The 55,438-nt window shown below is 71.6% G+C and carries 56 protein-coding genes, 3 tRNA genes and 1 pseudogene (2 of these 60 cut by a window edge); 24 read left to right on the forward strand and 36 right to left on the reverse strand.

Annotation, left to right across the window (positions count from 1 at the left end):
* Positions 1-1,144, reverse strand: partial view of a putative bifunctional diguanylate cyclase/phosphodiesterase gene (locus ACIB24_RS01335; RefSeq protein WP_398274042.1) — the 5' end (the start) only. 1,886 nt of this gene lie to the left of the window's left edge; the window shows 1,144 of its 3,030 coding nt (coding positions 1-1,144); the start codon lies at positions 1,142-1,144; its stop codon lies off the left edge, out of view.
* A 163-nt stretch (positions 1,145-1,307) separates the two neighbouring features.
* Here ACIB24_RS01335 and ACIB24_RS01340 point away from each other — a divergent pair, with 163 nt between their 5' ends.
* Positions 1,308-2,306, forward strand: a complete 999-nt coding sequence (locus ACIB24_RS01340; RefSeq protein WP_398274045.1) for a DUF2157 domain-containing protein — start codon at positions 1,308-1,310, stop codon at positions 2,304-2,306.
* 16 nt (positions 2,307-2,322) lie between these two features.
* Here ACIB24_RS01340 and ACIB24_RS01345 read toward each other — a convergent pair whose 3' ends face one another.
* Positions 2,323-3,177 (reverse strand): aldo/keto reductase, encoded by an 855-nt coding sequence (locus tag ACIB24_RS01345; protein ID WP_398274048.1) that lies wholly within the window; start codon positions 3,175-3,177, stop codon positions 2,323-2,325.
* A 124-nt stretch (positions 3,178-3,301) separates the two neighbouring features.
* On the opposite strand from ACIB24_RS01345, the gene ACIB24_RS01350 reads away from it, so the two are divergent.
* The 3 genes from ACIB24_RS01350 to ACIB24_RS01360 all read left to right on the forward strand — a co-directional run bounded on the left by ACIB24_RS01350 (position 3,302) and on the right by ACIB24_RS01360 (position 3,562).
* Positions 3,302-3,374 (forward strand) — tRNA-Glu (locus tag ACIB24_RS01350).
* A 12-nt stretch (positions 3,375-3,386) separates the two neighbouring features.
* A tRNA-Asp gene (locus ACIB24_RS01355) sits at positions 3,387-3,460 on the forward strand.
* A 29-nt stretch (positions 3,461-3,489) separates the two neighbouring features.
* A tRNA-Phe gene (locus ACIB24_RS01360) sits at positions 3,490-3,562 on the forward strand.
* Here ACIB24_RS01360 and ACIB24_RS01365 read toward each other — a convergent pair.
* Positions 3,531-4,076 carry a TetR/AcrR family transcriptional regulator gene (locus ACIB24_RS01365; protein WP_398274051.1) on the reverse strand — a complete coding sequence of 182 codons (546 nt, stop codon included), beginning with the start codon at positions 4,074-4,076 and terminating at the stop codon, positions 3,531-3,533. The two genes, ACIB24_RS01360 and ACIB24_RS01365, sit on opposite strands and share 32 nt — an antisense overlap.
* 157 nt (positions 4,077-4,233) lie before the next feature.
* On the opposite strand from ACIB24_RS01365, the gene ACIB24_RS01370 reads away from it, so the two are divergent.
* The 3 genes from ACIB24_RS01370 to ACIB24_RS01380 all read left to right on the forward strand — a co-directional run bounded on the left by ACIB24_RS01370 (position 4,234) and on the right by ACIB24_RS01380 (position 5,872).
* Positions 4,234-4,617 (forward strand): VOC family protein, encoded by a 384-nt coding sequence (locus tag ACIB24_RS01370; protein ID WP_398274054.1) that lies wholly within the window; start codon positions 4,234-4,236, stop codon positions 4,615-4,617.
* A gap of 282 nt (positions 4,618-4,899) precedes the next feature.
* Positions 4,900-5,247: a VOC family protein gene (locus tag ACIB24_RS01375; RefSeq protein ID WP_398274057.1), complete on the forward strand. Its 348-nt coding sequence runs from the start codon at positions 4,900-4,902 to the stop codon at positions 5,245-5,247.
* 4 nt (positions 5,248-5,251) lie between these two features.
* Positions 5,252-5,872: a hypothetical protein gene (locus ACIB24_RS01380; protein ID WP_398274060.1), complete on the forward strand. Its 621-nt coding sequence runs from the start codon at positions 5,252-5,254 to the stop codon at positions 5,870-5,872.
* Between the two features lies 1 nt (position 5,873).
* Here the strand turns inward: ACIB24_RS01380 and ACIB24_RS01385 are convergent, their stop codons facing one another.
* On the reverse strand, positions 5,874-6,992 hold the full coding sequence (locus tag ACIB24_RS01385) for an HNH endonuclease (RefSeq protein WP_398274063.1): 1,119 nt from the start codon (positions 6,990-6,992) through the stop codon (positions 5,874-5,876).
* Between the two features lie 140 nt (positions 6,993-7,132).
* Here ACIB24_RS01385 and ACIB24_RS01390 point away from each other — a divergent pair, with 140 nt between their 5' ends.
* The gene (locus ACIB24_RS01390) at positions 7,133-7,537 is read left to right on the forward strand and encodes a hypothetical protein (protein WP_398274066.1); all 405 of its coding nucleotides are present in this window, start codon (positions 7,133-7,135) and stop codon (positions 7,535-7,537) included.
* Here the strand turns inward: ACIB24_RS01390 and ACIB24_RS01395 are convergent.
* Positions 7,488-8,243, reverse strand: a complete 756-nt coding sequence (locus ACIB24_RS01395; RefSeq protein ID WP_398274069.1) for a hypothetical protein — start codon at positions 8,241-8,243, stop codon at positions 7,488-7,490. The genes ACIB24_RS01390 and ACIB24_RS01395 overlap by 50 nt on opposite strands.
* Before the next feature lie 246 nt (positions 8,244-8,489).
* Here ACIB24_RS01395 and ACIB24_RS01400 point away from each other — a divergent pair, with 246 nt between their 5' ends.
* Complete coding sequence (locus ACIB24_RS01400) at positions 8,490-9,617, forward strand: helix-turn-helix domain-containing protein (protein ID WP_398274072.1); 1,128 nt, start codon at positions 8,490-8,492, stop codon at positions 9,615-9,617.
* Positions 9,618-9,661: 44 nt separating this feature from the next.
* Positions 9,662-10,108: a hypothetical protein gene (locus ACIB24_RS01405; protein WP_398274075.1), complete on the forward strand. Its 447-nt coding sequence runs from the start codon at positions 9,662-9,664 to the stop codon at positions 10,106-10,108.
* Position 10,109: 1 nt separating this feature from the next.
* Here the strand turns inward: ACIB24_RS01405 and ACIB24_RS01410 are convergent, their stop codons facing one another.
* The 6 genes from ACIB24_RS01410 to ACIB24_RS01435 form a co-directional block, all read right to left on the reverse strand.
* The gene (locus tag ACIB24_RS01410; RefSeq protein WP_398276685.1) at positions 10,110-11,048 is read right to left on the reverse strand and encodes an ABC transporter substrate-binding protein; all 939 of its coding nucleotides are present in this window, start codon (positions 11,046-11,048) and stop codon (positions 10,110-10,112) included.
* A gap of 26 nt (positions 11,049-11,074) precedes the next feature.
* Positions 11,075-11,686 (reverse strand): GTP-binding protein, encoded by a 612-nt coding sequence (locus tag ACIB24_RS01415; protein WP_398274078.1) that lies wholly within the window; start codon positions 11,684-11,686, stop codon positions 11,075-11,077.
* Complete coding sequence (locus ACIB24_RS01420; protein ID WP_398274081.1) at positions 11,670-12,164, reverse strand: DUF742 domain-containing protein; 495 nt, start codon at positions 12,162-12,164, stop codon at positions 11,670-11,672. Before ACIB24_RS01420 ends, ACIB24_RS01415 begins: the two co-directional genes overlap by 17 nt.
* Positions 12,161-12,580 (reverse strand): roadblock/LC7 domain-containing protein, encoded by a 420-nt coding sequence (locus tag ACIB24_RS01425; protein WP_398274084.1) that lies wholly within the window; start codon positions 12,578-12,580, stop codon positions 12,161-12,163. Before ACIB24_RS01425 ends, ACIB24_RS01420 begins: the two co-directional genes overlap by 4 nt.
* A complete protein-coding gene (locus ACIB24_RS01430; protein ID WP_398274087.1) occupies positions 12,577-15,150 on the reverse strand; it encodes a sensor histidine kinase in 2,574 nt (857 codons plus the stop codon). Before ACIB24_RS01430 ends, ACIB24_RS01425 begins: the two co-directional genes overlap by 4 nt.
* 93 nt (positions 15,151-15,243) lie before the next feature.
* Positions 15,244-16,158, reverse strand: coding sequence for a S1C family serine protease (locus tag ACIB24_RS01435; RefSeq protein WP_398274090.1), 915 nt, complete (start codon positions 16,156-16,158; stop codon positions 15,244-15,246).
* An 84-nt stretch (positions 16,159-16,242) separates the two neighbouring features.
* Between ACIB24_RS01435 and ACIB24_RS01440 the strand changes: the two genes are divergently transcribed.
* The 4 genes from ACIB24_RS01440 to ACIB24_RS01455 all read left to right on the forward strand — a co-directional run bounded on the left by ACIB24_RS01440 (position 16,243) and on the right by ACIB24_RS01455 (position 19,493).
* Positions 16,243-17,322: a glutamate--cysteine ligase gene (locus tag ACIB24_RS01440; RefSeq protein WP_398274093.1), complete on the forward strand. Its 1,080-nt coding sequence runs from the start codon at positions 16,243-16,245 to the stop codon at positions 17,320-17,322.
* Positions 17,322-17,687, forward strand: coding sequence for an MmcQ/YjbR family DNA-binding protein (locus tag ACIB24_RS01445; RefSeq protein ID WP_398274096.1), 366 nt, complete (start codon positions 17,322-17,324; stop codon positions 17,685-17,687). The genes ACIB24_RS01440 and ACIB24_RS01445 overlap by 1 nt, the downstream gene beginning before the upstream one ends.
* 73 nt (positions 17,688-17,760) lie before the next feature.
* Positions 17,761-18,879, forward strand: a complete 1,119-nt coding sequence (locus ACIB24_RS01450) for an LLM class flavin-dependent oxidoreductase (RefSeq protein WP_398274098.1) — start codon at positions 17,761-17,763, stop codon at positions 18,877-18,879.
* Positions 18,876-19,493 carry an FMN reductase gene (locus ACIB24_RS01455; protein WP_398274101.1) on the forward strand — a complete coding sequence of 206 codons (618 nt, stop codon included), beginning with the start codon at positions 18,876-18,878 and terminating at the stop codon, positions 19,491-19,493. Before ACIB24_RS01450 ends, ACIB24_RS01455 begins: the two co-directional genes overlap by 4 nt.
* A gap of 22 nt (positions 19,494-19,515) precedes the next feature.
* On the opposite strand, the gene ACIB24_RS01460 is transcribed toward ACIB24_RS01455, so the two are convergent.
* From ACIB24_RS01460 to ACIB24_RS01475, 4 genes are all read right to left on the reverse strand, one after another.
* Complete coding sequence (locus ACIB24_RS01460; protein WP_398274104.1) at positions 19,516-21,732, reverse strand: peptidase M6 immune inhibitor A; 2,217 nt, start codon at positions 21,730-21,732, stop codon at positions 19,516-19,518.
* 112 nt (positions 21,733-21,844) lie between these two features.
* Positions 21,845-22,522, reverse strand: coding sequence for an HAD family hydrolase (locus ACIB24_RS01465; protein WP_398274107.1), 678 nt, complete (start codon positions 22,520-22,522; stop codon positions 21,845-21,847).
* A 10-nt stretch (positions 22,523-22,532) separates the two neighbouring features.
* Positions 22,533-23,363: a DUF72 domain-containing protein gene (locus ACIB24_RS01470; protein WP_398276688.1), complete on the reverse strand. Its 831-nt coding sequence runs from the start codon at positions 23,361-23,363 to the stop codon at positions 22,533-22,535.
* Entirely contained in the window at positions 23,252-23,797 is a 546-nt protein-coding gene (locus tag ACIB24_RS01475; RefSeq protein WP_398274110.1) for a type 1 glutamine amidotransferase domain-containing protein, read from the reverse strand. The genes ACIB24_RS01470 and ACIB24_RS01475 overlap by 112 nt, the downstream gene beginning before the upstream one ends.
* Positions 23,798-24,074: 277 nt before the next feature.
* Between ACIB24_RS01475 and ACIB24_RS01480 the strand changes: the two are divergent.
* Positions 24,075-25,034: pseudogene (locus ACIB24_RS01480) on the forward strand (TerC/Alx family metal homeostasis membrane protein); the annotation flags it as partial.
* Between the two features lie 75 nt (positions 25,035-25,109).
* Here ACIB24_RS01480 and ACIB24_RS01485 read toward each other — a convergent pair.
* Positions 25,110-26,756, reverse strand: coding sequence for an FAD-binding dehydrogenase (locus ACIB24_RS01485; protein ID WP_398274112.1), 1,647 nt, complete (start codon positions 26,754-26,756; stop codon positions 25,110-25,112).
* A 72-nt stretch (positions 26,757-26,828) separates the two neighbouring features.
* Here ACIB24_RS01485 and ACIB24_RS01490 point away from each other — a divergent pair, with 72 nt between their 5' ends.
* Both ACIB24_RS01490 and ACIB24_RS01495 read left to right on the forward strand, forming a co-directional pair.
* The gene (locus tag ACIB24_RS01490) at positions 26,829-27,275 is read left to right on the forward strand and encodes a hypothetical protein (RefSeq protein WP_398274115.1); all 447 of its coding nucleotides are present in this window, start codon (positions 26,829-26,831) and stop codon (positions 27,273-27,275) included.
* Between the two features lie 15 nt (positions 27,276-27,290).
* Positions 27,291-28,949: a RecQ family ATP-dependent DNA helicase gene (locus ACIB24_RS01495; RefSeq protein WP_398274118.1), complete on the forward strand. Its 1,659-nt coding sequence runs from the start codon at positions 27,291-27,293 to the stop codon at positions 28,947-28,949.
* Here ACIB24_RS01495 and ACIB24_RS01500 read toward each other — a convergent pair.
* Entirely contained in the window at positions 28,936-29,676 is a 741-nt protein-coding gene (locus tag ACIB24_RS01500) for a hypothetical protein (protein ID WP_398274120.1), read from the reverse strand. The two genes, ACIB24_RS01495 and ACIB24_RS01500, sit on opposite strands and share 14 nt — an antisense overlap.
* 284 nt (positions 29,677-29,960) lie before the next feature.
* On the opposite strand from ACIB24_RS01500, the gene ACIB24_RS01505 reads away from it, so the two are divergent.
* Together ACIB24_RS01505 and ACIB24_RS01510 are read left to right on the forward strand one after the other, a co-directional pair.
* The gene (locus ACIB24_RS01505; RefSeq protein ID WP_398274123.1) at positions 29,961-30,104 is read left to right on the forward strand and encodes a hypothetical protein; all 144 of its coding nucleotides are present in this window, start codon (positions 29,961-29,963) and stop codon (positions 30,102-30,104) included.
* Positions 30,105-30,290: 186 nt separating this feature from the next.
* Positions 30,291-30,989, forward strand: coding sequence for a hypothetical protein (locus ACIB24_RS01510; protein WP_398274126.1), 699 nt, complete (start codon positions 30,291-30,293; stop codon positions 30,987-30,989).
* Between the two features lie 445 nt (positions 30,990-31,434).
* Here the strand turns inward: ACIB24_RS01510 and bldC are convergent, their stop codons facing one another.
* Entirely contained in the window at positions 31,435-31,644 is a 210-nt protein-coding gene (gene bldC / locus ACIB24_RS01515) for a developmental transcriptional regulator BldC (RefSeq protein WP_052533586.1), read from the reverse strand.
* 275 nt (positions 31,645-31,919) lie between these two features.
* On the opposite strand from bldC, the gene ACIB24_RS01520 reads away from it, so the two are divergent.
* Both ACIB24_RS01520 and ACIB24_RS01525 read left to right on the forward strand, forming a co-directional pair.
* On the forward strand, positions 31,920-33,005 hold the full coding sequence (locus ACIB24_RS01520) for a Glu/Leu/Phe/Val dehydrogenase dimerization domain-containing protein (RefSeq protein WP_398274129.1): 1,086 nt from the start codon (positions 31,920-31,922) through the stop codon (positions 33,003-33,005).
* Between the two features lie 175 nt (positions 33,006-33,180).
* Positions 33,181-33,387 carry a DUF3073 domain-containing protein gene (locus tag ACIB24_RS01525; protein WP_398274132.1) on the forward strand — a complete coding sequence of 69 codons (207 nt, stop codon included), beginning with the start codon at positions 33,181-33,183 and terminating at the stop codon, positions 33,385-33,387.
* 46 nt (positions 33,388-33,433) lie between these two features.
* Here ACIB24_RS01525 and purM read toward each other — a convergent pair whose 3' ends face one another.
* The 4 genes from purM to ACIB24_RS01545 are packed head-to-tail and all read right to left on the reverse strand — an operon-like array spanning position 33,434 to position 36,775.
* The gene (gene purM, locus ACIB24_RS01530; RefSeq protein ID WP_398274136.1) at positions 33,434-34,555 is read right to left on the reverse strand and encodes a phosphoribosylformylglycinamidine cyclo-ligase; all 1,122 of its coding nucleotides are present in this window, start codon (positions 34,553-34,555) and stop codon (positions 33,434-33,436) included.
* A 13-nt stretch (positions 34,556-34,568) separates the two neighbouring features.
* The gene (gene purF, locus ACIB24_RS01535) at positions 34,569-36,077 is read right to left on the reverse strand and encodes an amidophosphoribosyltransferase (RefSeq protein WP_398274139.1); all 1,509 of its coding nucleotides are present in this window, start codon (positions 36,075-36,077) and stop codon (positions 34,569-34,571) included.
* 24 nt (positions 36,078-36,101) lie between these two features.
* Entirely contained in the window at positions 36,102-36,377 is a 276-nt protein-coding gene (locus ACIB24_RS01540; RefSeq protein WP_398274142.1) for a hypothetical protein, read from the reverse strand.
* Positions 36,374-36,775, reverse strand: coding sequence for a sterol carrier family protein (locus ACIB24_RS01545; RefSeq protein ID WP_398274145.1), 402 nt, complete (start codon positions 36,773-36,775; stop codon positions 36,374-36,376). Before ACIB24_RS01545 ends, ACIB24_RS01540 begins: the two co-directional genes overlap by 4 nt.
* A gap of 47 nt (positions 36,776-36,822) precedes the next feature.
* Here ACIB24_RS01545 and ACIB24_RS01550 point away from each other — a divergent pair, with 47 nt between their 5' ends.
* Positions 36,823-37,419: a hypothetical protein gene (locus ACIB24_RS01550; RefSeq protein ID WP_398274146.1), complete on the forward strand. Its 597-nt coding sequence runs from the start codon at positions 36,823-36,825 to the stop codon at positions 37,417-37,419.
* Here ACIB24_RS01550 and ACIB24_RS01555 read toward each other — a convergent pair.
* The 6 genes from ACIB24_RS01555 to ACIB24_RS01580 all read right to left on the reverse strand — a co-directional run bounded on the left by ACIB24_RS01555 (position 37,416) and on the right by ACIB24_RS01580 (position 43,951).
* Entirely contained in the window at positions 37,416-38,741 is a 1,326-nt protein-coding gene (locus ACIB24_RS01555; RefSeq protein ID WP_398274149.1) for a DUF1501 domain-containing protein, read from the reverse strand. The genes ACIB24_RS01550 and ACIB24_RS01555 overlap by 4 nt on opposite strands.
* Complete coding sequence (locus ACIB24_RS01560) at positions 38,738-40,165, reverse strand: DUF1800 domain-containing protein (protein WP_398274152.1); 1,428 nt, start codon at positions 40,163-40,165, stop codon at positions 38,738-38,740. The genes ACIB24_RS01555 and ACIB24_RS01560 overlap by 4 nt, the downstream gene beginning before the upstream one ends.
* 88 nt (positions 40,166-40,253) lie before the next feature.
* Positions 40,254-41,033, reverse strand: coding sequence for a class I SAM-dependent methyltransferase (locus tag ACIB24_RS01565; protein WP_398274155.1), 780 nt, complete (start codon positions 41,031-41,033; stop codon positions 40,254-40,256).
* Between the two features lie 24 nt (positions 41,034-41,057).
* Positions 41,058-41,846 (reverse strand): ATP-binding cassette domain-containing protein, encoded by a 789-nt coding sequence (locus ACIB24_RS01570; protein WP_398274157.1) that lies wholly within the window; start codon positions 41,844-41,846, stop codon positions 41,058-41,060.
* Positions 41,843-42,910 (reverse strand): ABC transporter permease, encoded by a 1,068-nt coding sequence (locus ACIB24_RS01575; RefSeq protein WP_398274160.1) that lies wholly within the window; start codon positions 42,908-42,910, stop codon positions 41,843-41,845. The genes ACIB24_RS01570 and ACIB24_RS01575 overlap by 4 nt, the downstream gene beginning before the upstream one ends.
* A gap of 3 nt (positions 42,911-42,913) precedes the next feature.
* Positions 42,914-43,951 (reverse strand): sugar ABC transporter substrate-binding protein, encoded by a 1,038-nt coding sequence (locus ACIB24_RS01580; protein ID WP_398274163.1) that lies wholly within the window; start codon positions 43,949-43,951, stop codon positions 42,914-42,916.
* Positions 43,952-44,234: 283 nt separating this feature from the next.
* Between ACIB24_RS01580 and ACIB24_RS01585 the strand changes: the two genes are divergently transcribed.
* Positions 44,235-45,278 carry a LacI family DNA-binding transcriptional regulator gene (locus ACIB24_RS01585; RefSeq protein ID WP_398274166.1) on the forward strand — a complete coding sequence of 348 codons (1,044 nt, stop codon included), beginning with the start codon at positions 44,235-44,237 and terminating at the stop codon, positions 45,276-45,278.
* Between the two features lie 74 nt (positions 45,279-45,352).
* On the opposite strand, the gene ACIB24_RS01590 is transcribed toward ACIB24_RS01585, so the two are convergent.
* The 8 genes from ACIB24_RS01590 to purL all read right to left on the reverse strand — a co-directional run bounded on the left by ACIB24_RS01590 (position 45,353) and on the right by purL (position 54,230).
* Positions 45,353-46,111: an ABC transporter permease gene (locus ACIB24_RS01590; protein ID WP_398276691.1), complete on the reverse strand. Its 759-nt coding sequence runs from the start codon at positions 46,109-46,111 to the stop codon at positions 45,353-45,355.
* A 38-nt stretch (positions 46,112-46,149) separates the two neighbouring features.
* On the reverse strand, positions 46,150-46,986 hold the full coding sequence (locus tag ACIB24_RS01595; RefSeq protein WP_398274169.1) for an ABC transporter permease: 837 nt from the start codon (positions 46,984-46,986) through the stop codon (positions 46,150-46,152).
* Positions 46,987-46,993: 7 nt separating this feature from the next.
* Positions 46,994-48,193: an ABC transporter substrate-binding protein gene (locus ACIB24_RS01600; protein ID WP_398274172.1), complete on the reverse strand. Its 1,200-nt coding sequence runs from the start codon at positions 48,191-48,193 to the stop codon at positions 46,994-46,996.
* A gap of 11 nt (positions 48,194-48,204) precedes the next feature.
* A complete protein-coding gene (locus ACIB24_RS01605; protein WP_398274175.1) occupies positions 48,205-49,317 on the reverse strand; it encodes an ABC transporter ATP-binding protein in 1,113 nt (370 codons plus the stop codon).
* A gap of 92 nt (positions 49,318-49,409) precedes the next feature.
* Positions 49,410-50,222: a polyphosphate kinase 2 gene (ppk2, locus tag ACIB24_RS01610; RefSeq protein WP_398274178.1), complete on the reverse strand. Its 813-nt coding sequence runs from the start codon at positions 50,220-50,222 to the stop codon at positions 49,410-49,412.
* Between the two features lie 46 nt (positions 50,223-50,268).
* Positions 50,269-51,117: a DUF1206 domain-containing protein gene (locus ACIB24_RS01615; protein WP_398274181.1), complete on the reverse strand. Its 849-nt coding sequence runs from the start codon at positions 51,115-51,117 to the stop codon at positions 50,269-50,271.
* An 85-nt stretch (positions 51,118-51,202) separates the two neighbouring features.
* Complete coding sequence (locus tag ACIB24_RS01620; RefSeq protein WP_398274184.1) at positions 51,203-51,853, reverse strand: 2-C-methyl-D-erythritol 4-phosphate cytidylyltransferase; 651 nt, start codon at positions 51,851-51,853, stop codon at positions 51,203-51,205.
* Positions 51,854-51,932: 79 nt separating this feature from the next.
* The gene (gene purL / locus ACIB24_RS01625) at positions 51,933-54,230 is read right to left on the reverse strand and encodes a phosphoribosylformylglycinamidine synthase subunit PurL (RefSeq protein ID WP_398276694.1); all 2,298 of its coding nucleotides are present in this window, start codon (positions 54,228-54,230) and stop codon (positions 51,933-51,935) included.
* Positions 54,231-54,535: 305 nt separating this feature from the next.
* On the opposite strand from purL, the gene nhaA reads away from it, so the two are divergent.
* Positions 54,536-55,438: the start of a Na+/H+ antiporter NhaA gene (gene nhaA, locus ACIB24_RS01630; RefSeq protein WP_398274187.1), read on the forward strand. Its footprint extends 1,530 nt past the window's final position; the window shows 903 of its 2,433 coding nt (coding positions 1-903); the start codon lies at positions 54,536-54,538; its stop codon lies off the right edge, out of view.

The raw sequence follows: 55,438 nt of genomic DNA on the forward strand, positions 1-55,438 counted from the left end.
GCTGGTCGGCCTCGTCGACGACCTGGCGGACGAGGTCGAGGGTCAGGTCGGCGGTCAGCGGGAGGCCCAGGAGCCGGGCCACCGGGGTCGACCAGCGGCACTCACCGGTCGTCGCGTCCCACTGCCAGAGCCCCATGCTGTCGGCGGCGGGCAGGGCCGGCATCACCGCGGGCGGCGCCTCGCGCACCAGCGTCCGGGTCGGCGCGGCCACCGGACGGCCCACGAAGGCCGGGGGCAGGTCGAGCACCCGCGTCGCGGTCGGGTCCACCGCGTCGGGTTCGGCGGTCGGGACCGTGCGCAGGTCGATCGGCGGATGGTCCACGGGGCGCTGCTCGCTGGGCGTCCGGGACGGCGCGGGCCGCGGCGGGGTCGCACGGGCGGGGGTCGCACGGGTCGGCAACAGCTTGGGCACCGGCCGGGTCGGGGGCGCCGACGGCGCGGCCCCGCGCGGCGGAGTCGGGGGCGCCTCGGCCGGGTCGCTGTCGAACCAGCCGCGCGCGGAGCCGGCGGAGGCAGGCAGCTCGGACTCATGCTGCACCGGCGTGCCCTCCGCGGGCGTCGCCTCAGGGCGGCGGACCTGCGCCGGCACAGTCGTAACCGGCTGCGGCCGGACGGGTTTCGGCCCGTTGATCAGTCTGGCCAGGCGGCCGGCGGCCACCTCGGCAAGCTCCACGCAGGTGGTCAGGTCGGCCAGGCTGAACCAGCCTGCGCGCGGCCCGACGAGCGCCAGCAGCGCACAGACCTCGGGACGGCCGGCGGCCCGGCGTCCCCCGCCGCCCGGGGTCGAGAGCACGACCGGGACGACCAGCGCCGCGGGCGGGGTGCCCAGGCAGGGGGCGGGGCGTCCGTCCTCGCCGAGCAGCCGGGCCTCACCGTCGCGCCACGAGTCACCGCACGGGCTGCCGTTCGTCGCGACCGGGGTGCCGGCGACCAGGCCGTCGTCGTCCTGGGCCAGGACCCACTCGAGGCGGCCGCTGCGCAGCATGGCCAGCCGGGCGGGCGCGTCGAGCAGGGTGGAGGCCCCGTGCACCAGGGCGCGCAGGACGTCGGCGGCGCCGGGACCGGCTGCGGCGAGGTCGCGGCGGATGCGCTCCAGGTCGGGTTCGGCCCGGCCGTCGAGTGCCGGGCCCTCGATGAGTGCCACTCGCCGCCACACCTCCGCCTGGATGCTCGCCCGGGACACCGTCCAGATACGGACAGTGTCTTGTTGCTCATGGAGCGTAGTCGGTCGCGCGGGGTCGGTGAACCGTCCCGAGCAGACCTCCGGAGAACGGACGAGAGGATCGCTCACCCCCTACCGTGGGCCCATGACGGACGCCCCCGACGACGTGGACCGGCTCGATGCCGCGCTGAGCAGGCTGGTCTCCCGGGCGGTGGTCACCCCCGAGCAGGCGGACGCCGTCCGGACCGAGTTCGCGGCCCTGCCGCCGAGCGTCGCGCCCCGCCCGCCCGCCCCGGACGACGACACCCCCAACACCTCGCTGCTGGCCGAGATCGCCGGGTACACGGGGGCGGTGTTCGTCATCGCGGGGGCGGCGGCCCTGGCGGCGGCCGCCTGGGGGTCGCTGGCCAGGCCGGCGCAGTTCGGCATCCTGCTGGCCGCCGCCGTGCTGGTGACCGGGGCCGCGCTGGCCACCGCGCACGGTCGGACGGCGGCCGAGTCGTCCGGGCCACGCAACCGGCTCGTGGCCGTCCTGCTGCTCCTGGCGGCCGGGCTCTACAGCGGCGCGACCGCCGTGTACGCCACCGGCCGGGTCGCCGAGCACCTCATCCCCGTGCCGGCCCTGGCCGTGGCGTTCGCCGGCTACACCTGGCGCCGCGGCGTGCTGCTGAACCTCGGTCTGGCCACCGCCACCGCCACGACAGCCGCTGTGCTGGTGGACCTCTCACGCCCCTCGACCGGCATCCCGGTCGGGCTGACGCTCGCCTTCGTGGGCGCCGCCTGGCTCGCCGCCAGCGTCGGCCGGGTCGTCCTGACGGAGGAGTCGGCCGGCTGGATCGCCGGGGGCCTGATCGCCTTCGTAGGTGCCGAACTCGTCACCACGTCCGGCGGTGGGGGCGCGTCGGCACTCGGCTACCTGTTGCTGTTCGCACTCGGGATCGCCGGGGGCGCAAGCTATCTCGCGACCCGTGGGCTGGCCGCGCTGGCGGTCGGCGGCCTGACCCTGGCCATCGCCGTCCCCCAGCTCGTGCTCGACCTGACCGACGGCGCCCTCGGGGCGGCCCTGGCCCTGCTCATCGGCGGGCTGCTGATCGTCGCGCTCAGCGTCGTCGCACTGAGGCGCGTCGAGACCCCGGCGACCTAGCCCACGCCCTCCCGGATCAGCCCAACCGAGCCAGCTCGGCGTCGTCCAGCTGGAGCTCCGGGGCCGCGGCGGAGTCGCGGATCGTCTCCGGTCGCGACGAGCCCGGGATCGGCACGACGACCGGGCTGGTCGCCAGCATCCAAGCCAGACAGACCTGTTGCGGGCTGACGCCACGGGCCTCGGCCACCTCCTGGAAGGCCGCGTGCCGGCCGCCCAGCTCGGCGGCGCTGCTGATCCCGCCCAGCGGGCTCCACGGCAGGAAGGCCAGGCCGAGCTCGGTGCACAGGTCGAGCTCGGGGCGGGACGACAGGAACCGCGGCGAGTACTCGTTCTGCACGCTGACCAGTGCGTCGCCCAGGATCTCGTGGGCCAGCCGGATCTGCGCCGGATTCGCGTTGGACAGCCCCGCCATCCGGATCTTGCCCGCGTCGTGGAGATCCTTCAGCGCACCGATCGTCTCCTCGTACGGGACCTTCGGGTCGGGCCGGTGGTGCTGGTAGAGGCCGATCGCCTCGACGCCCAGGCGCTTGAGGCTCGCGTCGCAGGCCTGGTGGAGGTAGCCGGGCGAGCCGTCGACGTCCCAGCCGCCGCCCGGCGTCCGGGTGTGGCCGCCCTTCGTGGCCACCAGCACCTGGCTGGTGTCGCCGCCGTAGCCGACCAGCGCCTCGGCGATCAGGCTCTCGTTGTGGCCGAAGTCGCGGTCGTCGAGGCTGTAGGCGTCGGCGGTGTCGATGAGGGTGACTCCGGCGTCCAGCGCGGCGTGGATCGTGGCCAGGGCCCGATCACGGTCGGGCCGGCCCTGGATGCTCAGCGGCATGCCGCCGAGGCCGATCGCGGAGACGGTGGCGGTGCCGATCGAGCGCTGCTGCATCGGTGCGGACTCCCAGGTCAGAGGGGGACGATTCGGACGACGGGTATCCACTTTGGAGAACACCCGGGCTACCCCCTATGCTGGGCCGGTCCTCGACGGGTGCAAGTCCGCCGTGTGTCCACAGGCCCCCATCGTCTAGTGGCCTAGGACGCTGCCCTTTCAAGGCGGTAGCACGGGTTCGAATCCCGTTGGGGGTACGTGCACGTCAAGGCCCTGTAGCGCAGTTGGTTAGCGCGCCGCCCTGTCAAGGCGGAGGTCGCGGGTTCAAGTCCCGTCAGGGTCGCTGGATCTGCCGGAGTTTCCGGCATGCCAGGCCAGGTAGCTCAGTTGGTAGAGCGAACGACTGAAAATCGTTAGGTCCGCGGTTCGACCCCGCGCCTGGCCACCGTCCGGAGAGCGTCCTCGACGACGTGACTGACGAACGCCGCGTCGAGCGACTCGCGAGAGAACCAGCGTCGGTAGAACAGTGGCCCGGCGACAGCGGCGGCGACGTCGGCCGACCCGCGGCCCGCCGCCAGCTCGCCCCGGGCCCGCGCGCGGTCGCTGATCACGACGAACGGGGCCATCAACCCGGCGTGCAGCTCCGCGTGGAGCCCCGCCAGGTCCGGGTCCCGCTCAGCGGCGTCCACGATCGACGGCAGAACCGTCGCCCAGCGCGCACTTCGAAGGCCCTCGGCCAACCCGTCCGCCACGGCCGCCAGGTCCCCGCCGAAGGTCCCCGTGTCCGGAACCGGGGGCGGTGAACCGATGGTGGAGCAGGCCTCGAGGAGCAGCGCGGCTCGCGACGGCCAGTGGCGGTAGATCGTCGTCTTGGACACGCCGGAGCGCCGTGCCACCTCGTCGATGCTGACGCCGCCGATGCCACCGGCGGAGAGCAACTCGTAGGTCTGGGCGAGCACCGCCCTCCTGGACCGGCGGACCCGTGCGTCGACGGGCTCTTCGGATCGGCCCACGGCGTGATCTCCAGGTTCTCTGATCGAGGGAAACAGTACGGTACTGTACCGTACTGTTTTGGGTCGGGCGGTCCGGCTTGTCAGACGCCGTCAGGAGCAGGTCATGAAACTCGCCTCCGTCCGCCTCGTCACCGACGACCTGCCCGCTCTGGTCGCCTTCTACTCCGCGATCACGAACACCGAACCCGCGACCCCCTTCGGACCGGACGACTACGCAGAACTGCGCACCGAGAGCGGCGTCGTCGCCCTGGTCACCAGCGCGGGGATGAAGCGCTTCAACAACGACGCCGCCGAGGCCGCCGCGAACCGGTCCGTGATCCTCGAATTCGAGGTCGACGACGTGGACGCCGAACGAAGCCGCCTGGGTGACCGGATCACCGACTGGGTCCAGGAACCGGTCACCCAGCCGTGGGGCAACCGGTCGATGCTGTTCCGCGACCCCGACGGCAACCTCATCAACATCTACTCGTCCCCTCAGACGGTCTGATCAGCGTCCTTGCGGTCACCGACCTGCGGGGTCCCAGTGCTGTGCCTGTACTCGACGCCGGACCTGGGCGACACCTGCTCGCCGTGACGGCTCTGGTCTGTTTCCTGCTGCTCTCGCCGCGGGCGGCGTCGGCCACCCGTTGCGTGGGCTGGCCGGACGACATCACCCAGCAGGTCGCGACCACATCGATCCCGCCGTCCCCCCGATCAGCCCCGATCACCACGGGCATGAGCAGGCGACTCAGAAGCGCACGCCGCCCAGTCTGGCTGGCAGGATCGGGACATGGAACGAGTTCTGGGGATCGGCGGATACTTCCTGCGCGCGGCCGACCCGGGGGCGTTGTACGCCTGGTACCGAGACGTCCTGGGCGTGGAGGTGTCCGAGCACGGCCTCTGGAAGCAGGAGGCCGGGCCGACGGTGTTCGCCACCTTCGAGCAGGCCAGTGAGTACTTCCCGACCGGACAGCAGGCGATGCTCAACTTCCGGGTCCGCGACCTGGACGCGATGCTCGCCCAGCTACGCGCGACCGGAGCGCCCGTGGAGGAGCCGCAGGACATGGACGGCGTCGGTCGGTTCGCCTGGGTCACCGACCCGGCGGGCAACCGGGTCGAGCTCTGGCAGCCGAGCTGAACCGATGCGACCTTGGAACGAGATCGACTGGGACCAACCGAGGCCGAGCCTTCGTGAGCTGATCGATTCCTGGCCGTCGATCACCTGGGAACCGTCCCCGATCGACCATCCTGCCTTTGACCTGTACGTGGACGAGGTGCGCGCGGTCTACTCCAACGGCGGGTGCCTGGTGGGCCGATGGCGGGCGACCAGCTACTCGGACACGACCGCCTGGTTCATGTCACGCAACCGGCTCGACGAATACGAGATGCAGCGCGTACTTCTCGACCACCCGACGGTTCGTGATGACCTGGCCGAGCTGAAGATCCCTGCCGTGCTCGATCGGATGCCGGGCGGCCTCGAGGAGCAGGCTGGCGGTTCGCTGCTCCTGGACGGCCTACTGGCGCGCGCGCTCACCTTGGGTGGCGCGTACGACAACTACCCCGGAACGGCCGCCGCCGCCAAGGCCCTGGCTCACGAAGCGGTGGTCGCCCTGACCGAAGAACGGTATGAGGACTTCCGACTCGACACGACGTATCTAGCCTGGACACCGTGGTTCTTCGACATAGCTTGGGACAACACATTGGTCCTGACTGACATGGCCAAGGCCGAGATGACGGTCATCTGCATGACTGACACTGACTGATTCAGGTTTCCTTGGCGAGGTTGCAGGCCTGGCAGAGGCCTTGGGCGTTGTCGGCGCACGTCCTTCCGCCCGCTGCGGCCGCGACGACGTGGTCGATCTGGCGGATGGGTGCCCCGCACCAGGGCGTGACGCAGTACTGGTCTCGGGCGATCACGAACTTCCGTAGCCCAGCCGGGAAGATCCGATTCCTGGACTCCATCTGAATCAGCTGCCCGGTCTCGGGTGCTGCCCACAGCCGCCTGATCCACCGCGTGGCGTGTTCGTCGGGCGGGTCGGCGAGCTGTCGGGCCAAGGGGGCCGGAATGGGCCCGAAACCGTTAACGTGCGCGGGTTCCTGACTGTGACCGGTCATCGCGGTGTCGGTGATGACGAGTTGGACCTCGACCGGCACGGGTTCGCTCGAACCGAGGACTCGCTCGCGCAGGGTGTCGGCCATGACCTGCCCCTTGCCGCGCCCGTCCTCCGGATCGATCGCGGCCGTGTCGGCTGCCCTGGTCAACGCTGCGTAGACCGCGACCCCCTCGGCGACGGGCAGGACCGCGGTCAGGACCGTCATGCAGTCCGGCGCCGGCCGGATCGTGACCCGCCGCTCGACCTGCGCGGCCTGAGCTCGCTTGTAGGCCAGCCCGGGCTCGAGCCGGAACCCGATCTTCTTCGCCTCCCGCGCCACGGCCGCATTCCCCAGCCCTGCGAGGCGAGGCCCCAGCTCGGAATCGACGAGCGCCCGGTTCTCACGGGTGAGGAGGGCGGTTTCGCGGACCATCACGCTCGACCGGAACTCGCTGGTCTCACCCTTGGTCAGGGCAGCCAGGGTGTGGGGCATCTCCTCAGCCAGACACCTGGCCACGCCCACCAGTCGCGCCGCCTGATGCGGTGACTCATGCCGGGCCCTCGCGATCTCCTTCGCGGCCTTGCGCGGATTCGCCACCGACGCCGCGTACTCGGCCGTCGCGCGCACCTGCACCGCGGCCGCCGCCGACTTCAGGATCTCCAGCGTCTGGATCAGCTCCAACCGGCCCGCATCGTCGGTGGGTGGTTCCGCCCCGACAAGCCAGTCGGTGAACTCGCGAACCTCGTCGGCGGTCGACGGGTACGCACGCGGCAACTCCAAAACAGCCACGACACACCCCGTTTCCCACCCGTCGATCGAATCTTTGTTCGATTCTTCCGGCTTAGCCAGCCCAGCACAAGGGGCCGTGGAGATCTGTGGACAACCCGCAGACCTCGTTGTCCACAGACGGTTTTCGCCATACTCGGGAGATGCTCCGGTCAGCTGTCGCATTCACCATCAGCGCCGCCACCACCCTGGCGGCGTACCTGGCGCTGCTCGGTTGGGACCAGGAGAAGGAGACCGGTCCCGACGGCTACCTGCACGGCCCCTACGCGGCCTGGCAGGTCGCGGCGATGGCCCTGACAGTCGGCGTGATCGCCTGGCTCGGAGGCCGTTACAACCGCATTCCGTCCAGTGTCAGCGCGGCGACGATCACGTTGACGGTGGCCTGGTCCATCGACGCGGCGACGGATGTGGAGGACGACGGCCTGTGGCCGCTCGGCGCCACCATGGTCGCTTTCGGGTGCGCCCTGGCCCTCCCGCTGATCGCGACCCTGGCCCGGATCACATCAGCCAGGGGTCGATCATCTGAGTCGCCCGCGGCGCATCGGTGACCGCGGGCGGCGGCGGGCGGCGGCGACGCACGACCCCGGCGACGAGCCCCAGCCCGAACCCCACCCAGCCCGGACGGCCGTAGCCGAGTCGCAGGAACGACGCCGGCCCCAGCGGCACGCGGCGCGGCAACGACGACACGGACACCAGCCATTCGGGCCAGCCCAGGAGACCGAGAATCCTTCCCAGCCGCTCGGACTCGATGAAGTGCTCCGGGTCGATGTCGTGGGAGAGTTCGGCCGTCAGGGCATCGGCCGCATCCGGTCGACCACACGCGGTGGCCAGTTCAGGAGCCAGGGACACCCCGTAGGGCTCGGGCAGCGTGTCGTCGTCGGGCCCCAGCCCGTACGACGGGTCGCTGAGGTAACGACCCAGCTCCTCGCCGTCCCGCCAGCCGACCAGCAGCAGCTGCCGGTCGCTCACCACCCGCACGGCCACCACGGCCCCGCCGAGCCGGGCCGCGAGCGCGGCTGCGACCTCGACCACCCCCGCGCGGCGCGCGGCGCACGCTCCCGGGACGGAGGCGGGGACGACGACCAGCCAGTCCTCACCGTCCGGCGCCACCCAGCCGCTGAAGCGCAGGGACGCCAGGACCGGCAGCACCGAGGCACGGGAAGCCGACCCGGCGTCCAGCAGCACCGCCGCGTAGGTGTACCCCTCGGGGCCGGAGTAACCCGGCCCGCCGTCCGGTCCGACCGCGAACGACATGCCCCCATGATGCGCCCCCGGAGATGACCCGGCACGCAGGTGACCAGCCCACGTGCCGGGCCCCCCGACCGGCGGGACCCCCCTGACGGTGCCCCGTCGGCCCCCGAGCCCGGTCGACCTGGGCTCAGGCGGTTCGGGCGGCCGGCGTCCGGAGGGGGCCGAAGGGGGCCGGCTCCCCCCGAGCCGGACGGATAACGATGCTTTCGCGACTGGCCTCGGCGGCGCTTCATGCGATATGCACCAGGTATGACGGGCGACCTTGGACCAGTTGTCCGAACCCAACCCCCCACGGAGGCGATCGCCGGCGCCGTCCGCCGGCTGCTGGACCAGCTGGAACCGCTGTGCGCGGAGGTCTTCGCCAGCACCATCCTGAGCCGCCCCGAACTGTCCGTGCTACCTGCGCAGATGCTCGACGACATCCGCGGCTCCCAACGCCGGTTCGTGACCACCGGCCTGCACTGCGTCCTCACCGGCCAGCCCTTCGACGACCTGTACGAGGCCGTCGCGCGCACGGCCCGGCGCCGGCAGGCCCAGGGGGCGCCGCTGTCGTACACGCTGCGGATCAGCGACGACGTGATGCGCCGGGTGATGGACCACGTGATCGACGAGCTCGGCGACCACGCCACGGTCGAGGACCGCGCGCACATCACGAGCCGCTCGCTGGAGTTCCTGCGACTCCTCACGATCGCGTCGGCGACCGGGCTGGAGGGCTCGGACGCCCGCCGCGAGCGCCGGGCCCGGCTCTTCGAACTGCTGACGGACGACGCCCCGCCCGGCCCCGAGGTCACGAACCTCGCGTCCCAGCTGGGTCTGTCGCTCCCGGTGCGCGCCGTCGTGGCCACACGCGACGCGCAGGCCGCGGAGCGACTGGACCGGATGTCGGGCGCCGTGACGGCCGAGCGCCACGGGTGCACGGTGGCGTTGTTCGGGGTGGATCCACCCGGGCTCGAGGGGCCGCACGGTCTGCACGGGCTGGGTGATCCGGACCGGCCCGGTCAGTACGTCGAAACAGTCTGTGCGGCGGCCACTCTCGCGGAGCACCTGGGCTCGGGGACGGTCACGGTCGACGAGGTCGCCCTGCTGGCCCCGGTCCTCGTACTCGACGACGGGGCCGCGGCGGGGGCGGTGCGTGCGAGCTTCGGCGACCTGCCCGGGACGCCGCGCGGCGAGGAGCTGCTGCAGACCGTCTCGGCGGCGCTGACCCTCGGCTCGAACGCACAGGCGGCCCGCGAGCTGGGTGTCCACCGGCACACCTTCGAGTACCGGTTGCGCCGCTTCACGGAGCTCACCGGCCAGGACCTGACCGACCCGGTGGTGGCGCTGCGCTGCCGGCTCGGCCTGCTGCGGCTGCGGATGTGGCCTTACCGACGCTGAACCCCCGGTGACCCGCGGGTTTACGAGCCGTTACCGTCGCCCGCATGAGCGACGAGGCAGAGGGGCGGATGCTGGGCCTTCTGCACGTGGCCATGGTCTTCGTCCAGGGCGACCTGGAGCGTGACCTGCCGGACGCTCCCCAGCTGCACGTGCACGTCGTCGAGGACGAGTGGCGCTCGGGATACCCGTTCGTCGCCCGGATCGCCGACGACGGCGAGAAGTGGTGGGGCGGCGACGAACCGCTGTACGCGCAGGACGCGGACGGGGCTCTGGTCGCCGTGGCCGGAGCGGTCCAGGACCTCCTGGCCGCGGTGTACCGGCAGGTCTGGCCGCTCTGCCCGACCCACGCGCACGGCGTCCACGTGCGCCCCGCCCCCGGCGAGCACCACGGCGAGACGCTCTACGGGCAGCCGTGGATCGGGCCGGTAGCCTGGTGGTGCCGCGGGGACGGCGGGCACATGCTTGCCGAGATCGGTCGCCTGGGGCTGTAGTTCAGGCCGGGGACGGCAGCCACTTCTTCCAGACCGACGGGTGCGCGTCGAGCCACTTCTTGGCCGCCTGGTCGGGCGACAGACCGCCCTCGGTGATGCTGCGGGCCACCTGGTTCTGGTCGGCGTCCGTCCACTGGAAGTTGGTCACCAGGTCGACGGCCGGGCTGCCGGAGTAGGCGAACGTCCGGTTCATGATCTTGTCGAGGTCGAAGGGCTGGTACCCGCACGTGACGGTCTTCGGGTCCGCGTCGCAACCGGGGGTGTACGCGGGCAGCTGCACGTTGACGAGGTCGACCTCGGACAGCAGCCACTGCGGCGAGTAGAAGTAGCCGATCAGCGGGGTACGGTCGGCGGCGGCCGCCCGGAACGCGGCGATCAGCTTGTCCTCGTCACCCGCGTAGACCACCTGATAGTCGAGGTCGAGGTTCTTCACCAACGCCTTGTCGTTCGTGACGAACGACGGGTCACCGAGCAGCAACTGCCCCTTGCCCCCCGACTCGGGCGTGACGAACAGGTCGCTGTACTGGTTGAGGTTCTTCCAGTCGGTGATGCCGGGGTACTTCGAGACCATCCACTTCGGCACGTACCAGCCGATGACGCCCCGGTTGCCCGTGAGACCGGCCTCGACGGCGACCTTGTCCGTGTCGATGTACTTCTTCTTCAGGTCGTCGTGGCCCCAGTTCTCGAGGATGACGTCGACCTTGCCGGCCGCCAGCGCCGACCACGACTTGGTCTCGTCGTTCGGCACCAGGGTGACCTTGCAGTCGAGCTGGCGGCGCAGCAGGTAGTTCACGACCGCGACGTTCGCGTCGTACCCGACCCAGGGCTGGACGGCGATGCGCACGTCCCCGCAGGAGGTCGCCTTCACGCCGGGGGCGGGGACGACGTCGACGGCGTTCGAGCCGCTGCAGGCGGCGGCGCCGAGACACAGGGCCAGCAGCGGGGCGGCGAGTCCGACGAGCCGGTTCACGAGAACACTCCCGCTTCCTCCGCGGCGAGCCGCCGCGCGAGCACCTGCTCGATCAGCGCCACGAGGGCGGTCTTCACCGACTCCCGGTCGCGGGCGTCGCAGTTCAGCAGGGGAGTGTCAGCCGAAACCCCGAGCGCCTCCCGGACCTCGAGGAGGTCGAACAGCCGGGCGTTCTCGAACTGGTTGACGGCGACCAGGAACGGGATCTCGTGCTCCTCGAAGTAGTCGATCGCGGGGAAGCAGTCCTCGACCCGCTGGGTGTCCACGAGCACGATCGCCCCGAGCGCACCGGTGACCAGGTCGTCCCACAGGAAGGCGTAGCGGTCCTGGCCCGGGGTGCCGAACAGGTACAGGCGCAGGGTCTCGTCGAGGGTGATCCGGCCGAAGTCGAGGGCCACCGTGGTGGTGTGCTTGCCGGGCACCGAGGCGGCGTCGTCCACGCCGACGGAGACCTGGGTCATGTCGGCCTCGGTCAGCAGGGGCTCGACCTCGGAGACCGCCCCGACGAAAGTGGTCTTGCCGACGCCGAAACCACCGCTGATCACGATCTTCACGGAGATCGCGACGGGCGCCGTTGCGGTGCCGGCGGCGCTAGAGCGATCGAACACGGTCGCGGATCCTCTCGATCATCTGGGTGGAGAGTTGCTGGTCGGACCGGACCACGCTGATGCTGCCGCCCGCCACCAGGTCGGTGACGAGCACTCGGGCCACGCCGAGCGGTACGCCGAGAGCTGCGGCCACCTCGGCGACGGAGGTGGCGGCGGCGGAACAGATCTCGACGATCCGGCGGGGCTCGAAGCGGAGGGTCGCGGCGGGTGGTCCGCCCGCCGCCTGGAGCAGGGTCTCGACGCGGAGTCGTTCGTCGGCGCGGGTTCGACCGCCGGTGATGACGAACGGGCGGACGGCGGGGCCGTCGGCATCCGCGCGACCGTCGAATCCGGGCCGTCCGGCGGCGCCGACCGGTCTTCGACCGGCGCGCGGCGGCGACGCGGTCGGGCCGGGCCCGCCGCTTCCCTCCGCGTTCCAGTTCGGGATCATCCGCCTGTCCGGAGGACGGAACGGCGGCGCCTGCGGGTCGTCGGTCATCGGGCCAGCCGCTGCCGGGACTCGGTGATCAGGGCCGGGGTCAGGAGCGGACCGAAACGGTCCTTCAGCATGGACATCTCGTAGCCGATCAGGCCCAGGTCGCTACCGCCCTCGGCGACCACGCCGAGGCAGCTGCCACCCGCGATGGCCGACACCAGCAGGAACCCCTGGTTCATCTCGATCATGATCAGCTTCAACCCGTGGAAGTCGTAGCGTCGCGAGGCGCTGCGCCCGAGGCTGGCCAGGCTGGAGACGATGGCGGCCAGGTGGTCGGCGTCCGTGCGGGTCAGGCCGTCGGACCCGGCGATCAGCAGGCCGTCCGAGGAGACCGCCACGGCCTCCCGCACGCCGTCGGTCTTGCGGACGAAGTTGCCCAGCAGCCAACCGAACTCGTTGCCGTCGGGGTGCATGCTCATCTGCTCTCTTCCTCCGCTGCTTCACCTCGGGCCAGACCGTCCCGCAGGGCCGCGAAACCCGCGGTCACCACGGGCGACGGGCGACCGCCGTCCACGCGCTCACCGGTGACCTCGTCGACCCCGTACTCGGTCACCTCGTCGAGGTCGATCACCCGGGTCACCCGCTGCCCGGGACCCGACGGCGCCGAGGCGGAGGCCGAAGCGGAGGCGGAACGTGCCTCGGCCGGTTCCTTGGGCACCCGCTTGCGCAGACCGTTCTTGGTCAGGCCCGGACCCGTCGGGGCATCACCGGGCTGGTCGAGCTGCACAGAGACCTCCATCGGGCTGCTGACCCCGGGATCCCGCGACACGGACACCCGGAACGGCGTGGGCGGCCGCACCTCCTCGACGGGGACGTCGACGGGCAGGTCGATCGGCGCCGAGACCGGCGAACGGCCCGAGCGGGCGGCCGCGGCCGGGATGACCGGGGCCGCGGTGACGGGCGGTCGGGCGGGGCGGGCGTCGTCCGGGCCTTGGACGACCGCCAGGGGCAGCACCGGAGTCAGCGGCTCCAGCGCCTCGACCGTGACGACGTGCTCCTCGGCCTCCTCGGCGACCGCCTCGAGCTCCTCCTCGACGACGACCGGCTCCTCCACGGTCGCCTCGATCGCGGCGGAACGTTGGGCGGGCGGCCCGCTCTCGACCGGCTTGAGGGGGACCAGCAGCGACTCGGGCAGCAGGATGCGGGCGGTCACGCCGGTCACCGGCGAGGGGATCAGCTCGACCCGGACCCCGGTCTCGGCGGCGAGCTTGCCGACCACGTGGTGGCCCAGGTAGCGGGTCGGGGCGGCGACGAAGTCGTCCTGACCCTGCAGCCGGGCGTTGGCCTCCCGCAGCTCGGGCGCCGACATGCCCATGCCCTGGTCGGTGACGGCGATCAGGTACCCGTCCGGAAGGCGCCGACCCTGGAGCTCGATGTCGGTGTCGGGCGGCGAGAACGACAGCCCGTTCTCGATCAGCTCGGCCATCAGGTGCGCGATCGAGCCGATCACCGAACCGTGCACCAGGGCGTCGTCGACCCGGCGCAGGTTCACCCGGCGGTAGTCCTCGACCTCCGACAGGGCCGCGCGCATCACGTCGGCGACCGGGAGCGCCGCCGACCACTGCCGCGGGCTGGACGCCCCGACCAGCACCAGCAGGCTGGCCGCGTTGCGCCGCATGCGGGTGGCCAGGTGGTCGAGCTCGAACAGGTTGGCCAGCGCCTGCGGGTCGACCTCCTCGCGCTCCAGGCCGGTGATGAAGCCCAGCTGGCGGCGGATCAGGTTCTGGTTGCGGCGGCCCAGGTTGGCCAGCGACTCGATCGTGTCGCGGCGCTGCACGGCCTGCTCGACGGCCAGCCCGTAGGCCGCGTTCTGCAACCGGTCGAGCGCGGTCGCCACCTGGCTGATCTCACCGGCCGCATTCGCCGAGACCGGCACCGGCGGCGGTGGACCCGACGGCGCGTCGCCGGCCTGGATCTGGCGGACGGCGGCGGGCAGCCGCTCGACCGCGACCCGGTCGGCCTCGGTGGCCAGCTCGGCCAACGGGCGGGTGATCGAGCGGGACGCGATCGAGGCCAGGTAGGCCGAGAGGACGAAGCACAGCAGCACGAGCCCGACCAGGCCGCCCAGGCGGAGCGCGGCCAGCTGCTGCACCGTGGCGGCACGCTGCTGGATCGTCGAGCCGACGTGTTCCTGCAGCTGACCCAGGTCGTCGAGCACCGTCGTCAGGCCCGACCACCACGACTGCGGGTTGACCGTGATGTGCCGGCCGTCGGCGGCGGCGACCGCGACGTCCTCGAAGGCGTCCATCACCCGCGCCGCACCCGTGCTCAGGACGAAGTCCAACGACTCCCGGTCGTCGGCCGGCGCGAGCTGCTCGAACCGGGCCAGCGCGGCCTGCTTCTGGGCGCGCATGTCGGCGAACTGCACGTACTCGCCGGCGCCGAAGCCGCCCGCGGAGAAGACGCCGTTGAGGAAGGCCCGCTCCTGGGCCATCGCCTCGGTCAGGTCCTGCAGCGCCTGCAGCGTGGCGACCCCGCCCCGCAGCTGCGCGTCACTCGCGTCACCGAGCCCAACGTCCACCTGGGTCAGCGCGGCGATGCGCGCCGTGAAGTAGCTGAAGGTGGCCTGCCGGCCGGCCTTCCCGGCGTCCACGGAGCGGCGCACGGTGGCCAGCCGGTCGAGCGCGGCGAGCGCGGTGCCGACCCGGCCCGACACGGCGGGGTCGGCGTCGGTGCCCGCGGTCCGCCGGACGACGCTCAACTGCTCGTCGACCTTGCTGCGGGCGGGGGCCAGCTCGTCCCTGAAGGCGGCGTTGCCGCCGAGGACGGCGGCGGTGATGCCCCGCTCGGTCTGCAGCTGATGGGTCAGGTCCTGGAGGGCGAGCGCGACGTCGACCGACCGGGCGGTGCGCTGCGAGCTGCGGAAGTCGCCGACCTGACCGGCGGCGATGAACCCCAGCAGCAGAAGGACGACGAGCGCGGGAAGCGCCAGGATCCGAGCGACCCGCCCCCGGATCGTCCCGCGAGATTTCTTGCTGGTCAGGCTCACGCTGGCTCCCGGATAGCTGAGCGTGAAAACTAGCAGACCGGACAAGCGTGATGTGAAGGAAAATTCGCTGCGAGTAAGGACTTAGCCCAGGTTTTACTTGAGTTCCCGCGGCACCGTGACCACGTCGACGAGGGCTCCGTTGCGCAGCACCGTCACCTCGAGCCGACGCCCGATCGCGCCCTCCACCATGAGTTTCTGGACGGCGGTCGTCGTCACCACGGGCTCGCCGTCCACGCTGATCACCACGTCGCCGCGGTGCAGTCCGGCCTCCTCGGCCGGGCTCCCGGCGATCACCTGGGCGACCTGGAGCCCGGTGCGCGAACCGACCTTGGCCGCCGCCGCGGGGGGCAGCGGGATCTGGGCGCCGGCGATGCCGAGCCAGGCGCGGCGTACCCGGCCGGTCGACATCAGGGTCTGGATGATGCCGCGCGTGGTCTCGTTGATCGGCACGGCCAGGCCCAGCCCGACCCCGGCCACCGCGGTGTTCACGCCGACCATCCGGCCCGCGCTGTCGGCCAGCACGCCACCGCTGTTGCCGGGGTTCAGCGCCGCGTCGGTCTGGATCACCTCGTCGATCACCCGGCCCGCGCCCGTCGGCAGCGACCGGCCGAGCGCGCTGACGATGCCCGCCGTCACGCTGCCGGCCAGGCCGAGCGGGTTGCCGAGGGCGACCACCAGCTGGCCGACCAGGAGCTCCTTCGCGTCCCCGAGCTCGAGCGCGGGCGGGACGGCGGCCCGGGCGTGCAGGACCGCGAGGTCCGAGAGCGGGTCGCGGCCGACGACGTCCGCCGTCACCTCGGTTCCGTCCGTGAAGGTGGCCTCGGCCCGCTCGGCGCCCTCGACGACGTGCGCGGAGGTGAGCAGGTAGCCGTCGGAGGTGATCACGCCCGCCGACCCGGCGCCCTGGCCGCGACGGGTGCGGACGGCGAGGCTGGCGACGCTGGGCAGCACCGTCTGCGCCACGTGCACGACGATGCGCGAGTACGCGTCGAGCGGCTCTTCGTCCATGTCCGGTGGAACCGCCGGTGACGATCACTTGTGCCCGCCCTTCACCGAGAGCGGAACCGCCGGGCCGGCCCTACGCTCAAGTTCGTGACCTTGGACGACCGGCGGACCGTCGGGGTGGAGGAGGAGTTCCTCGTCGTCGACGCCGCGGGCCGCCCGGTGCCGCGGGCGCCGGACATCGTCGCGGACGAGGAGCGACTCGAGCACGAGCTGCAGCAGGAGCAGGCCGAGACCGGCAGCGAACCGACGACCGACCTCGCCACTCTGATCGCCGACCTGGCCGGCCAGCGGACCGCCCTCGCACGGGCCGCCGCCGAGTACCAGGCCCACGTGGCGGCCCTGGGCACCAGCCCGGTGCCCGTACAGCCGACCACCACCCCGAACCCGCGCTACGTGAGGATGATGCGCGAGTACGGCCTCACCGCCCACCAGCAGCTGAGTTGCGGCTGCCACGTGCACGTCTCGATCTCGTCGCGCGACGAGGGCGTGGCAGCGGTGAACGCGATCCAGCCGTGGCTCGCCCCGATCCTCGCGCTGTCGGCCAACTCGCCGTACTGGCAGGGCGAGGACACGGGGTTCGCGAGCTACCGGCGCCAGGTCTGGAACCGGTGGCCGAGCGCCGGTCCGACGACCCCGTTCTCCGGGCCGGACGAGTACGACGCGGTGATCGCGGCGATGATCGGCTCCGGGGTGTTGCTCGACCGCGGGATGGTCTACTTCGACGCCCGGCTCTCGGCCCGGTACCCCACCCTCGAGATCCGGGTCGCGGACGTCTGCCCGACCCCCGAGGACGCCGGGCTCGTCGCCGCACTGTGCCGGGGCCTGGTGGAGTCGGCCCCCCTGCTCGTCACCCCGCTGCCGATCACCCGCATCGAACTGCTGCGCGGGGCGGCCTGGCGCGCATCGTACTCGGGGCTGTCCGGCGACCTGGTCGACCCGACGTCCGGGAAGCCGGCGCCGGCGCCGGCAGTGCTCGAACGGCTGGTCGCCACGATCGCACCGGCTCTGCGCCGCCACGGCGACCTCGACGCCGTCGAGGCGTCGCTGGACCGGGTGCTGGCCCGCGGCACAGGGGCCGACCTGCAGCGCGCGGCCTTCGCCCGCCGCGGCGACCTGGCCGACGTCGTCCAGGACGCCGTGGCGCGAACCACCCCTAGCCTGAGCTGATGGCGACCTACGAGGACGTGCGGCGACTGGCGATGGCTCTGCCCGGGGTGACCGAGGGGGCCCGCTGGCGGAACCCCACGTGGTTCGTCGGGACCCGGGGTTTCGCCTGGCAGCGGCCGCTGAGCAAGAAGGACCGCAAGGACCTGGGGGACGACGCCCCGCACCCCGATCGCGAGGTGCTGGGTCTCGTGGTGGAGGACCTGGGGGTCCGGGAGGGCCTGTTGGCGGAAGGCCGGCCCGGCCTGTTCACGATCCCCCACTTCGCGGACTACGCGGCCTTCCTGGTGCTGCTGGACGAAGTGGACGAGGAGCAGCTGGCGGAGCTGCTGGAGGACGCCTGGGCCGTAGTGGCTCCGCCCGCCTGATCCCCTGTAGAGGAATAGTTGCGACGTCAACTATATTGACGGGAGCAGGACCCATCCAGGAGGCGAGCCAGACATGCAGTTCGGGATCTTCACCGTCAGCGACATCACGCCGGACCCCACGACCGGCACCCCGGTCAGCGAGGCCCAGCGGATCCAGGACGTGCTGACCATCGCCAAGCACGCCGAAGAGGTCGGCCTCGACGTCTTCGCGCTCGGCGAGCACCACAACCCGCCGTTCTTCTCCTCCTCCCCCACGACGACGCTGGCCTACATCGCCGCGCAGACCTCGACACTGCAGCTGTCGACGTCGACCACGCTGATCACCACCAACGACCCGGTGAAGATCGCCGAGGACTACGCGATGCTGCAGCACCTGGCCGGCGGCCGCGTCGACCTGATGATGGGCCGCGGCAACACCGGCCCGGTCTACCCGTGGTTCGGCCAGGACATCCGCAACGGCATCCCGCTGGCGATCGAGAACTACGCCCTGCTGCGCCGGCTGTGGACCGAGGACGTCGTCACGTGGGAGGGCAAGTTCCGCTCCCCGCTGCAGTCCTTCACCTCGACCCCGCGGCCGCTGGACGGCGTGGCCCCCTTCGTCTGGCACGGCTCGATCCGCTCGCCCGAGATCGCCGAGCAGGCGGCCTATTACGGTGACGGCTTCTTCCACAACAACATCTTCTGGCCGATGTCGCACACGGCCCGGATGGTGCAGCTGTACCGGCAGCGGTTCGCCCACTACGGGCACGGCGGCGCCGACCAGGCGATCGTCGGGCTCGGCGGGCAGGTGTTCATGCGCAAGAACTCCCAGGACGCCGTCAAGGAGTTCCGCCCCTACTTCGACAACGCGCCGGTGTACGGGCACGGGCCCTCGCTGGAGGACTTCAGCCGCGAGACCCCGCTGACCGTCGGCTCGCCGCAGCAGGTGATCGAGCGGACGCTGGGCTTCCGGGACGCCGTCGGTGACTACCAGCGCCAGCTGTTCCTGATGGACCACGCGGGCCTGCCGCTGAAGACCGTGCTCGAGCAGCTCGACCTGCTCGGCGAGGAGGTCGTGCCGGTGCTGCGCCGCGAGTTCGCCGCCCTGAAGCCGGCCGGAGTGCCGGACGCGCCGACCCACGCCTCGCTCGTCGCCGCCCGCGACGCCGCCGCCGCGGCGCCGGTGGTCGAGAACGTCGAGGTGGCCTCGTGACGTCGCGCTCGCTCGTGGTGGTCAGCGCCGGGCTGACGCAACCGTCGTCGACCCGGTTGCTGGCGGACCGCCTCACCGAGGCCACGGTCTCCGCGCTGCGCTCCCGGGGCGTCGAGGTGTCGGTGCGCGTCGTCGAGGCCCGCGAGGTCGCGCACGACGTGGTGAACAACCTGCTCACCGGCTTCGCGCCGGCCGCGCTGCAGGCGGTGTTGGACGCGGTGGTCGCCGCCGACGGCGTGATCGCCGTGACGCCGACGTTCAACGCCTCCTTCAGCGGCCTGTTCAAGTCGCTGTTCGACGTGCTGCCCGACCAGGCCCTGGCCGACAAGCCCGTGCTGCTCGGCGCCACCGGCGGCACCGCCCGGCACTCGCTCGTGCTGGAACACGCTCTGCGACCGATGTTCTCGTACATGCACGCGGCGCCCGTCGGTACCGCGGTGTACGCGGCCACCGAGGACTGGGCCGGTTCGGACGGCGGTTCGGCTCCAGGTCTGGAACACCGGATCGACCGGGCCGCAGCGGAACTCGCGGATGCGATGCTCCGCCGCGACCCGGCCGAGGTGGCCGACCCGTTCGCCCTGACGACGTCCTTCAAGGACCTGCTGGGCGAGTGAGCGCGGGGGTGGTTCAGCCGGTTCAGCCGCCCGGCTGGACCACCCCGTTCACCGTGAGGGTGTACCCGGCGTACTGCTGGACCAGTTCGGTCGGCTCGTCGTAGGCGACGATCGCCACGACCCGGTCGAACGGGAGCAGCTTGGCCAGGTCGCCGGTCCTGTACGAGAAGGAGCTCTTGCCCTTCACGTCGACCTGCAGCACGACCGGGACCTTGCCGTCCCTGATGCCGACCAGCCGCACGTCCCAGCCGGTCACCTTGATCGGCAGGACCTGCGTGAGGCTGCGGAACGGCGCCACGCTGGAGCCGTCGCTGATCGTCGTGCCCCCGACGGTGATGTCGTCGAGGAGGAGCCCGCCCTCGTTGACGCCGCCGTCGCTGACGTACCGGAAGTTGATCAGCACGGTCTTCCCGGCGTAGGCGGACAGGTCGAAGCTGTGCGCCTCGAAACCGTCCGTCGTCCCGTTCAGGCCCGGCCCGAGCGGCGCCTCGACCGTCTTGTCACCCTCGATGCTGGTGTAGGTCGCCCCGCCGTCGGTGGAGACCTGCACGTAGCCGTAGTCGTACCCGGCCTCGGCGCCGTACTTCGCGAGGAAGCGCAGCGTCGGGTCGGCGGTCGGCACGGCGACGGAGGCCACGGCGCTGGCGTCGAGGCTGTTCTCGTTGCCCGACCACAGCACGGGGTTGCCCGGCCGGTCCGGGTCGTTGTTCACCACGGTCCAGCGCAGCGGCTGGGCCGGCAGCGACGTGACGCCCTTGAACGACAGGGTCTTCAGGTCCTTGGCCTTCAGCGTGGCCCCGGTCGCGTTGCGCAGCTGCACGTAGTCGGCGCCGTTCGGTGCCGCCCCGGGCGTCGCGTAGGCGCTCGGGTTGGCCAGGTTGACCGTGGAGCGCAGGCTCTTGCTGGTCACCCGGGACTTGCTGACGCCGGCGATCACCGAGTTCTTGGCGTCCCCGAGGATCTTGTCCAGCAGCACCATCGACTGGTGGTCGTGCAGCACCGTGTAGAGGTCGGCGTTCCGGCTCTTCAGCTCGTGCTCGATGCTGGCCAACCCCTGGTACTCACCGTCGCGGTGCAGGGCGCTCATGAAGTCCACGCCGTAGCGGTCGTAGAGGAACAGCATGAGCGAGTAGGCGTTGCCGTAGTCGGCGAGAACCGCGTTGGGGTTGGAACTCTCGTCCCACAGGTTGAGCGAGTTCTCCGGCCCGCCGCAGTCACGCGGGTTCGGGTTGTACTGGGTCTGCACGGGCCCGAAGCCCTGGAAGCAGTACAGGTGGCTGTCGCCGCCCTTGTCGTAGACCGTCTTCGTGGCGTCCACGTAGCCGGTCAGGGTCTGGGCGAAGTCCGACAGGCCCTCGTTCACCGCCGTCGTCTCGAACGGGTCCGTGTAGTACTGGAGCAGGTGCTGGTACTCGTGCGCGAACGTGCCCTCGTACAGGCGCGGGCGGGCCGGCCGGCTGGTGCACAGGTCGGCGGTCTGCGCGTCGACGGGGTCGGCACCCGTGCGGTGCGCCCAGTCGAAGGCGTCGATCGTCATCACGTTGCGGTCGAACAACTCGTTGAGCTGCGCCGAGAAGAAGCCCGCGATGTAGGTGGGATTGGCCGGGAACGAGTAGTAGTTGTCGTCGCGGACGTTGTCGACCAGCGTCACCGTCTTGGCGCCGTCGCCGGTGTAGTCGCCGCCGTTTCCGTTCGCATCGGGCCCGACGAGCGCGTTGGAGCCGTCCCGGTCGGGCGCGACGCTGAAGGCCTGCGACTCCTTCGGGTACATGTTCGTGTCGAACTCGTTCACGAACGACGCGACCTGCGCGTCGGTCACGGTCGTCGAGTCCGGCACCTGCGTGCGGCAGTCGCCCGCGGGGAACGCCGTGTCCTGCGCGACCCACACCTCGATGTGCTGCCCGACCCCGCGCAGCACGTAGTTCTTGCGGTACAGCGTCCCGTTGAAGTCGTCGAGGCCCAGCCACTGCCGGGTGGTCCCGACCGGCGGCGTGGCGGCCGCCGCCCGCGCGGCCTTGGCCTTGGCCGCGGCCTTGGCGCTGAACTGCTTGGGTGTGTCGACCTTCTTGCCGTCGAGCAGGTAGTCGGTGCGGCCGATCTCCCGCACGTCGCTCGACTTCCCGCTGGGGGCGGTCTCGGGGGCCGCCTGGGCGGTGGCCACCGGGACCGCGACGACGGCGGCCAGCGGCAGGAGGAGGGCGGCGAGGAGGTGTGGAGTCCGGGTGCGCTGTCTGATCACATGTCCCCCGTCGGGTTGAAGATCACGATCTGGACGTAACGGGCAACTCATAGTGACGGCTTGTTCCCCGGCTCACAACCCGTGCACAGCTTCCACCGGTCTCCACCGGCCGCTAGCGTCCCAGCGGGCTGCTCCCGAACCGCTCGACGAGCTGGGCGGGGTCGTCGTACGTCTCGACGGCCCCGGCCTCCCGCAGCTCACACGCCGCCCGGCCGCCGCAGAGCAGCCCCACCGTGTCGATGCCGAGCGCCCGGGCCGACTCGACGTCCCAGCGGGTGTCGCCGACGACGACCACCCGATGCGCGGCGGCCGGTTCGAGGCCGACCTTCTGCAGGGCGAGCGCGAACAGGTCCGCGGCCGGTTTGCTCGCCTCGACGTCCTCGCCGCTGAGTACGTGGTCGAAGTACTTGTCGGGGCCGAGCTGCTCGCGCGCGTAGTCGAGGTGCTGCGGGTTGCCCGAGGAGGCCAGGACGACGGTCAGCCCGGCCTCGTGGGTGCGTTCGAGCAGTTCCTGAGCACCATCGAAAGCCCGCGTACGGTAAAGATACTCGTCGTAGATCCGCTTCCAGGCGGCCCGCACGTCGTCCCCGAGGCGCTGCTCGATCTCGTCGCCGGCGACCGCGGCGACCAGCCGGTCGCCGCCCATCCCGATCGCCGCGTGCAGCCGCCAGGCCGGTTGGGGCACCCCGTGTTCGGCGAAGGCCCGGTCCCAGGCCACCACGTGCCAGTAGTTGGTGTCCATCAGCGTGCCGTCCACGTCGAACAGGACGGCTTCCAGCTGGTCGCTCACGTCGGTCCCCTCAGGCCAGGAACCCCTTCAGGGTCCACGCATTGCGTACGGCGTGACCTTCGCCGTCGTTGTTGAAGTAGACCTGCACCTGGGCCCCGGCGCCTGTCCACTCGCGCACCCGCTCGGCCCACCAGCCGAGGTCGACGTCCGAATAGGAGCCTGCGTACAGGTGCTCCGGGTCGGGCCCGTGCATGCGCACGTAGACCAGATCGGACGTCCGGCGCAGGACGCACGGCAGGTGCGCACCGCTCATCACGACGTAGGCGGCGTTCCGGCGCGTCAGGAGGTCGAAGACGTCGTCGTGGAGCCAGCTCTCGTGGCGGAACTCGACTGCGGCCGGGACCCGCGCCGGGAGCGCCCGCAGCACGCCGTCCAGCGCGGCGTCGTCCCGCGGCAGGGTGCCCGGCAGCTGCAGCAGGAGCGGCCCGGCGTAGGCACCCAGCACGTCGTAGGAGCGCACGATCCGCTCGACCCACACCTCGGGGGAGCGCAGCCGACGCGCGTGGGTCAATCCGCGCGGCGCCTTCACGGCGAACCGGAAGCCGCGCGGCACCCGCTGCTTCCACGCGGCGAACGACGCATCCTTCGGCCAGTGGTAGAACGAGCCGTTCAGCTCGAGGGCGTCGAACTCCTCGGCGTAGCGCTCCAGCCACAGCCGCTGCGGGACACCTTCGTAGAGAACGTGTTTCCAGTGCGGATAGCTGAAGCCCGAGGTGCCGACGCGGACGTTCAGAACGTCTCCGCCATCGCCTTCGTGAACGCCGGGAGGTCGTCGGGCTTGCGGCTGGTGACCAGCGGCCCGGCGCCGTGGGTGTCGACGACGACCTCCTCGTCGACCCAGTCGGCGCCCGCGTTGCGCAGGTCCGTCTGCAGGCTGGGCCACGAGGTGAGCCGGCGCCCCTGCACGGCACCCGCCTCGACCAGGGTCCACGGGGCGTGGCAGATCGCGGCGACCGGCTTGCCGATGTCGATGAAGCCCTTCACGAAGGCCACCGCGTCCGGCGACTGGCGCAGGAGGTCGGGGTTGGCCACCCCTCCGGGCAGCACCAGGCCGTCGTAGTCCTCGACGCCCGCCCGGTCCACGGGCAGGTCGGCCTCGAACACGTCGCCCTTGTCCAGGTGGTTGAAGGCCTGGACGCTCTGGGCGTCGCCGCCGACCACCAGGACGGGCTGCCCGCCGGCCTGCTCCACGGCCTGCCAGGGCTCGGTCAGCTCGACCTGCTCGACGCCCTCGGGGGTGACCAGGAACGCGATCTTCTTGCCTGCCAGTGACACCGTCGACCACTCCTCATCCACTGTTGCCCTGCGGTCTCACTGTGGGCAGACCGGGTCAAGGTCGCATCCGCAGATGCCGATATCCACACCCCGGGTTTGGCCGACCGAGCAGTAGAGGCCAAACTGGCAGCAATGGAGGGGAGTACTCCGCTCGCGGTGATGTTCGTCAGCACGGTGCCCCGCGCACCCGGCGTCACCGGCCCGACCACCCGCGACCGCGGGGAGCCGGGTGGAGGAGACCTCCGGTAATTCCGCATGGAATGACACCGGAGGTTTCGTGCACGTCTCCAGCGAGTGGTGGGCAGCGATGCTCACCACCATCACCGTCCTGCTGGTCGTCGACCTGGCGATCGGCTCCCGGCATCCCGGCACCGACATCCGGCGCAGCCTCCGCTGGGTCGCCCTGTACGTCGTGGCCGCCCTGGTCTTCGCGGTGGCGGTGCTGGTCGGTTTCGGCGGCACGTACGCGGGCGAGTTCGTCGCGGGCTGGCTGACCGAGTACAGCCTCAGCGTCGACAACCTCTTCGTCTTCCTGGTCCTGATGACCCGGTTCGCCGTCCCGGTGGCCCTGCAGCTGCGCGTGCTGACCTACGGCATCGTGATCGCGCTCGTCCTGCGGTTCCTGCTGATCCTGGCCGGAGCGGCCGCGCTGCACCGGTTCTCGTGGCTGTTCTACGTCTTCGGCCTGTTCCTGCTCTGGACGGCGCTCAACCTGATGCGTGGCGAGCACAAGCCGACCGACGAGGAGATCGTGGCCGGCGGCGAGGTGGAGCCGCCGGCCATCGCCCGGTTCGTCGGGCGGATCATCCCCAGCACCCCCGTCTGGCACGGCACCAGACCGCTGATCCGGGAGGGCAACCGGTGGCTGGCCACCCCGATCGTGGTGACGATGCTGGCCATCGGGTTCACCGACGTCCTGTTCGCGCTCGACTCGATCCCGGCCATCTTCGGGCTGACCCAGGAGCCGTTCCTGGTGATCAGCGCCAACGCCTTCGCCCTGATGGGCCTGCGGCAGCTCTTCTTCGTGGTCCGCGAGGTGCTCGACCGGCTGCGGCACATCGACAAGGGCCTGTCGATCGTGCTCGCCTTCATCGGCGTGAAGCTCATCCTCGAGGCGCTGCACGAGAACGAGCTGCCGTTCCTCAACGGCGGCCACGGCTTCGAGCAGGTGCCCACGGTCTCGACGGCGGCGTCGCTGGGCATCGTCCTGGGCGTGCTGGCCGTGACGACCGCGACCAGCATGGTCGCCGTCCGGTTGGAGGCCCGGCGCGAACGCCTCCGGCCGCTGGTCGCCAGCGGGGCGTCGAGCGTCTCAGAGGGTGGCGGCGAGGGCGCGACCGGCCGTCCGCCCCGAGAACAGGCACCCGCCCAGGAACGTCCCCTCCAGCGACCGGTAGCCGTGCATCCCGCCGCCCCCGAAGCCGGCGACCTCCCCGGCGGCGTAGAGCCCCGGCAGCACTGACCCGTCGGACTTGAGTACCCGGCCCGACAGGTCGGTCTCCAGCCCGCCCAGCGTCTTGCGGGTGAGGACGTGCAGCTTCACCGCGATCAGCGGCCCGGCCTTCGGGTCGAGCAGCGCGTGCGGTGATGCCACCCGGACCACCTTGTCGCCCAGGTACTTCCGCGCGGCGAGGACGGCGTCCACCTGGGCGTCGCCACCACCGGCCGCCGTCGCGGCGTCGCGTTCCTCGACCAGCTTCCGCACGGCGGCCGCCTCGAGCGGCGGGGCGTCGGTGAGCGAGTTCATCCGCTCCACCAGGGTTTCCAGGTCGGGCGCGGAGACGAAGTCGACGCCCCGGTCGACGAAGGCCTGCACAGGCGCCGGCGGCCCGGGCAGGATGCGCGAGAGCAGCTGGCGGACACTCTTGTTCGTCAGGTCGGGGTTCTGCTCCGACCCCGACAGGGCGAACTCCTTCTCGATGATCCGGGCCGTCAGCACGAACCACGTGTAGGGGTGGCCCGTGGTCATGATGTGCTCGAGCGTGCCGAGCGAGTCGAACCCCGGGTAGTAGGGCGCGGGCAGCCGGTGGCCCGTCGCGTCGAGCCACAACGACGACGGCCCGGGCAGGATGCGGATGCCGTGCCCCGGCCAGATCGGGTCGTAATTGGTGATGCCCTCGGTGTAGTGCCACATCCGGTCGCGGTTGACGATGTTGCCGCCCGCCGCCTCCGTGATGCCGAGCATCCGCCCGTCGACGTGCGCCGGGACACCGGTCAGCATCGACTCCGGCGGGGTGCCCATCCGCTCGGGCCAGTTGGCGCGCACGAGATCGTGGTTGCCGCCGATCCCGCCCGAGGTGACCACGACGGCCCGGGCGCTCAGCGCGAAGTCGGCGACCGTCGTCCGGCTGCTCGTGACGCCGCGTGGGAGCGCGGAGGACTCGAGGACGACGCCGCTCACCCCGCCGACGGCCCCGCCGTCGAGCGTCAGGGCGTCCACCCGGTGCCGGAACCGCAGCTCCACCTGCCCGCGCGCCGCGGCCTCGCGGACCCGGGCGGCGAATGGGGCGACGACGCCCGGGCCGGTGCCCCAGGTGATGTGGAACCGGGGCACGGTGTTGCCGCTCGCGGTCTCCCCCGGCGCGCGGCGCTCGGCCCAGCCGACCACCGGGAAGATCCCGATGCCCTGTTCCCGCAGCCAGGAACGCTTCTCACCGGCCGCGAACTCCACGTAGGCGCGGGCCCACTGCCGCGGCCAGGTGTCCTCCCGGTCCCGGTCGAACCCGGCGGTGCGCTGCCAGTCGGCCCAGGCGAGCTCGAACGAGTCGCGCACCCGCATCCGCCGCTGCTCGGGCGAGTCCACCAGGAACAACCCGCCGAACGACCAGAAGGCCTGCCCGCCGAGGTTCGCCTCGTTCTCCTGGTCGAGCAGGATCACACGCTTCCCGGCGGCGGCCAGTTCCGCGGTGGCGACCAGCCCGGCCAACCCCGCTCCGACCACGATGACGTCTGCGTCCACGGGGTCAGCCTGACACGTAGGCAAACCTGTGAACCACGCCTACGCTGCTGGGTACTGGTTCGAAGAGGTCCGGTGGATGCCGTGGGCTGGCTGATCGCGTTGGTCGTGGTGACGGTCGTGGTCGTCGTGTGCCCGCTCGGGCCGGGCGGCTGGCAGCGGGCGCCGACGGGCTGGCGCGGGGTCGTGCTGAGGCCCGTGATCCGGTTGCTCGGCCTGGTGACCCGGCCGGTGCGGGCGCTACGGCGCCGCCTGCACCCACCGCCCCCGCCGGACCCGTTCGAGGCCTTGCGGGTGCAGACCCGGCTGGGCGCGGTGGCCGAGGAGATCCGCGTGCTGCACGTGGACGAGGCGGTCTACGCGCGGGCCGCGCGACTCGAGGCCCGCTCCGCGGCCTACGACGCCCTGCTGCTCGAGGCCTGCGCCCTGGCCGGGATCCCGGAACAAGCGGACGGCGGGCGCCGGGCCGACGTGCGCCTGCGCCGGGAGGTCGAGCTCGCCGAGCGCGGCTGGAGCTGGTGACGTTGACTGTCCCGCGTGAGATTCCGTAGACCGGGCCGCGCCGACGTGCGCGCCGCCGCTCGCAAGCACTTCGGCTGGAAGACCCTGCGGGCGGGGCAGGAGGAGGCGGTACGCGCGTTGCTGGCCGGGCGCGACACCCTGGTCGTGATGCCCACGGGGGCCGGGAAGTCGGCGGTCTACCAGCTGGCCGGGCTCCTGATCGACGGGCCGACCGTTGTCATCTCGCCGCTGATCTCGCTGCAGCGCGACCAGCTGGCCGGCTTGGCCCGGCACGGGGACGCCGGCCTCGAGGGGGTGGCCGTGAACTCGGCCCAGCCGGCGGCCGCGACCGAGCAGGCGTGGTCGTCGCTGACCACCGGCGAGGCCGAGTTCGTGTTCCTCGCCCCCGAACAGCTGGCCAACGAGACCGTCGTCGAACGGCTGGCCACCGCCGGGGTCTCGCTGCTCGTGGTGGACGAGGCGCACTGCGTCTCCGCGTGGGGCCACGACTTCCGCCCCGACTACCTGCGCATCGCCGACGTCCTCGAACGGTTGGGCCGACCGACCGTGGTCGCGCTCACCGCCACCGCCTCCCCGCCGGTGCGCGAGGAGATCGTCGATCGGCTGCGGATGCGCGAGCCCGAGCTGGTCGTGCAGGGCTTCGACCGGCCCAACCTGCACCTCGGCGTCCAGCGGTTCACGCAGGCCCGGCACAAGGAGGACGCGGTGCTCGACCAGGCCGCCGCGCTCACGAGCGAGCTGGGCGGGTCGGGCATCGTCTACACGGCGACCCGCAAGGGCACCGAGCGGTACGCGGCGGCCCTGGTGGAACGGGGTGTGCCGGCGGCGGCCTACCACGGCGGGATGGCCGCGGCCGAGCGCGAACAGGTGCACCACGGCTTCCTCGACTCCTCGGTGCGCGTGGTCGTGGCGACGTCCGCGTTCGGGATGGGGATCGACAAGCCCGACGTGCGCTTCGTGCTGCACGCCGACATCGCCGAGTCCCTCGACTCGTACTACCAGGAGATCGGCCGGGCGGGGCGCGACGGGCAGCCCGCGCGCGCCGTCCTGCTGTACCGCTCGGAGGACGTCGGGCTGCGCAGCTTCTTCGCCTCGGGAGGCCCGGACCTGGACACGATCACCCAGGTCGCCGACGCCGTCCGGGCCCACCGGGGCGCCACCCCCGGCGAGCTGAAGGAGGAGCTGTCCCTCACCCACACCCGCCTCACCCACGCGGTGAACCTGCTCGAGCAGGCCGGGGCGCTGGCCTTCGACGGGGCGGGTCACCTGACCTACACCGACCCGTCGGTGCCGACGGCCGCCGCGGTGGCCGCGGCCGGGCAGGTGGCGGGGTCGCACGAGGCGGTCGACCGGTCGCGCGTGGAGATGATGCGCGGCTACGCCGAGACCAGCGGGTGCCGGCGGCAGTTCCTGCTCGGCTACTTCGGCGAGACGCTGCCCGGGCCGTGCGGCAACTGCGACGTCTGCGAGGAACGCGTGGTCGACGTGCGGGACGCGGTGGTGGACGGTCCCTACGCGCTGAACGACCGGGTGGTGCACCGGGAATGGGGGCCGGGCGTCGTGATGCGCCCCGAACCCGACCGGGTGACCGTGCTGTTCGAGAGCGTCGGCTACCGGACCCTGGCCCTGGCCGCCCTCGAGGCCGACCACGGGTTGCTGGCTACCGAGCCGTGACCGCCGGGCTGGAGCTGGGCCCGCTGGACGCGGTGCCGGTGAACTCGAACTTCCACCGGCCGGGCCGGGTGGTGGGCACCGTGACCTCGAGCGCGCCGCCGGCGCCCGTGCGCACCTCACCGTAGAGCTGGAAGGTCTGCGAGCCGGCCGGCAGGAAGAGCAGCCGTACGAGGCGGCCGCGATAGCCGCGGTACGCCCGCCGGTCCCAGTCCGCCCGGTTCAACCGGGCCCGCACGGTGGTGCCGGCCGGGCCGGCCGAGGCGCGGGGCGTCGTCCAGGCGGTCCGGCGGCGCAGGGCCGCGGTCGCGGTCGTCAGGACGGCGGCGCCGTCCTCCCGGTAGAGCGTGAGGGTCACGCCGCTGCGGCCGGCGTCGGCGTTGTGCAGCAGACCGGCCCGGACGACGCCCGCGGGCCGCTCGCTCGTCGCCGCCAGGTGGGCGGTGGCCCAGTCGAGCGTCCACGAGGGTGCCGGACAGCCCGTCGACGAGACGGTGAAGCCGCGGCTCACGTCACGCAGGCCGACGACGAGACTGCCGGGCGCGACCGTCGTCCCGGCGCAGGTGGCCGCCGTCCGGACCGGGGCGGCCGGGACGACCGTGATCGTCACGACGAAGGCCAGGGAGAGCAGCATCGGCAGGGCGATCCCGCCGGCGCGGCCGGGACGCGGTTCGAGGGCTGAGGCGGGCAGCCACGCCGTCCAGCGCGCCCACACCGTCGTCCCGACCACGTCGATCCCCTCCCACTTGCTGAGGGTGACGTTACGACCGCGGAACGTTAAATGCCGTGCCGACGAACGCCGATCCGCCCTTCTCCCGATCCGGTTTCCTCCTTCCGTCCCAACTGCGCGGTTCGGGTGAAGGAGGGGACCGACCCTGGCCAGACCGGCCGAATCTCGGCAGGATCGGTCCATAGGTCACGGAAGGGGCGAACATGGCGACCATGCCACCACCGGGCGGCAGGCAGTACCCGCCGGCTCCGTCGGACCGTACGCCGACGCGCATCACGGGCGTCGTGCGCACGCGTCCCGGCGTCTGGCGCATCGCCTGGGGCGTCTGCCTGGGCCTCTTCCTCTACACGATCATCTCCGCCGTGATCGCCGCGGTCGTGATCCTGGTGCTGGGCGGGTCGCTGTCGAGCGACTTCTCGTTCAAGTAACCGGCGCTTTCGGGCGCGGCCTGAAACGAAATGCCCCGGCTGTCCGATAAGGGGGGTGGCCGGACGTGTTAATTCGGCCGTATTTCGACCTGAACCTGCAGCTAGATGTAGCGTCCGGTCGAACGGCACCACCCGGGGGAATCCGACGATAGCGGCGAGAGCCGCACAGAGGCGAGGCAAGGGACGATGCGTTACGTAGGCAGGCACCGCGCTCCGCGGCCGCTGTACCTGCGTCGGCCGGTGGTCGGCGGGGTCGCGATCGTGCTGTTGCTGGGCGGTCCCGCGCTGGCCTACGGCACCGGGTCCTTCGGCAAGACGGGCAACGAGGGCGCCCTGCCCCCGGCGGCGACCAGTTCCGCACCGGACGTGGTCGTGCCGACCGACGAGTCCGTCGTGCCCACCTCCGACCCCGACCCGACCGCGCCCACCACGGCCCCGTCGACCGGGACCGTCGTCGAGACCACCGTGGACTCGAACGGGCACGTCACCACGACGACCCGTACGACGACGCACTCGACGAAGCCGCCGACGACCAAGCCGCCGAAGCCCACCAAGACCAAGGACCCGGACCCCCCGGCCATCAGCGGGCTGACGGTCAACGTCCCGGCGACCATCGCCTCGGGCGGCACCCTGAACGGTTCGGCGACCGCCTCGGGCGGTACTCCGGGCTACACCTACGACAAGGTCGGGGGCTCCGGCTGGGTCACCGTGTCGGGCGGCGGAGCGATCGGCGGTACCGCCCCCACCCTGGCGGCCGGCGACGACGACCAGCTGTACGCGGTCACGGTCAAGGTCACGGACTCGAAGGGCCAGACCAAGACGGTCACCGCCGGTGGGCTCGTCAAGGCGCCCGAGGCTCCGCCGCCCGCCGACCCGGCGGCCTGATCCCGCACACGGGTAATGCTCAGAATCCGACACAGGAGTGTCGGATTCTGAGCATTACCGGTTCCTGACCATCGTTCGCGCTCACCTCGTGTTCATGAGCGCCGGGAGCGGTCGTCGAACAGCGAGGTCTTCTCGAGGTACCGCGTCGCCGCGGTTCGAGGCGGCAGAACCCGGCGTCGAGCGCGGTTGAGCGATACCGGGACGCGACCTTGACGTGCAGTCCCGCCGCATCTGACCGATCGGTCGGCCTTCAAGGGTTCAACTACCCAGCGTGACGCGGACAAGGGTCGACCCCGCCGTTCGTTCTCGCGCATCTCGACCGTGCGCGGAACGTACGACGGGGTCGGCCCTGTCACCCTCGGCTACCGCGGCCGGACAACCGCGACAGAGGGAGTGGTGACCGACGAGCGCCCGGGAAACTCGAATCCCGACCGCCCGCCGGTGTCTAGTCCTCGTCCAGACGCTGCTGGGGGATACCGGCCAGCAGAGCCCGAACCTCGGACTCGCGGTAGCGGCGGTGCCCTCCCAGCGTTCGGATCGACGAGAGCTTGCCGGCCTTCGCCCACCTCGTCACGGTCTTGGGATCGACACGGAAGAGCGCGGCGACCTCAGCCGGTGTGAGCAGCGGCTCGGCGTCGGGCGAACGGGTGGTCATGTCAGCCTCCAGGAACGGGGCGGATTACCCCGGCTTCCGACATCGTGCCTTGCCTTCCCGCTCCGGGGGAACAATCCAGACGGATGATCCCCCATCAGGAGGAAGCATGACGTTAGTCGGGTACAGACGGTTACTGAAGTGGACCTTACAGTGATGGATCATCGTTTTAGGGTGAGCCGACACGCATTGAAACCGCTTTATTCTTCGGTCTCGTGAGTTCTCACCCGAACCCCGCCGCAGCCGACCCAGACGACGGATACGGCACCCTCCCCCAGATGGGTGACCCTTGGGAGCAAGGGCACGAGCAGGTGGTGTTCTGCCGAGACCGGGCGAGCGGGCTGATGGCCGTCATCGCCGTCTACGACACGCGTCTCGGGCCCGCCCTGGGCGGCACGCGCTTCCGCGCCTACCCGTCGAAGGACGCCGCCCTCCAGGACGCGCTGAACCTGTCCCGGGCGATGGCCTACAAGAACGCCCTCGCCGGTCTCGACCACGGCGGCGGCAAGGGCGTCATCCTCGGTGACCCCGTCACAGTGCGCAGCGAACCCCTGATCCGCGCCTACGGCCGGTTCGTCGAGTCCCTGCACGGCCGGTACGTCACAGCCTGTGACGTCGGCACGGTCGTCGCGGACATGGACCTGATCGGCCGGGAGACCCGCTACGCCACCGGCCGCAGCCCGGCCGAGGGCGGCGCCGGCGACTCCGGCGTCCTGACGGCCTTCGGCGTCTTCCAGGGCCTGCGAGCCGCGGCCCAGGTCCGCTGGGGCGCCCCGGAGGCCCTGGCGGGCCGCCTGGTGGGCGTCAGCGGGGTCGGCAAGGTCGGCCGTGCCCTCGTACCGCTCCTGCTGGACGCCGGGGCGCGGGTCGTCGCCACCGACCCCGCACCGGCCGCCGTGGGTGCGGTGGCCGGGCTGGCCGGCGTCCGCGTGGTCGAGGACACCGCCGCCCTGCTGCGCGAACCGCTCGACGTCTACGCGCCCTGTGCGCTCGGCGCAGCCCTGACGGCCGAGGTGGTCGAGGGGCTGAGCGCGCAGATCGTCTGCGGCGGGGCGAACAACCAGCTGGCCACGCCCGAGATCGGCGACCTGCTGCACGCCCGCGACGTCTTGTACTGCCCGGACTTCTGCGTGAACGCGGGGGGCGTGATCGCCGTGGCCGACGAGTGGGCGGGCCGCGACCGGGGCGGCTACGACGCCGAGCGGGCCCGAGGCCGGGCCGCGCGGATCTTCGACACCACGCTCGCCGTTCTCACCGAGGCGACCGAGACGGGTGTGACCCCTGACACAGCCGCGGCCCGTACCGCCGAGCGGCGGATGGCCGAGGTGGGCGGATTGACCCGCATATTCACGGGATTGCCCTGATCGACGGGCGCCTCGGCGCCCCGACGGGATGGACGTCACGCCTCGCCGCAATCGGCGACGGGATGCCGGAAGGGCCTCGCACGATGTAGCGTTTGGAACTACGAGAGACTGATGACCACTCCGGAGCCCCGCCACGTGCGCCAGCTCCGGATCGACGTGTGAGGGGGTCGACGCCATGGGGCGCGGCCGTCAGAAGGCCAAGCAGACCAAGGTCGCTCGGGAGCTGAAGTACTACAGCCCCAACACCGACCTTGACGCCCTCCGGGCGGAGCTGGCCACCGGTGACCAGCGTGGAGCGGCTCCGGCCCCTCCGCGCGAGGACGACACGGGTCTGGATGAGCGAGACGACTATGCGGATTGGGCGAGCGACGGCTATCGCTGATCCATCCGCACGTCGCGCCTGAGCTCAGTCACGTCTCGGGTACCCCTCAGTTCGGGTGCTCTCCCAGCGTGAGCACGCGTCCGCCGTCCACGCCCTTGGCGCCCTGGACGACGTCCGCCGGCTCGCCCGCGGAAGCCCCCTCCTCGTCGTCCCCGACGACCGAGCCGAGCACCCATGCTCCGACGCCGCGCGCCTCCAGACGGGCCACCGCGGCGTCCGCATGCTCCGGGGCCACGACGGCGACCATCCCGACACCCAGGTTCCAGGTGCGTTCGAGATCGGCCCGCGGCACCCCGCCCAGTCCGCCGAGCACCGTGAAGACCGGCGGCGGCGTCCAGGAGCTGCGGTCCACCACGGCGGTGAGCCCGCGCGGCAGGACGCGGGCCAGGTTGGCAGCCAGCCCACCTCCGGTGACGTGCGAGACGGCGTGCACCCCGCCGTCCGCCAGGCCCTCGATCAGGTCGAGGACGTCGGCGGCGTAGATCCGGGTCGGGGTCAGCAGTTCCTCGCCGAGGCTGCGGCCGAACTCGGGGACGGCGCGGCCCAGGTCCCAGCCGGCCGCCCGGATGATGCCTCGCACCAGGGAGAACCCGTTGGAGTGCACCCCCGAGGCGGCCATCGCGACGACCACGTCGCCGGCCCGCACCCGTTCGGCCCCGAGCAGCTCGTCGGCCTCGACGACGCCCACGGCGGCCCCCGCGACGTCGTACTCGTCGTCCCCGAGCAGGCCCGGGTGCTCGGCCGTCTCGCCGCCGACCAGGGCCGTACCGGCCTGCTCGCAGCCCCGGGCGATGCCGCTGACGATCGAGGCGACCCGCTCGGGCACGACCTTGCCGAAGACCAGGTAGTCGGTCATCACGAGGGGTTTGGCGCCGCAGACCACGAGGTCGTCGACGACCATGGCGACCAGGTCGAGCCCGATGGTGTCGTGCACGTCGAGGGCCTGGGCGATGGCGACCTTGGTGCCCACCCCGTCGGTGCTGCTGGCCAGCAGGGGGCGCCGGTAGCCGAGCAACGCGGAGGCGTCGAACAGGCCCGCGAACCCGCCGACCCCGCCCAGCACCTCCGGCCCGTGGGTGCGGGCGACGGCCGCCTTCATCAGCTCGACGGCCTTGTCGCCCGCTTCGACGTCGACCCCGGTGCTGGCGTACGTGATCGGTTCTGGCACAGCCGAACCCTATCTAGCTGTGCCGGACCGCCAGCTCCAGGCCGGGTAGGGCCTCCGGGTTGTCGGCCTCCAGCGTGTGCTTGCCGAGGAACGCCGAGTCCGGCAGCTCGATCGGGTACTCGCCGGTGAAGCAGGCGGTGCACAGCCGGTCGGCGCGCTGGTTGGTGGCCGCGACCATCCCGTCGAGCGAGATGTAGCCGAGGCTGTCGGCGCCGATGTTGGCCCGCACCTCGTCGGTGCCCATGCCGCTGGCGATCAGCTCGGCCCGGGTGGCGAAGTCGATGCCGTAGAAGCACGGCCAGGTGACCGGCGCGGAGCTGATCCGCACGTGCACCTCGGCGGCCCCCGCCTCGCGGAGCATCCGGACCAGCGCCCGCTGGGTGTTGCCCCGCACGATCGAGTCGTCGACCACGACCAGCCGCTTGCCCTTGATGACGTTGCGCAGCGGGTTCAGCTTCAGCCGGATGCCCAGCTGGCGGATGGTCTGGCTGGGCTGGATGAACGTCCGCCCCACGTAGGCGTTCTTGACCAGACCCTGGCCGTAGGGGATGCCGGACTCCTGCGCGTAACCGACCGCGGCCGGGGTGCCCGACTCGGGCACCGGGATGACCAGGTCGGCCTCGACCGGGTGCTCGCGGGCCAGGCGGCGGCCCATCTCGACGCGCGACTCGTGCACGACCTGGCCGTTGATCGTGGTGTCGGGCCGGGCCAGGTAGACGTACTCGAAGATGCAGCCCGTCGGGGTGGGCTCGGCGAACCGGGTGGAGCGCACACCGTCGGCGTCGATCGCGACGAGCTCGCCCGGCTCGACCTCGCGCACGAAGTTGGCCCCCACGATGTCGAGGGCGGCCGTCTCGGAGGCGATCACCCAGCCCGACTCGAGCCGGCCCAGCACGAGCGGCCGGACGCCGTGCGGGTCGCGGGCACCGTACAGGGTGTCCTCGTCCATGAAGACCAGGCTGAACGCGCCCCGCAGCCGGGGCAGCACCTCCAGCGCCGTGGCCTCCAGCGTGTGGTCGCGGTCGCCGGCCAGCAGCGCGGTGACCAGCGCGGTGTCGGTGGTGTTGCCCCGCGAGACCTCGCCGCCGGCCACCTCGCCGTAGCGCTCGCCGACCAGCCGGCGCAGCTCGTGGCTGTTGGTCAGGTTGCCGTTGTGGCCCAGCGCGACGGTGCCCGCCGCGGTGGCGCCCAGCGTCGGCTGCGCGTTCTCCCAGGTCGACCCGCCCGTGGTGCTGTACCGGCAGTGGCCCACGGCCAGGTGCCCGCGCAGCGACTCCAGCGAGTTCTCGTCGAACACCTGGGAGACCAGACCGACGTCCTTGTAGACCATGATCTGGCTGCCGTTGGACACCGCGATACCGGCGGCCTCCTGGCCGCGGTGCTGCAGGGCGTAGAGCCCGTAGTAGGTGAGCTTCGCGACCTCTTCGCCGGGAGCCCACACCCCGAAGACCCCGCAGGCGTCCTGCGGGCCCTTCTCGCCGGGGATCAGGTCGTGCGAAAGCCTGCCGTCTCCTCGCGCCACGAGAGGGATTCTCCCATAGGCGGGTTAGTGCCGCCGACGTTCGAGCAGGAGGGCGAGTCCCAGGGCGAGCAGCACCCCGATCAGGCCGAACAGCAGGACGAAGGTCATCTCGGGCGAGCGCGTGTTCAGCTGCTTACCGATGGTGTCGACCTGCTCGGGCGGCAGCTGGGCGACGACCAGGCCGAGCACGGCTCCGAGCGCGAACCCGGTCAGCGCGAACGGGAAGTAGCGGGGCGCGCGGCGGACCCGGACGACGCGCTGCTCGCGCTCGTCGACGGGCTCGTTCTCGGGCTCGCTCACGGTGACGACGGTATCCCGAGACCCTGGATGGGCAGCAGGTGGGACAGGTCGGACCGCTGGCCGCTGGCCCGGACCCGGCCGCCGGCGACCTCGTCGGCCCACTGCGCGGCCCCGGTGGCCAGCCGCAGCCAGGTCTGCGGGTCGGTCTCGACGACGTTGGGCGGCGTGCCGCGGGTGTGCCGAGGGCCCGGGAGGCACTGGACGGCCGCGAACGGCGGCACCCGGACCTCGGTGGTGGGCCCGGGCGAACGGGTGGCCAGCTCCTCGAGGGTGTACCGGACGGCGGTCGCCAGGACCGGGCGCGGCTGGCCCTCCGGGTCGGCGAGCCAGGCGCTCAGAGCCCGGCGTCCGTCGTCCACCGGGGTGCGGCGGCGGGGGGCACGGGTGGCCGGTGACATGCCCCCATCCTCCCCGATCATCCCCCTGATCGGGCACGATGACCCTCATGAGCGACTACGGGCAGCAGGATCCCGACGCGACGACGCAGCTGCGGGTGATCAGGGAGACACCCCCGCCGCCGTTCCCGGACCCTTCGCCGTTCCCGGACCCGTCGCCGTTCCCGGAGGCCGGGCCGTTCGCCCCGGCGGCCGACCCGTTCGCCGTCCCGTACGCGCCGCCGCCCGCGCGCCGGGGCGGGCGCCTGCCCCTCGTCCTCTCCGGGCTGCTCGGGCTGCTGCTGGTCTTGGGCGCGGTCGGGTACGCGCTCTACGACGGGACGCCGCAGGCCAAGCCGAGCACCATCGGGGCCAGCAGCGCTCCCGCGCCGCCGCCCCAGCCGATCCCGACCAGCGCGTCGCAGAGCAAGTACGTGGCGTCGATGATCAAGGTCGACCAGTTCTTCGGGCTCGACCCCGTGCGCACCGCGAAGCAGGGCAAGGCGATCTGCAACTACCTGATGATCGGCCCGACCCGGGCGGAGGCCCTGGCCTACGCCCAGAAGCGCCTGACCGGTGGCACTTTCACCCTCAGCGAGGACAAGGTCGTGAAGGCCATCGGGAACGGGCGGACCTACCTCTGCCCGAACGCCCCCGTCGCGCGTTAGCTGCGCGGCCGGACGACGCCGAGCGCGTCGCCGGTCAACCCGGGGAAGACGTCGCCCAGGGACGACGCCCCGCACCGGGCCGTGAGGATCTCACCGAGGACGAGGCGGTAGTCGGTCGCCCCGGCCAGGTCGCCGTCCACCAGGTCCTCGTCGGCCAGGCCGGGCCAGCGGCCGTGCACCTTTCCGCCGTTGACCCCGCCGCCGAGCAGGAGCACCGCGTTGCCGTGGCCGTGATCGACTCCGCCGGAACCGTTCTCACCGACCCGGCGGCCGAACTCGGACAGGGTCACGAGGGTGACCCGGGAGAAGAAGTCGCGCTTGGAGTCGGACTTCAGGTCGGTCGCGAACGCGGCCAGGGCCGCGGCCAGGTCGTGCAGGTGGTCGTACATCCAGCCGCCCTTCGCGGCCTGGCCCATCCCGGCGTGCATGTCCCAGTCGCCCTCGTCGACGGTGGCCACCTGGAGGCCGATCCCGGCCTTGATCAGCTGAGCCACGTCGCGCAGGGCCTTGCCGAGGTGGGTGTCGGGGTAGCTCGCCTCTCCCGACGGCTGGTACGTCTTCGCGGCCAGCGCGGCCGTCGTCCCGGCCGCGGCCAGGGCGGCCCGGGCCGGGTCGGCGATCGGGGCGGGGGCGCCGGGGACGGCCATCGCGCGCAGCGCGGTGGTCCACCGGGCCCGCTCACCGTCGTCCCACGCTCCCGAGATGGCGAAGCTCTTCACGCTGTCGAGGGCCATCTCCGGGTTCGGCCCGCGCAACGACGCCGGGATGGCGCTCGAGCCGGCCTGGACGGCCTGGAACGCCCCGGCGTCGGCGCGGGTACCGACGGTGCGGTCGAGCCAGCCGGTGCGCAGGGACGATCCGGGCGCGGCCCGCTCGAGCTCCTCCATGGCCTGGAAGTGCGAGCGGGTCGGGTTGGGCTGACCGACGGCGTGAACGGCCCCGAAAGTGCCTGCCTTCCAGAACGGTTCGAGCGGGGCGAGGCCCGGGTGCAGGCCGAAGATGCCGTCGGCCCCGATCAGCCGGCTCGTGGGCACACCGATGGTCGGGCGGGCGGTGGCGTAGGCCGGGTCACCGGCGGGCACGATCGCGTTGAGGCCGTCGAAGCCGCCCCGCAGCGACAGGACCACCAGCACGTCGCCCGCGTAGCTCGCCGGCTCGGCGGCGAACGCGAAACGCGCCGCCGGGCTGAAACCTTCGAGCACCGTGAGGGTGGCGCCGAGTGCCCCGCCGGCGGCCAGCCGGCGCATCAGGGTCCGGCGGGACAACCCGCGGCCCTCGGGGCAGCCGCAGGTCTCGTTCATCGTGAGGGTCTCGGTGGTCATCGCAGCGCGTGCTCCGGGGTGTCGAGGAGGAGGGCGACGACGTAGGGCAGCCGCCAGGTGACGATGGCGCTCTTGCGGGTGACCCGGGTGCCGGGCGTGACCTTGTTCCACTGGTCGGTGAGGAACGCGCAGACGGCCGCCTTCTCGCCGGCGGTGGCCCTCCGGTTCAGCAATCGGAGCGCCAGCCCGTCGACGAAGGCGCCGTGCGTGGCGGGCAGTTTCGCGGGCATCAGCGACATCGCCCCCGCCCCGTTGAGCATGTTCTTGCCCGGCCACCAGCGGGCGCCGATGTTCAGGTGCGCGTTCCACCGGGCCAGCGACCCGGCCGGCGACGACCAGGCCGCGGCGACATCGGGGTAGCCGTTCGGCGGAGCCCAGGCCAGCGGCGCGTGGCCCATCCCGGCGAGCATCCAGTGCAGCGCCTCCACGCCCTGGGTGCCGGCCTTGTCGGCCTTCAGCCCGAGCACCCGCACGGTGGCCACGACGTCCTCGTACGGGCGGCGCACCTTCTGTCCGGCCGCCGCCTTGAACTCGCTGCTGCTGAACAGTTCTCGCAGCACGGGGACGATCGCGGTGTCGTGGTCGAGGTAGGTCTGGGCGAGGCGTTCGACCAGCCCGGGCGACGGGTCGTCGGACACGAACCGGACGGCGAGCTTGCGGGCCAGCTGGGCGGCCGTGCTCTCGTGCCGGGCCAGGTAGCGCAGGTAGGCCTTGGCGACGTCGAGGCCGCCGGCGGCGTCGGCGTTCTGGTGGGTGAAACCGAGCACCTGCACCGGGCCGGTCCAGTGCCAGGCCGGCTTGTAGAGCGCCGTCCCGTCGTTGCCGACGGTCACCCCGGTGAGGATCCGTGCGCTGTTCTTGACGTCGTCCTCGCCGTACCCGGCGCCGACCCCGACGGTGTGCAGCTCGAGAAGCTCACGGCCCTGGTTCTCGTTGGGGTGCCACTTGTTCGAGCTGGCGTTGTCGAGGTAGCGCTGCATCGCCGGGTGCAGCGACGCCTCGACCAGCAGGTCGTCGAACGAGCCGAGGGCATGTTCGCGGATCACCCGGTCGTAGTCGGCGCGGTTGTCCCAGACGTCCGAGGAGGGGCAGGTCACGTTCAGGTGGTTCGACCAGAACTCGACCATCACCTCGAACAGCTGCCGCTTGCTCCACAGCGCCCGGGTCAGGGTGGCCCGCACGACCTGGAACATGGCGTCCCAGCCGCCGCTGTTGTTCAGCTTGGCGCGGGTGGTCGGGATCGACCAGTCCAGCGCCGGGTAGCGGGCCAGCAGCTTGTCGCAGGCCGAGTCGTCGATGGTCTGCGGGGCGAGCTGGCGGTCGAGCCACTTCGCCGCGCCCAGGGAACCGATCTCGGTGAGCAGCGCCGGGGTCGGGCCGTAGGTCGTGCGACGGACCAGGTGCAGGCTGGAGGCGGAGAACACGATTCACCCGTCGGCGGGATCATGGTTTTGGTAAGAGGTCCGTCGAGCGGCATTCGGGTGAACCCTGCGGCTCGAACGGGGGACAGCCCTAGGGAAGCCGGATCACCCGATGGCACCACGTGTCGTAGGGCAGCCGCAGGGTGCCTGCGGCGCCGGCCACCCGCCGTCCCAGGGCCTCGACCTGCGCGACCACGTCGTCGCGATCGGCACGGATGGAGACGTAGGACCAGCTGGCGGCCAGGGCGCCCAGGCCGGCCGGGGTGAGCGCGAGGTCGATGCCGAACCGGTGCGTGATCATCGGGCCGAACGGCCCGGGAACCACCGGGTCGCTGCGCTGTTCATGGATGGACTTGCCGTTCCCGAGGGTCGGTTCGCCCACCAGGGTGCGCAGTTCCCGCGTCCAGGCGGCACTCTCGTTGCGGGCGTGCCAGCCCAGGCCGAACACTCCGCCCGGGCGCAGGACGCGGGCGACCTCGGCGGCCGCACGCCCGGCGTCCACCCAGTGCCAGGCCTGCGCGACGGTGACGGCGTCGACGCTGCCGTCGGGCAGCGGGATCGCCTCGGCCCCGGCCCGGACGACGTGCGCCCGCGGCTCGCGCTCGCGCAGGACGGCGAGCATCGCCCCGCTCGGGTCGAGCGCAGTGACCCGGTGCCCGGCGTCCACGAGCGTGCGGGTCAGCTTGCCGGTGCCCGCGCCGACGTCGAGGACGTCGAGGGCCCGGCCCGCGAACGGACCGCCGGGCTCGGTGCCGGTCAGCCAGGCGGCCGTGGTCGCGGGCCACCCGGGTCGGTGCCGGTCGTAGCCCGTGGCGTCGGCGCCGAACGAGGTGCGCTGCCGTTCCCAGCGTTGCGTCCGGCTCACGACCATGAGGCCAGTGTCGCCCGGACCGGCTCAGGCCTCCATCGGAGGCGGTTCGACGGCGCCGGTCATGATGGCCACCGCCTCCGACATGCTGTGCGACGCAGGCGTGATGACCGTGGCCCGGCGGCCGAGCCGCTGGATGTGGATCCGGTCGGCGACCTCGAACACGTGCGGCATGTTGTGGCTGATCAGGATGACGGGCAGGCCGCGGTCGCGGACGTCCCGCACCAGTTGCAGCACCCGGTTGCCCTCGCGCACCCCCAGCGCCGCGGTGGGTTCGTCGAGGATGACGACCTTGCTGCCGAAGGCCGCCGAGCGCGCCACCGCGACCCCCTGCCGCTGGCCGCCCGACAGGCTCTCCACGGCCTGGCCGATGTTCTGCAGGGTGGCGATGCCCAGCTCACGCATGTGCCGCTCGGCCTCGGACTTCATGTGCTTCTTGTCGAGCATCCGGAAGACGCTGCCCAGAAACCCTTTACGACGCTCCTCCCGGCCGAGGAACAGGTTGTCGGCGATGTCGAGGCCGGGGGCGACGGCCAGCGTCTGGTAGACCGTCTCGATGCCCGCGGCCCGGGCGTCCATCGGGCTGCGGAAGTGCACGGGCCGCCCGTCGAGGAGGATCTCGCCGGCGTCCGGGATGAGCGCCCCGGACAGGGCTTTGATCAGGCTCGACTTCCCGGCCCCGTTGTCGCCGATCACGGCCAGGATCTCGCCCGGGTACAACTCGAGGTCGCCCTGCTCGATGGCCGTGACCCGGCCGTACCGCTTGACGAGCCCTCTGGCTTGCAGGACAGGGGTTCTCGTGGTCGTGGCGGTCATGCCTTCACCTTCCTGATCCACTGGTCGACCGCGACGGCGAGCAGCACCAGCAGGCCGAGCGCGAACCCGACCCACTCGACCTGGACGCCGACCCGCACCAGCCCGGTCCGGAACACCCCGACGATGAGGGCCCCGATCAGCGTGCCGACCACACTGCCGCGCCCGCCGAACAGGCTCGTGCCGCCGATCACGACGGCGGTGATGGAGTCGAGGTTGTAGTCGGTGCCGACGTTCGGGCTGGCCGAGGCGAGCCGGCCCATCAGCACCCAGGCACCGATGCCGTAGCAGGCGCCCGCCACGGTGTAGACCGACAGCAGCACCCGGTCGGTGCGGATACCGGCCAGCCGCGCGGCCTCCCGGTCGTCACCGGTCGCGTACACGTGCCGGCCCCAGGCCGTCCAACGCAGCGAGTAGAACAGCCCGGCGAACATCGCCAGCATGATCACCGAACCGTAGGTGATGTTGAAACCGCCCACCGGGAAAGTGTTCCCGGTCCAGGTCATGATCGAGGGCATGTCACTGCCGCGGATCGTCTCGCTGCGTGAGATCACCGAGTTGAGCGAGAAGAAGATGCTCAACGTGCCGAGCGTGACGATGAACGGCGGCAGCTTGACCCGGGTGACCAGCGTGCCGTTCAGGCCGCCCATCGCGACCCCGAGGGCGAACCCGACGACCAGCGCGGGCAGCCCCGGAAGCCCCCAGTCGGTGGCCAGTTTGGCCATCAGGATGGAGGTGAAGACCGCGATCGCCCCGACCGACAGGTCGATCCCCGCGGTGAGGATGATCAGCGTCTGACCGAGGGCGAGCAGGGCGATCACGGTCACCTGCTGGAGCACGAGGCTGAGGCTGGCGGCCGAGATGAACCGCGGTTCCAGCACGGTGAACGCGATGATCGAGACCACCAGAACGGCCAGCGGGCTCAAAGTGGGCTGGGCGTGCAGCAGGTGCTGGAACCGGGTGCCGAGCGAGTCGGAGCCCCCGGTGTCGAAGGCGTGGGCGCCGGCGGGCCGGGTCGCCTCGGCGACCCGGCCCTCCGACTCGGGCGTGGGGGTCGTGGAGCTCATCGCTCAGCCCCAGCAGTTGTCGGCGCCGAAGGCGGTGTCCTTGGACGGGACCCCGTCCTGGGCCTGGTCGGTGATGAGATTGACGCCGGTGTTGGTGAAGTCGCTGCCCGACGGGTTGGCCGGCTTGGTGTCGCTCTTGGCGAACGCGGCGATCGCCTCCACGCCCTTCTGGGCCATCAGCAGCGGGTACTGCTGGGAGGTGGCACCGATCTGACCGTCCTTGACCGCCTGCACGCCCGGGCACCCGCCGTCCACCGACACGATCGTGACGTCCTTGTCCTTCCCCGCAGCCTTCAGCGCCTGGTAGGCGCCCGAGGCGGCCGGTTCGTTGATCGTGTAGACGAGGTTGATGCCGGAGTCCTTCTGGAGCAGGTTCTCCATGGCGGTCCGGCCGCCGTCCTCAGCGCCGTCGGTGACGTCGTGGCCGACGATCCGCGGGTCGTTCTCGTCGCCGATCCGGGTCTTGTCCTTCACGTCGATGCCGAAGCCCGTCATGAAACCCTGGTCACGCTGGACGTCGACCGAGACCTGGTCGGCGTTCAGGTCGAGGAAGGCGATCTTGGCGCTCGCGGCCTGGTCGCCCAGCGCCGCCTTGGCCCACTGGCCGATCAGCGTGCCGGCCTCGAAGTTGTCGGTGGCGTAGGTGGCGTCGGCGGCGTCGGGCGGGTCGAGCTGGGTGTCCAGCGCGATCACGGCCAGGCCCGCCTGCTTGGCCTTGTCGATGCTCGGCACGATGGCCTTGGAGTCGGCCGGGGTGATCAGGAACCCTTTGGCGCCGTCGGCGATCAGGTTCTCGATCGCCTGCACCTGGCTCTCGTTGTCGCCGTCCTTCTTCCCGGCGAACGTCCGCAGTTCGACGCCCTGCGCGTCGGCGGCCTTCTGGGCGCCTTCCTTCATCTTGACGAAGAAGGGGTTGGTGTCGGTCTTGGTGATCAGCCCCACGATGGGCTTGTCACCGCCACCCGAGTCACCCGACCCCCCGCCACATCCGGCGAGGGCCAGGGCCGCGGCCAGACACGCTGCTGCGATGCTGCGGTTCATGGTGCCTCCCACCCCGGCCGGCGCCCGCCGGCCGAGCTAGACGTCTTCGGCCAGCTCTCGTGGTTCCGGGAAAATTTCCCCACAGATATGGGTGAGTCACAAGAAAAGGAGCGAAACGGGCGCCGTTTCGTGCCCGTTGTTGACAACCTTGTCAGCACTTCCCGACCATGATTGCTCTCGGCACTGCCGCTACGGTTCGGGTGCGACCGGCCGGTAACTGCTGCAGGCCACGCAGATTCGCTTGCGCGTTCAATCATGCAGCAGGGCAGGAGGAGTCGCGTCGATGGACGTCCCACTCGGGCCCGGCCGGGACGGCGAACGCCGCCCCACGATGCGTGACGTCGCCGCGCTCGCGGGCGTGAGCCTGAAGACCGTCTCGCGGGTCGTGAACGGCGAGCCCGGGGTGTCCGCGCTGCTCAGCCAGCGGGTGCGGGGCGCGATCGAGCAGCTCGACTTCCGGCCCAACGTCGGGGCCAGCAGCCTGCGCCGCACCGGTGGGCGGACGTCGACCGTGGGCCTGCTGCTGGAGGACGTGTCCAACCCGTACTCGGCCGCGGTGCAGCGGGCGGTCGAGGACGTGGCGATCCCCCGGGGCGTGATGGTCTACTCGGCCAGCCTCGACGAGGACCCGAGCCGCGAGCGCGAGCTGGCCCGGGCGTTCAGCACCCGGCGCGCGGACGGGCTCATCATCGCGCCCGCCAGCGACGACCAGTCCTACCTGGCCAGTGAGGTACGGGCCGGAACGGTCGTGGTCTGCATCGACCGCGAAGCGCAGGCCCTGCCCGCCGACTCGATCCTGGCCACCAACGCGACCGGGTCGACCGAGGGCGTGCGACACCTGATCGCGAGCGGGCACCGGCGGATCGCCTTCCTCGGCGACCGGCGGACCATCGTCACCGCCCAGCAGCGGTTCGACGGCTACCGGGACGCGCTCACCGGCGCCTCGATGCCGCTGGACGAGCAGCTGATCGTGCACGACCTGTACGACCAGGGGCTGGCCGAGGCCGCCGTGGTGCGCCTGCTGGAACTGCCCGAACCGCCGACCGCGCTGTTCACCGCCCAGAACCTGCTGACCATTGCCGCGGTCCGGGCGCTGCGCCGCCTGGGTCGCGAACAGACCGTCGCGCTGGTCGGGTTCGACGACTTCCCGCTGGCCGACCTGGTCACCCCCGGCATCACCGTCGTCGCCCAGGACCCGACCGCGATCGGCCGCCTGGCCGCGACCGTGCTGTTCGAACGGATCGCCGGCGACACCCGCCCGCCCGCGACGCACATCGTCCCGACCACGCTGATCCCCCGCGGCTCGGGCGAGATCAAACCCTCGTAATGCTCATGCTGTCGAAATGAACGTTTCGAGGCCGGATCAACCGGCGATTCATGTACATCTGGACAGCATGAGCGTCAGAGGCGACCACCGGCGGGGTCGGCGGAGAGGCGCTGGCTGACCCAGATCGGGATCACGCTGAGCAGGATCAGCACGGCGGCGACGACGTTCACGACCGGGGCCTGGTTGGGCCGGAACAGGTTCTCGAAGATCCAGATCGGCACCGTGTTCAGCCCGGGGGCCGCGGTGAACGTGGTCACCACGATCTCGTCGAAGCTCAACGCGAAGGCCAGCAGGCCCCCGGCGACCAGCGCGGACCGCAGCTGGGGCAGCGTGACCAGGCGGAACGTCGTCCACGAACCGGCGCCGAGGTCGGCGCTGGCCTCCTCCAGGGACGTTCCGGTGCGCCGCAACCGGGCCAGCACGTTGTTGTGCACGACCACGATGCAGAACGTCGCGTGGGCCACGATCACGGTGAGATACCCGAAGGGCAGGCCGATCACGGTGAACGCCGAGCGCAGCGCGATGCCGGTGACGATGCCCGGCAGCGCGATCGGCAGGATGACGAGCAACGAGACGGTCTGCCGGCCGAAGAACCGGTAGCGCCCCACCGCGAAGGCCAGCATGGTGCCCAGCAGCAACGCCACCGCCGTCGCCCCGAGCGCCACCACGACGCTGGTCACGACCGCCGAGCGCACACCGCTGCTGTCCAGGGCCCGACCCCACCAGTCGAGCGTGAAACCGCTGGGCGGCCAACCGAAGGTACGTGACGTGTTGAACGAGTTGACCAGCACCACGGCCAACGGCACATAAATGAAGGCCAGGCCGAGGGCCATCGCCGCCCGCAGCACCCAGCGCCCACCGTGGCCGAACGTCACAGGTTCTCCAGGGCGCCGGAGCGCCGCGCGAGCGCCAGGTAGACGAGGATGACGATCACCGGGAAGAACGACGCCGCGGCCGCGAACGGCAGGTTGGCCGCCACCCCGATGTTGTCGTAGATGATGTTCGCGAACAGCTGCGAACTGCCGCCCACGATCTTCACCGTGATGTAGTCGCCGAGACTGAGCGAGAACGTGAAGATCGACCCGGCCACGATCGCCGGGAACAGCAACGGCAGGACGACGGACCGCAGGGTCCGGCCCGCCCCGGCGCCGAGGTCGCTGCTCGCCTCGAGCATCGACTCCGGGATCCGTTCCAGCCCCGCGTAGATCGGCAGCACCATGTAGGGCAGCCACAGGTACGACAGCGTGAGAACCACCGCCACGAGCCCGAACCCGGGCCCGTGCAGGCCGAACGGGCCCAGCGCCCAGTTCGCGACGCCGTCCTCGCTGAGCATCGTGCGCCAGGCGTACGTCTTGACCAGGTAGCTCGCCCACAGGGGCGTGAGGACCGCGGCGACGAGGACCCCGCGCCAGCGCGGCCTCGCCACCTTGGCCATGAACAGCGCCATCGGGACGGCGACGGCGGCGTCGATCACCGTCACCGCCACCGCCACCCCGAGGGAGCGCAACGCCACGGTCCGGTAGACCGAGTCGTGGAACAGGGTCGAGAAGTTGTCCCCCGTGGGCACGCGCACGAGAGCGCCGGTGAACGAGTCCGTACTCCAGAACGCCGTGGCGAACATCGCCACCAGCGAACCGAGGTAGGCCACCAGCAACCACGCCAGCGGGGCCGAGAGCAGGCCCAGCAGGCGGAGTCTCGCGCTGCTCACGAGTGGGTCATCCCTTGATCTGCGTCCAGGCCTGGGTCCACGCGGCGTAGTCCTTGCAGACGTTGCCCCGCGAGTCACCGCAGTTCTTGGTGGGCGTCGTCCAGTAGGCGATCTTCGCGGCGTAGGCCGAGTCGGTCGCATGGTAGGTCGTGCAGTGGTCCGGGTCCGCGGTCTCCTTGCAGGACAACGTCTGCGCCGGCGCCTCACCGAACCACTCGGCCACCTGGGCGTTCACCTTCGGCGAGATGATCCAGTTCATCCACTGGTAGGCGCAGTTCGGGTGCGCGGCCTTGGCCCCGACCATCCACGTGTCCGACCAACCGGTCGAACCCTCCTGCGGCAGAACGGCGTTCACCTTCACCTTGGCGTCGGCCGTGATCAGGTTGGCGATCACCTGCCAGGTCGTGCCGATCACCGAGTCGCCGCTCTCGAACGCGGACACCTCCTTGGTGTAGTCCGACCAGTACTCGCCGATCAGCCCCCGCTGCGTGGTGAGCAGGTCGACCGCCGCCGTGAACTGCGCGTCGTCGAGCTCGTAGGGGTTCGTGATCTTCAGTTCGGGCTTGGTCGCCTTCAGGTAGAGCGCCGCGTCGGCGATGTAGATGGGCGAGTCGTAGGCCGTGATCTTGCCCTTGTAGGGCGAGTTCGCGTCGAACACCGCACCCCACGACGTCGGCGCCGGGCTGACCACGGAGCTGTTCGACATGAGCAGGTTGGCGCCCCAGCCGTGCGGGATGCCGTACATCTGCCCGTTCACCGAGTTCCAGGGCTTGTCCTTCAGGAACGTGCTGACCGTCTTGTAGTTCGGCACCAGGCTGGTGTTCACGGGAGCCACGTCGCCGCCGTAGATCAGGCGCAGCGTCGCGTCGCCGGAGGCCGAGACGGCGTCGTACTGGCCGGACTTCATCAGCGTCACCATCTCGTCGGAGGTGTTGCCGATCTTCACGTTGACCTGGCAGCCGGTCTGCTTCTCGAACGGCGTGACCCAGTCGACGGTCTTGTCGTTGGTGCCGTCCTCGGCGTAACCCGCCCAGGCGATCAGGTTGAGCTGCCCCTCGGACTTGCCGAGCGCGGTGGGCGCCGACAGCTTCGGCACCGACAGTGAGGTCCCGCCGCCGCCCGAGCTGCTCGACCCACCGCAGCCGGCGACGGCCAGCGCGCAGGCCGACAGCGCCGCCATCGAGAGCAGAGCACGCTGCTTCCGCATTGTCTTCTCCTTCACTCGGCCCCACCGTCGTCCGGTGGGACGTCAACTGCCCCAGACGTTCCTGAATCCCCGAGTCGGACGGCGTTGCGTCGCGCCCACGCGACCCGCACCTTCCGACCGACCAGCCCACCGGTGTCGCCGGACTGGACCACATCGTTGCGGCGCAGCACGGCCAGGAGCGGACCGGCGTCCAGCTGCACCTCGAGCCGGCTCGTGGCCCCCGCGTACTGGACCCGGCTGACCACCCCGGCGGCGAAGACCTCGTGGTCGGCGGCCGCGTACCCGTCGTCCACCACCGAGATCTTCTCGGGGCGCACGCTGAACGTGCCGCGCTGGCCGATCAGGGTCTCGGCCACGTCGGGCGGGATCAGGTTCGACGTGCCCACGAAACCGGCCACGAAGGGCGTCGCGGGCCGCTCGTACACCTCGGCCGGCGGGCCGACCTGCTCGATCCGCCCGTGGTTGAACACGGCCACCCGGTCGCTCATCGACAGCGCCTCGGTCTGGTCGTGCGTGACGAACACGAAGGTGATGCCCACCTCACGCTGGATGGCGGTCAGCTCGGCCTGCATCTCCTCGCGCAGCTTCAGGTCCAGCGCGCCGAGCGGCTCGTCGAGCAGCAGCACCCGCGGCCGGTTGACCAGGGCACGGGCCAGGGCGACCCGTTGCCGCTGCCCACCGGACAGCTGGGTGGGGCGGCGCCCGCCGAACCCCTCCAGGCGCACGGTGGCCAGCGCTTGCTCGACCCGCTGCTGCGCCTCGGCCCGGCCGACCTTCTTGACCCGCAGCCCGTAGCCCACGTTCTCGGCCACGCTCATGTGCGGGAACAGCGCGTAGTCCTGGAACACCGTGTTCACGTCGCGCCGGTTGGGCGGGCGGCGCGTCACGTCGTCCCCGCCCAGCAGGACGGTCCCCGACGTGGGCAGCTCGAACCCGGCGATCAGCCGCAGCATCGTGGTCTTGCCCGAACCCGACGGCCCGAGCATGGCGAAGAACTCGCCGTCGGCGACCTCCAGGTCGACCTGGTCCACGGCGTGCACGAGCCCGTCGCCCGTGCCGAACGTCTTCGTCAGGCCTCGGACGGCGATCGCGGGACTTCCCGGACGGCCGGCTGGCAAGGGCACCTCAGTTTCTGAGCGGTCGCTGTGATCCCCGTGGCGGGAATCTAACCACGGGGAGGGGGCCGGGGCGCGGGATGATCCAACCTGTTACCGGATCATCCCGCGACCAGCGACGCGGCGTGATCGGGGACGTAGGTGGAGGCCTCGCGGGGCGGCCTCACGTACCCCTTCGGACGGGGCCGTTCGGGAATCTCGATCACGGGCCGCGCGACGTCCACGTAGGCCAGCGTGGAGAGCAGGTGCGCCATCATGTTCAGCCGGGCATGCTTCTTGACGTCGCTCTCGACCACGAACCACGGGGACCGGGTCGTGTCGGTGTAGGCCATCATCTCGTCCTTGGCCCGGGAGTAGTCCTCCCAGCGGGTGATGGACTCCAGGTCCATCGGGGAGAGCTTCCACGTGCGCATCGGGTCGTTCAGGCGCGAGGCGAACCGCTTCTGCTGCTCGGCGTCGGAGACGCTGAACCAGTACTTGCGCAGGAGGATGCCGTCCTCGATCAGCATGTCCTCGAAGAGCGGAGCCTGCCGGAAGAAGAGCCCGACCTGCTCGGGCGTGCAGAACCCCATCACCCGTTCGACGCCGGCGCGGTTGTACCAGGAGCGGTCGAACAGCACGATCTCGCCGGCCGCCGGCAGCTGCTCGACGTAGCGCTGGAAGTACCACTGACCGCGTTCCCGCTCGCTCGGTGCGGGCAGGGCCGCGATGCGCACGACCCGGGGGTTCAGGTACTCCGTGATCCGTTTGATCGTGCCGCCCTTGCCCGCGCCGTCCCGGCCCTCGAACAGGACGACCAGGCGCTGACCCGTGGCCTTCACCCACTCCTGGACCTTCACGAGCTCCGCCTGCAGGCGGTACAGCTCGCGCTCGTAGGTCTCGTCGTCGATCTTCTTCGGCTTGTCCCTGCCCATCGTCGAACGGTAGGCCGCCGCGACGGCGTGCGGAATGACGCGACGGTTACGGTTCGCGCCGCCGGTGGGCGGTGAGCACGCTGAAGACGCCGAAGGAGGCCAGCCCGAGGGCCACCAGGGTGAGCAGCCAGGGGCCGGCGGGGGCGTCGGCGAGGGTCTTGAGCGCGTGGTCGAGCCCGGCGGCGTCGTCCGGGTCGGCCTGGACGCCGGCCACCACGACCAGGACGCCGAGCACGCCGTAGACCACGCCGCGGGCCACGTAACCGCCCTGTCCGAGCCGGCGCATGCCCCGGCCGAGCCCGCCCTGGATCTTGTCCAGGAACTCGCCCTTCCAGCCGTCGTAGACCAGGTAGCCGGCGACGCCGATGATCACCAGGCCGGCGATCACCACGAGCGCTTTGCCGGGGGTCCCCCAGCCCAGCACGGTGCCGGTCCAGTCCTGCTGCTTCTGCGACGAGCTCTTCGTGCCGCCCTGGAACACCAGCTTGCCGGCCTGGAAGGCGAGGCTGAGCCCGATGACCGCCTTCGCCGCGGCCGCGACCCGCTTGCCCGTCCGTTCCTTGCCCTCGACGTTCTCGAACCCGATGGCCGCCTCGACCGCCTGCCAGGCCGCCCAGGCCAGGAAGCCGATCGCCATCAGCGCGAGCAGCACCTTGCCCGCGGCGTTCTCCGCCAGCTGGGCCATGGCTCCGGTCTGGTCGGCCGACTTGCCTCCGGAGCCGCCGAACGCGACCTGCAACGCCAGCCAGGCCAGGAGCAGGTGGACGACGCCGATCGCCGCCACCCCGACCTGCCCGAGCAGTTGCACCCAGCGCGAGTCGGCCTGACCCGCGGCCCGTTTCGCGGTGCTCGTGGCCTCCTGCGCGTGCGCCCGGGCCCGGTCGTCGAGTGCCATGTCGCCTCTTCCCTGTCACGGTGGCGATCACAGCGTGGCACGGCTCAGGCCGCGCGCACGCTCAGCCGACCTGGCCCCGACGCGGTTAGGCCTCTGTCGGGTCGACGAGCGGCAGCAGGGCCTGGACGACGGCCAGCTCGGCCTGGGTGGTGACGTGCACGTTGGTCGGGTCGCCGGGCACCAGGACGACGCGGCCGCCGTTCGCGGTGACCACCGCCGAGTCCTCGACCGCCTCGGGGATGGTCGCGTGCGCGGCCCGCAGCGCCCCGGCGTCGAAGGCCATCGGCATCTGGGCGCTGACGTGACCGCCCGCGGGGATGGTCGCGCCCGCCGTCCCGTCGGGGTTGAGCGTCTTGACGGCGTCGGTCAGCGGCAGTCCGGGGACCGCGGCGTCGGCCCCGGCCCGTACCGCGGCCACCACGCCCGCGTAGAGCGCAGGGCTCGCCAGCGGGTGCGCGGCGTCCGAGATCACCACCACCGCAGCCTCTTCCGGCACGGCGGCCAGCCCGTTGCGGACCGACCCGGCGCGGGTCTCGCCACCGGTGGCGTGGACGACGGGCAGGTGGTCGGGCGGCCGGTGCCCCTCGGGGAGGACCAGGACGATGCCGTCCGTCACCCCCTGCATGGTCAGCACGGTGCGCTCGAGCATGGTGCGGCCCCCGACGACGGCGAACTGCTTGAGCCCCCCGAACCGCGTCCCACCGCCCCCGGCCAGCACGATGCCCCAGACGCTCACCGGCGCTCGTACTCCCGGTAGCTACCGCTGTCGGCCACGTATCGGCCCCTTACCGGTGGACGACGGGAGCATGAGCGGGTCAGGCGTTCAGGACGGCGGGCAGCGTGGCGGTGTGGGCCGCGCGCAGCTCGTCGAGCGTGAGGGTGAACTGGCCCGACACGGTGAGGTTCTCGCCACCGGTGGCGCCGATCGCGGCCACCGGCACCTCGGCCTGCGCGCACCGGGCCCGGAAGGCGTCGACGTCGGCCGCGCGCACCGCGACGACGGCCCGGGCGGTCGACTCGCTGAACAGGGCGGTGAAGGCGTCGGCGTGCACGTGCTCGAGGTTCACGCTCGCCCCGACCCCGAACCGCAGGCTCGCCTCGACCAGGGCCTGGGCCAGACCGCCGTCCGAGAGGTCGTGCGCGGCCAGCACTTGCCCCGCGGCCGAGGCGCCGGTCAGCACGGTGGCCAGCGCCCGCTCGGCCTCCAGGTCGACCCTCGGCGGGAGGCCGCCGAGGTGCCCGTGCTCCACCCAGGCCCATTCCGAGCCGCCGAACTCGGCCCCCGTCGTCCCGAGCAGGAAGATCTGATCACCGACCGACTTCCAGCCCGACGGCGTCCGGCGTGCGACGTCGTCCATCACCCCGAGGACCCCGACCACGGGCGTCGGGTGGATCGCGACGTCGCCGGTCTGGTTGTAGAAGCTGACGTTCCCACCCGTGACCGGGATGCCGAGCTGCTTGCAGCCGGCCGCGAGACCCTGCACGGCCTGGGCGAACTGCCACATGACCGCCGGGTCCTCGGGCGAGCCGAAGTTGAGGCAGTCGGAGACGGCCATCGGGCGGCCCCCGGCGGCGGCCACGTTGCGGTAGGCCTCGGCGAGCGCCAGCTGCGCGCCCGCGTAGGGGTCGAGGGCGCCGAACCGGCCGTTGCAGTCCGTCGCCAACGCCACCCCGAGACCGGTCTCCTCGTCGACGCGCAGCACGCCCGCGTCGTCCGGCATGGCCTGCGCGGTGTTGCCCTGCACGTACCGGTCGTACTGGTCGGTGACCCACGAGCGGCTGGCCAGGTTCGGCGAGGCGACCATGCGCAGCACGAGATCCTTCAGCGCGTCGGGGTTCTCGGGGCGGGGCAGGCGGTCGGGGGTGTCGGCCTGGCGGGCGTCGAGCCACTCCGGGCGGGCCATCGGGCGGTGGTACACCGGGCCGTCGTGGGCCACGCTGCGGGGCGGGACGTCGACGATGGTCTCGCCGTGCCACAGGACGACGAGCCGCCCGGTGTCGGTGACCTCGCCCATCACGGTGGCCTCGACGTCCCAGCGGGCGGTGATGGCCAGGAACGCGGCCAGGTCGCCGGGGGTGACGACGGCCATCATCCGTTCCTGGCTCTCGCTCATCAGGATCTCCTCGGGCGCCAGGTTCGGGTCGCGCAGCGGCGCCCGGTCGAGGTGCACGAGCATCCCGCCGTCGCCGTTGCTGGCCAGTTCGCTGAACGCGCACGAGAGCCCGGCCGCCCCCAGGTCCTGGATCCCCTGCACCACATCGGCTTTGAACAGTTCCAGGCAGCACTCGATGAGCACCTTCTCGGCGAACGGGTCGCCGACCTGGACGGCGGGCCGCTTGGTCGGGCCGCCCTCGGTGAAGGTCTCGCTGGCCAGGATGCTGGCCCCGCCGATGCCGTCACCACCGGTGCGGGCACCGAAGAGGACGACGAGATTGCCCGTCCCGCGGGCGTTCGCGAGGTGGATGTCCTCGTGCCGCAGGGTGCCGACGGCCAGCGCGTTGACCAGGGGGTTGCCCTGGTAGCAGGGGTCGAACACGACCTCGCCGCCGATGTTCGGCAGCCCCAGGCAGTTGCCGTACCCGCCGATGCCGGCCACGACGCCGGGCAGCACGCGCCTGGTGTCGGGGTGGTCGAGCGCGCCGAAGCGCAGCGGGTCCATCACGGCTACCGGGCGCGCACCCATGCTGATGATGTCGCGCACGATGCCGCCGACCCCGGTGGCCGCCCCCTGGTACGGCTCGACGTAGCTGGGGTGGTTGTGGCTCTCGATCTTGAACGTGACGGCCCAGCCGTTGCCGATGTCGACCACGCCCGCGTTCTCACCGATGCCGACCAGCAGATGCTCGCGCATCTCCTCGGTGGTCTCGTCCCCGAACGTGCGCAGGTGCACCTTGGACGACTTGTAGGAGCAGTGCTCCGACCACATCACGGAGTACATGGCCAGCTCGGACGACGTCGGGCGGCGGCCGAGGATCTCGTGCACCCGCTCGTACTCGTCGAGCTTCATGCCGAGGGCGGCGTAGGGCTGCTCGACCGGGCCGCTCTCGCGGGCCTTGTCGACGGTGTCGAGCGACTTGCGCTGCTCGGGGGTGAGGGTGGAGCCGTCGTCCACGCCCGCGTCCAGGTCGGCGCCGTACGTACTGATCGAGTCGCTCGTCACGGCGTCGAGCCTACTTGGCGGGCCGGGCCCGCCGATCAGGCGCTGCGACCTGAGGCGGCGCAAGATCACCGCCGTGACGTCAATCGGCGGGGTTCGACCCGACGGAATGACGGATCAGCGGTGATCATGGGCGGGATCGCGCGGGTAGCGGGGGGCGCGGTCGGCGGGGAATGATCGGCGGGCATACAGGCGCAGTCCCCGGCGTTGCGGGCCACCTGGCGAGTCGATCCGCGGAGGTCCCCCATGAGCACACCGACATGAGCACAGCCACCACGTCCCTGGGGCAGACCGTGTCGGCGAAGGCGACCCGCACGGCCGCGAAGCTGCGCCGCCGGCTGACGCCCGAGGTCACGTCCACGGCGCTGCTGCTGCTCGGGGTGATCGGCGCCCTGGTCTGGGCCAACGACCCCTGGGGCCACAGCTACGACGAGTTCTGGCACGAGCACGTCGCCCTGTCGGCCGGCGGCCACGCGATCGACCTGAGCCTGCAGCACTGGGTCAACGACGGGCTGATGACCCTCTTCTTCTTCGTCATCGGCCTGGAGGTGCGCCGCGACCTGGCCCTCGGCGAGCTGACCGACCGGACGCGGCTGATCGTCCCGTCGCTGGCCGCCCTCGGCGGCGTCCTCGCCCCGGCGCTGGTGTACCTGGCCGTCGTGCGGGGCGGCCCGGACGCCGGGGGGTGGGGCGCCGTCGTCGCGACCGACACCGCCTTCCTGCTGGGCATCCTCGCGCTGGTCGGGCCCTCGTCGTCCAGCGGTCTGCGGGTCTTCCTGCTGTCCCTGTCCGTGGTGGACGACGTGGTGGCGCTGACCATCGTCGCCGTCGTCTACTCCGACGAGGTGTCGGTGCCCGCGCTGGCGCTGGCCGCCGTCGCGATCGCGACGATCGTGGTGCTGACCCACCTGCGGATCTGGCGCGGGGGCGCGTATCTGGTGGTCGGGCTCGTGATGTGGGTGGCGATGATCGAGTCGGGCGTGCACCCGTCGGTCGGCGGCATCCTGCTCGGCCTGCTGGTGGCCGCGTACTCGCCGCGCCCGCAGGACGTCGACCGCGCGGCCGCGCTGGCCCGCGCCTTCCGCCAGTCCCCGCTGCCGGGCCTGGCCCGCCTGACGAAACTGTCCGTGGAGCGGGCGGTCTCGACCAACGAACGTCTGCAG

Source organism: Spongisporangium articulatum (assembly GCF_044465595.1).
Classification (GTDB): Bacteria; Actinomycetota; Actinomycetes; order Actinomycetales; family Kineosporiaceae; genus Spongisporangium; species Spongisporangium articulatum.

Coding starts and splice junctions, on each gene's coding strand:
- ACIB24_RS01340 (WP_398274045.1), top strand. CDS start 1,308: ATGACGGACGCCCCCGACGACGTGGACCGGCTCGATGCCGCGCTGAGC.
- ACIB24_RS01345 (WP_398274048.1), bottom strand. CDS start 3,177: ATGCAGCAGCGCTCGATCGGCACCGCCACCGTCTCCGCGATCGGCCTC.
- ACIB24_RS01370 (WP_398274054.1), top strand. CDS start 4,234: ATGAAACTCGCCTCCGTCCGCCTCGTCACCGACGACCTGCCCGCTCTG.
- ACIB24_RS01375 (WP_398274057.1), top strand. CDS start 4,900: ATGGAACGAGTTCTGGGGATCGGCGGATACTTCCTGCGCGCGGCCGAC.
- ACIB24_RS01380 (WP_398274060.1), top strand. CDS start 5,252: ATGCGACCTTGGAACGAGATCGACTGGGACCAACCGAGGCCGAGCCTT.
- ACIB24_RS01390 (WP_398274066.1), top strand. CDS start 7,133: ATGCTCCGGTCAGCTGTCGCATTCACCATCAGCGCCGCCACCACCCTG.
- ACIB24_RS01395 (WP_398274069.1), bottom strand. CDS start 8,243: ATGTCGTTCGCGGTCGGACCGGACGGCGGGCCGGGTTACTCCGGCCCC.
- ACIB24_RS01400 (WP_398274072.1), top strand. CDS start 8,490: ATGACGGGCGACCTTGGACCAGTTGTCCGAACCCAACCCCCCACGGAG.
- ACIB24_RS01405 (WP_398274075.1), top strand. CDS start 9,662: ATGAGCGACGAGGCAGAGGGGCGGATGCTGGGCCTTCTGCACGTGGCC.
- ACIB24_RS01420 (WP_398274081.1), bottom strand. CDS start 12,164: ATGACCGACGACCCGCAGGCGCCGCCGTTCCGTCCTCCGGACAGGCGG.
- ACIB24_RS01425 (WP_398274084.1), bottom strand. CDS start 12,580: ATGAGCATGCACCCCGACGGCAACGAGTTCGGTTGGCTGCTGGGCAAC.
- ACIB24_RS01435 (WP_398274090.1), bottom strand. CDS start 16,158: ATGGACGAAGAGCCGCTCGACGCGTACTCGCGCATCGTCGTGCACGTG.
- ACIB24_RS01445 (WP_398274096.1), top strand. CDS start 17,322: ATGGCGACCTACGAGGACGTGCGGCGACTGGCGATGGCTCTGCCCGGG.
- ACIB24_RS01450 (WP_398274098.1), top strand. CDS start 17,761: ATGCAGTTCGGGATCTTCACCGTCAGCGACATCACGCCGGACCCCACG.
- ACIB24_RS01510 (WP_398274126.1), top strand. CDS start 30,291: ATGCGTTACGTAGGCAGGCACCGCGCTCCGCGGCCGCTGTACCTGCGT.
- bldC (WP_052533586.1), bottom strand. CDS start 31,644: ATGACCACCCGTTCGCCCGACGCCGAGCCGCTGCTCACACCGGCTGAG.
- ACIB24_RS01520 (WP_398274129.1), top strand. CDS start 31,920: ATGGGTGACCCTTGGGAGCAAGGGCACGAGCAGGTGGTGTTCTGCCGA.
- ACIB24_RS01525 (WP_398274132.1), top strand. CDS start 33,181: ATGGGGCGCGGCCGTCAGAAGGCCAAGCAGACCAAGGTCGCTCGGGAG.
- ACIB24_RS01545 (WP_398274145.1), bottom strand. CDS start 36,775: ATGTCACCGGCCACCCGTGCCCCCCGCCGCCGCACCCCGGTGGACGAC.
- ACIB24_RS01550 (WP_398274146.1), top strand. CDS start 36,823: ATGAGCGACTACGGGCAGCAGGATCCCGACGCGACGACGCAGCTGCGG.
- ACIB24_RS01555 (WP_398274149.1), bottom strand. CDS start 38,741: ATGACCACCGAGACCCTCACGATGAACGAGACCTGCGGCTGCCCCGAG.
- ACIB24_RS01565 (WP_398274155.1), bottom strand. CDS start 41,033: ATGGTCGTGAGCCGGACGCAACGCTGGGAACGGCAGCGCACCTCGTTC.
- ACIB24_RS01570 (WP_398274157.1), bottom strand. CDS start 41,846: ATGACCGCCACGACCACGAGAACCCCTGTCCTGCAAGCCAGAGGGCTC.
- ACIB24_RS01575 (WP_398274160.1), bottom strand. CDS start 42,910: ATGAGCTCCACGACCCCCACGCCCGAGTCGGAGGGCCGGGTCGCCGAG.
- ACIB24_RS01580 (WP_398274163.1), bottom strand. CDS start 43,951: ATGAACCGCAGCATCGCAGCAGCGTGTCTGGCCGCGGCCCTGGCCCTC.
- ACIB24_RS01585 (WP_398274166.1), top strand. CDS start 44,235: ATGGACGTCCCACTCGGGCCCGGCCGGGACGGCGAACGCCGCCCCACG.
- ACIB24_RS01590 (WP_398276691.1), bottom strand. CDS start 46,111: ATGGCCCTCGGCCTGGCCTTCATTTATGTGCCGTTGGCCGTGGTGCTG.
- ACIB24_RS01600 (WP_398274172.1), bottom strand. CDS start 48,193: ATGCGGAAGCAGCGTGCTCTGCTCTCGATGGCGGCGCTGTCGGCCTGC.
- ppk2 (WP_398274178.1), bottom strand. CDS start 50,222: ATGGGCAGGGACAAGCCGAAGAAGATCGACGACGAGACCTACGAGCGC.
- ACIB24_RS01615 (WP_398274181.1), bottom strand. CDS start 51,117: ATGGCACTCGACGACCGGGCCCGGGCGCACGCGCAGGAGGCCACGAGC.